The sequence below is a fragment of the Campylobacter sp. 2018MI34 genome, assembly GCF_016598975.1.
In the GTDB taxonomy this organism is placed as follows: Bacteria; Campylobacterota; Campylobacteria; order Campylobacterales; family Campylobacteraceae; genus Campylobacter_D.
Genome location: NZ_JAENKS010000012.1, coordinates 1 through 50,553, shown reverse-complemented (window position 1 = coordinate 50,553; position 50,553 = coordinate 1). Strand labels below are relative to the sequence as shown.

The 50,553-nt window shown below is 26.9% G+C and carries 48 protein-coding genes and 2 pseudogenes; 24 read left to right on the top strand and 26 right to left on the bottom strand.

Going from position 1 to position 50,553, the window contains the following annotated elements; translation table 11 throughout:
- Positions 1–133: 133 nt before the first annotated feature.
- From JG676_RS04730 to nspC, 19 genes and pseudogenes are all read right to left on the bottom strand, one after another.
- A complete protein-coding gene (locus JG676_RS04730) occupies positions 134–532 on the bottom strand; it encodes a putative quinol monooxygenase (RefSeq protein WP_246801794.1) in 399 nt (132 codons plus the stop codon).
- The gene (locus JG676_RS04725; RefSeq protein ID WP_200217467.1) at positions 516–935 is read right to left on the bottom strand and encodes a cupin domain-containing protein; all 420 of its coding nucleotides are present in this window, start codon (positions 933–935) and stop codon (positions 516–518) included. Before JG676_RS04725 ends, JG676_RS04730 begins: the two co-directional genes overlap by 17 nt.
- Positions 936–990: 55 nt before the next feature.
- A complete protein-coding gene (locus JG676_RS04720; RefSeq protein WP_200217466.1) occupies positions 991–1,968 on the bottom strand; it encodes an aldo/keto reductase in 978 nt (325 codons plus the stop codon).
- A gap of 9 nt (positions 1,969–1,977) precedes the next feature.
- Positions 1,978–3,117, bottom strand: a complete 1,140-nt coding sequence (locus JG676_RS04715) for an alpha/beta hydrolase (RefSeq protein WP_246801793.1) — start codon at positions 3,115–3,117, stop codon at positions 1,978–1,980.
- Positions 3,118–3,252: 135 nt separating this feature from the next.
- Positions 3,253–4,038, bottom strand: coding sequence for a carboxymuconolactone decarboxylase family protein (locus JG676_RS04710; RefSeq protein WP_200217465.1), 786 nt, complete (start codon positions 4,036–4,038; stop codon positions 3,253–3,255).
- A 215-nt stretch (positions 4,039–4,253) separates the two neighbouring features.
- Positions 4,254–4,742, bottom strand: coding sequence for an NAD(P)H-dependent oxidoreductase (locus JG676_RS04705; RefSeq protein WP_200217464.1), 489 nt, complete (start codon positions 4,740–4,742; stop codon positions 4,254–4,256).
- Positions 4,743–4,787: 45 nt separating this feature from the next.
- A pseudogene (locus JG676_RS04700) lies at positions 4,788–5,943 on the bottom strand (MFS transporter).
- A gap of 77 nt (positions 5,944–6,020) precedes the next feature.
- Complete coding sequence (locus JG676_RS04695; protein ID WP_200217463.1) at positions 6,021–6,446, bottom strand: MerR family transcriptional regulator; 426 nt, start codon at positions 6,444–6,446, stop codon at positions 6,021–6,023.
- 141 nt (positions 6,447–6,587) lie between these two features.
- Positions 6,588–7,520, bottom strand: a complete 933-nt coding sequence (locus tag JG676_RS04690; protein WP_200217460.1) for a formate dehydrogenase subunit gamma — start codon at positions 7,518–7,520, stop codon at positions 6,588–6,590.
- Positions 7,517–8,128 carry a formate dehydrogenase FDH3 subunit beta gene (gene fdh3B, locus JG676_RS04685; RefSeq protein WP_200217462.1) on the bottom strand — a complete coding sequence of 204 codons (612 nt, stop codon included), beginning with the start codon at positions 8,126–8,128 and terminating at the stop codon, positions 7,517–7,519. The genes JG676_RS04690 and fdh3B (JG676_RS04685) overlap by 4 nt, the downstream gene beginning before the upstream one ends.
- 2 nt (positions 8,129–8,130) lie before the next feature.
- Positions 8,131–10,980, bottom strand: coding sequence for a formate dehydrogenase subunit alpha (locus tag JG676_RS04680; RefSeq protein WP_246801792.1), 2,850 nt, complete (start codon positions 10,978–10,980; stop codon positions 8,131–8,133).
- 21 nt (positions 10,981–11,001) lie between these two features.
- Positions 11,002–11,211 (bottom strand): Tat pathway signal protein, encoded by a 210-nt coding sequence (locus tag JG676_RS04670; RefSeq protein WP_200170203.1) that lies wholly within the window; start codon positions 11,209–11,211, stop codon positions 11,002–11,004.
- Between the two features lie 156 nt (positions 11,212–11,367).
- Positions 11,368–12,048: a molecular chaperone gene (locus JG676_RS04665; protein WP_200170204.1), complete on the bottom strand. Its 681-nt coding sequence runs from the start codon at positions 12,046–12,048 to the stop codon at positions 11,368–11,370.
- 48 nt (positions 12,049–12,096) lie between these two features.
- On the bottom strand, positions 12,097–13,029 hold the full coding sequence (locus JG676_RS04660; RefSeq protein ID WP_200217460.1) for a formate dehydrogenase subunit gamma: 933 nt from the start codon (positions 13,027–13,029) through the stop codon (positions 12,097–12,099).
- Positions 13,026–13,667, bottom strand: coding sequence for a formate dehydrogenase FDH3 subunit beta (gene fdh3B, locus JG676_RS04655; RefSeq protein WP_200217459.1), 642 nt, complete (start codon positions 13,665–13,667; stop codon positions 13,026–13,028). Before fdh3B (JG676_RS04655) ends, JG676_RS04660 begins: the two co-directional genes overlap by 4 nt.
- Positions 13,664–16,468, bottom strand: coding sequence for a formate dehydrogenase subunit alpha (locus tag JG676_RS04650; RefSeq protein ID WP_246801791.1), 2,805 nt, complete (start codon positions 16,466–16,468; stop codon positions 13,664–13,666). The genes fdh3B (JG676_RS04655) and JG676_RS04650 overlap by 4 nt, the downstream gene beginning before the upstream one ends.
- Positions 16,468–16,659, bottom strand: a complete 192-nt coding sequence (locus JG676_RS04640) for a Tat pathway signal protein (protein WP_200170207.1) — start codon at positions 16,657–16,659, stop codon at positions 16,468–16,470. Before JG676_RS04640 ends, JG676_RS04650 begins: the two co-directional genes overlap by 1 nt.
- Complete coding sequence (locus JG676_RS04635; RefSeq protein ID WP_200217457.1) at positions 16,646–17,329, bottom strand: molecular chaperone; 684 nt, start codon at positions 17,327–17,329, stop codon at positions 16,646–16,648. The genes JG676_RS04640 and JG676_RS04635 overlap by 14 nt, the downstream gene beginning before the upstream one ends.
- A 297-nt stretch (positions 17,330–17,626) precedes the next feature.
- Positions 17,627–18,775, bottom strand: coding sequence for a carboxynorspermidine decarboxylase (nspC, locus tag JG676_RS04630; protein WP_200217456.1), 1,149 nt, complete (start codon positions 18,773–18,775; stop codon positions 17,627–17,629).
- 100 nt (positions 18,776–18,875) lie between these two features.
- Between nspC and JG676_RS04625 the strand changes: the two genes are divergently transcribed.
- From JG676_RS04625 to JG676_RS04615, 3 genes are all read left to right on the top strand, one after another.
- A complete protein-coding gene (locus JG676_RS04625; protein ID WP_200217455.1) occupies positions 18,876–20,414 on the top strand; it encodes a multicopper oxidase family protein in 1,539 nt (512 codons plus the stop codon).
- 152 nt (positions 20,415–20,566) lie between these two features.
- On the top strand, positions 20,567–20,746 hold the full coding sequence (locus JG676_RS04620) for a YqaE/Pmp3 family membrane protein (protein ID WP_200217454.1): 180 nt from the start codon (positions 20,567–20,569) through the stop codon (positions 20,744–20,746).
- 69 nt (positions 20,747–20,815) lie between these two features.
- The gene (locus tag JG676_RS04615) at positions 20,816–20,956 is read left to right on the top strand and encodes a hypothetical protein (protein ID WP_200217453.1); all 141 of its coding nucleotides are present in this window, start codon (positions 20,816–20,818) and stop codon (positions 20,954–20,956) included.
- Positions 20,957–21,167: 211 nt separating this feature from the next.
- On the opposite strand, the pseudogene JG676_RS04610 reads toward JG676_RS04615, so the two are convergent.
- Positions 21,168–23,096: pseudogene (locus tag JG676_RS04610) on the bottom strand (autotransporter outer membrane beta-barrel domain-containing protein).
- A 1,605-nt stretch (positions 23,097–24,701) separates the two neighbouring features.
- Between JG676_RS04610 and JG676_RS04605 the strand changes: the two are divergent.
- From JG676_RS04605 to JG676_RS04575, 7 genes are all read left to right on the top strand, one after another.
- Complete coding sequence (locus JG676_RS04605; protein WP_200217452.1) at positions 24,702–24,953, top strand: helix-turn-helix transcriptional regulator; 252 nt, start codon at positions 24,702–24,704, stop codon at positions 24,951–24,953.
- Positions 24,917–25,969, top strand: a complete 1,053-nt coding sequence (locus JG676_RS04600) for a DNA adenine methylase (protein ID WP_373563803.1) — start codon at positions 24,917–24,919, stop codon at positions 25,967–25,969. Before JG676_RS04605 ends, JG676_RS04600 begins: the two co-directional genes overlap by 37 nt.
- 15 nt (positions 25,970–25,984) lie before the next feature.
- Positions 25,985–27,133 (top strand): DNA methyltransferase, encoded by a 1,149-nt coding sequence (locus tag JG676_RS04595; protein WP_200217451.1) that lies wholly within the window; start codon positions 25,985–25,987, stop codon positions 27,131–27,133.
- Complete coding sequence (locus tag JG676_RS04590) at positions 27,130–28,578, top strand: hypothetical protein (protein WP_200217450.1); 1,449 nt, start codon at positions 27,130–27,132, stop codon at positions 28,576–28,578. Before JG676_RS04595 ends, JG676_RS04590 begins: the two co-directional genes overlap by 4 nt.
- A 135-nt stretch (positions 28,579–28,713) precedes the next feature.
- Complete coding sequence (locus tag JG676_RS04585; protein ID WP_200170213.1) at positions 28,714–28,935, top strand: MoaD/ThiS family protein; 222 nt, start codon at positions 28,714–28,716, stop codon at positions 28,933–28,935.
- Entirely contained in the window at positions 28,935–29,378 is a 444-nt protein-coding gene (locus JG676_RS04580) for a molybdenum cofactor biosynthesis protein MoaE (protein WP_200170214.1), read from the top strand. Before JG676_RS04585 ends, JG676_RS04580 begins: the two co-directional genes overlap by 1 nt.
- A gap of 176 nt (positions 29,379–29,554) precedes the next feature.
- Positions 29,555–30,745 carry a molybdopterin molybdotransferase MoeA gene (locus tag JG676_RS04575; RefSeq protein WP_200217449.1) on the top strand — a complete coding sequence of 397 codons (1,191 nt, stop codon included), beginning with the start codon at positions 29,555–29,557 and terminating at the stop codon, positions 30,743–30,745.
- Positions 30,746–31,255: 510 nt separating this feature from the next.
- On the opposite strand, the gene rrpB is transcribed toward JG676_RS04575, so the two are convergent.
- Positions 31,256–31,588: a MarR family transcription factor RrpB gene (gene rrpB / locus JG676_RS04570; RefSeq protein ID WP_200170216.1), complete on the bottom strand. Its 333-nt coding sequence runs from the start codon at positions 31,586–31,588 to the stop codon at positions 31,256–31,258.
- A 188-nt stretch (positions 31,589–31,776) separates the two neighbouring features.
- On the opposite strand from rrpB, the gene JG676_RS04565 reads away from it, so the two are divergent.
- From JG676_RS04565 to JG676_RS04540, 6 genes are all read left to right on the top strand, one after another.
- Positions 31,777–32,412, top strand: a complete 636-nt coding sequence (locus tag JG676_RS04565; protein ID WP_200217448.1) for an NAD(P)H-binding protein — start codon at positions 31,777–31,779, stop codon at positions 32,410–32,412.
- 230 nt (positions 32,413–32,642) lie between these two features.
- Positions 32,643–33,485: an acetyl-CoA carboxylase, carboxyltransferase subunit beta gene (accD, locus tag JG676_RS04560; protein ID WP_200217447.1), complete on the top strand. Its 843-nt coding sequence runs from the start codon at positions 32,643–32,645 to the stop codon at positions 33,483–33,485.
- A gap of 1 nt (position 33,486) precedes the next feature.
- Positions 33,487–33,936 (top strand): 23S rRNA (pseudouridine(1915)-N(3))-methyltransferase RlmH, encoded by a 450-nt coding sequence (locus JG676_RS04555; protein WP_200217468.1) that lies wholly within the window; start codon positions 33,487–33,489, stop codon positions 33,934–33,936.
- Between the two features lie 8 nt (positions 33,937–33,944).
- Positions 33,945–34,307 carry an RNA polymerase-binding protein DksA gene (gene dksA / locus JG676_RS04550; RefSeq protein WP_200217446.1) on the top strand — a complete coding sequence of 121 codons (363 nt, stop codon included), beginning with the start codon at positions 33,945–33,947 and terminating at the stop codon, positions 34,305–34,307.
- The gene (locus JG676_RS04545) at positions 34,297–35,283 is read left to right on the top strand and encodes a hypothetical protein (RefSeq protein WP_200217445.1); all 987 of its coding nucleotides are present in this window, start codon (positions 34,297–34,299) and stop codon (positions 35,281–35,283) included. Before dksA ends, JG676_RS04545 begins: the two co-directional genes overlap by 11 nt.
- Positions 35,280–36,197 (top strand): tRNA-dihydrouridine synthase, encoded by a 918-nt coding sequence (locus JG676_RS04540; RefSeq protein ID WP_200217444.1) that lies wholly within the window; start codon positions 35,280–35,282, stop codon positions 36,195–36,197. The genes JG676_RS04545 and JG676_RS04540 overlap by 4 nt, the downstream gene beginning before the upstream one ends.
- Here JG676_RS04540 and JG676_RS04535 read toward each other — a convergent pair.
- Positions 36,194–37,060: an FHA domain-containing protein gene (locus JG676_RS04535; protein WP_200170222.1), complete on the bottom strand. Its 867-nt coding sequence runs from the start codon at positions 37,058–37,060 to the stop codon at positions 36,194–36,196. The genes JG676_RS04540 and JG676_RS04535 overlap by 4 nt on opposite strands.
- A gap of 3 nt (positions 37,061–37,063) precedes the next feature.
- Positions 37,064–40,579, bottom strand: coding sequence for a type VI secretion system membrane subunit TssM (gene tssM, locus JG676_RS04530; RefSeq protein WP_200217443.1), 3,516 nt, complete (start codon positions 40,577–40,579; stop codon positions 37,064–37,066).
- Between the two features lie 111 nt (positions 40,580–40,690).
- On the opposite strand from tssM, the gene JG676_RS04525 reads away from it, so the two are divergent.
- Positions 40,691–41,203 carry an Hcp family type VI secretion system effector gene (locus tag JG676_RS04525; RefSeq protein WP_200170393.1) on the top strand — a complete coding sequence of 171 codons (513 nt, stop codon included), beginning with the start codon at positions 40,691–40,693 and terminating at the stop codon, positions 41,201–41,203.
- Positions 41,204–41,208: 5 nt separating this feature from the next.
- On the opposite strand, the gene icmH is transcribed toward JG676_RS04525, so the two are convergent.
- From icmH to tssJ, 3 genes are read right to left on the bottom strand one after another with little or no spacing between them, the layout of a single operon-like run.
- Positions 41,209–41,979: a type IVB secretion system protein IcmH/DotU gene (gene icmH, locus JG676_RS04520; protein ID WP_200170394.1), complete on the bottom strand. Its 771-nt coding sequence runs from the start codon at positions 41,977–41,979 to the stop codon at positions 41,209–41,211.
- 9 nt (positions 41,980–41,988) lie between these two features.
- Positions 41,989–43,371, bottom strand: coding sequence for a type VI secretion system baseplate subunit TssK (gene tssK / locus JG676_RS04515; RefSeq protein ID WP_200217442.1), 1,383 nt, complete (start codon positions 43,369–43,371; stop codon positions 41,989–41,991).
- Between the two features lie 9 nt (positions 43,372–43,380).
- The gene (gene tssJ / locus JG676_RS04510) at positions 43,381–43,752 is read right to left on the bottom strand and encodes a type VI secretion system lipoprotein TssJ (RefSeq protein ID WP_373563806.1); all 372 of its coding nucleotides are present in this window, start codon (positions 43,750–43,752) and stop codon (positions 43,381–43,383) included.
- A gap of 32 nt (positions 43,753–43,784) precedes the next feature.
- On the opposite strand from tssJ, the gene pheL reads away from it, so the two are divergent.
- The 7 genes from pheL to tssG all read left to right on the top strand — a co-directional run bounded on the left by pheL (position 43,785) and on the right by tssG (position 50,146).
- Positions 43,785–43,829, top strand: a complete 45-nt coding sequence (pheL, locus tag JG676_RS09205) for a pheA operon leader peptide PheL (protein ID WP_373563805.1) — start codon at positions 43,785–43,787, stop codon at positions 43,827–43,829.
- 79 nt (positions 43,830–43,908) lie between these two features.
- Positions 43,909–45,150, top strand: a complete 1,242-nt coding sequence (locus JG676_RS04505) for a type VI secretion system domain-containing protein (protein ID WP_200217441.1) — start codon at positions 43,909–43,911, stop codon at positions 45,148–45,150.
- 56 nt (positions 45,151–45,206) lie between these two features.
- The gene (tssB, locus tag JG676_RS04500; protein WP_200170398.1) at positions 45,207–45,692 is read left to right on the top strand and encodes a type VI secretion system contractile sheath small subunit; all 486 of its coding nucleotides are present in this window, start codon (positions 45,207–45,209) and stop codon (positions 45,690–45,692) included.
- 1 nt (position 45,693) lies between these two features.
- Complete coding sequence (gene tssC, locus JG676_RS04495; RefSeq protein WP_200217440.1) at positions 45,694–47,145, top strand: type VI secretion system contractile sheath large subunit; 1,452 nt, start codon at positions 45,694–45,696, stop codon at positions 47,143–47,145.
- Positions 47,146–47,148: 3 nt separating this feature from the next.
- On the top strand, positions 47,149–47,526 hold the full coding sequence (locus JG676_RS04490; protein WP_200170400.1) for a GPW/gp25 family protein: 378 nt from the start codon (positions 47,149–47,151) through the stop codon (positions 47,524–47,526).
- Positions 47,526–49,244 (top strand): type VI secretion system baseplate subunit TssF, encoded by a 1,719-nt coding sequence (tssF, locus tag JG676_RS04485; RefSeq protein ID WP_200217439.1) that lies wholly within the window; start codon positions 47,526–47,528, stop codon positions 49,242–49,244. Before JG676_RS04490 ends, tssF begins: the two co-directional genes overlap by 1 nt.
- Positions 49,241–50,146 carry a type VI secretion system baseplate subunit TssG gene (gene tssG, locus JG676_RS04480; protein ID WP_200217438.1) on the top strand — a complete coding sequence of 302 codons (906 nt, stop codon included), beginning with the start codon at positions 49,241–49,243 and terminating at the stop codon, positions 50,144–50,146. Before tssF ends, tssG begins: the two co-directional genes overlap by 4 nt.
- Positions 50,147–50,553 lie beyond the last annotated feature (407 nt).

The window sequence follows — 50,553 nt, the reverse complement described above, 5'->3', positions numbered from 1 at the left end:
CTCCTTTATTGAGTGTTTAAATTTTTATCTTTAATAATTAAATTTATTCTTATATACTATATCTATATAGCTTATACTTATTATTTATACTTATTGTTTTAGCTTAAATTGAATTAAAGCTTTATAGATATTATTAAAATTCTTTGTTTAATCGCATATTAGGACTTAAAGCTTCTAATGGAATAAATTTTAAACTTTTTACCATATGCAAAGTGCCTTGCTTATATCTTTGAAAATGTTCACTTTGTATATGCTTTTGATAACTTTCTTCATCTTTATAAGATTCTATAATGCTAAATTTACAAGGATTATCTTTATGAGATAGGGCATAAAGCACCAAAACTCCATCTTCTTCTCTTACGCTTAATTCACTTTCTTCTTTTAGAATTTTTTTATATTCTTCTAAGTATTTGCAATCAACTTCTATTTCTGAAATTTTAACGCTCATAAATTCTTGTGCTTGCATATTAACTCCTAAAATAAAAAATAAAGCTAACGCCATTAATTTTATAATTTTATTTTTTTGCTTCATCTAATGCCTCCTTATATTCTTTATCACTTACAAGCTCAAACCACTCTACATTTTTGCCATCTTTTTCACCCGTAAGTGCTATATGTGCCCCACTACTTGTATTGGTTGCACCATGAAAATGTTTTACCCCTATAGGACAACTTATCACATCGCCTTTTTTGGCAATAAATGCTTTTTGTCCTGGTACTTTTGTAAGAATTTCTCCGTTTGTAACAATTAAAGTTTGTCCTTGTGGATGTGTATGCCACGCACTTCTTGCACTAGGCTCAAATTCAACTAAAGCTCCACTAAAATTCCTCCACTCATTTGATTTAAACATCATAGAAACTTTTACATTTCCATTAAAAAATTTATTATCTCCTTTAAAATTTCCATGAATTCCTTTGCTTTCAAGTTCTTGCATTTGCACTCCTTCAAGAAGATTACATAAAATCATTATAAGAAATAAACTAATTTTTTTATTTCCCAACTCTAAGAGCTGCTTCACCTGCATAACGATCTCCTTTGATTATTGTTTTGTCTAAGATATTCTTTAAATGACTTAATTCATCTTGAGTAAAATCAATATTAATAGCATTAATATTTTCCTCTAATCTTTGCAAATTTGTTGTTCCAAAAATAGGTGCGATAAATGCTTTTTGTGCCAAAACCCAAGCAAGAGCAATTTGTGCTAAAGTAGCATTTTTAGCTTTTGCTATATCTTCTAATGCATAAATTAATTCTAGATTAGCTTTTAAATTCTCACTTTTAAAACGCGGAACTTGTGATCTAAAGTCATTATTTCCAAAAGTAGAATTTGCATCAAATTTACCTGCTAAAAATCCTTTCCCTAAAGGAGAAAAAGGAACAAAACCTATATTTAATTCTTCTAAAACTTTTAAAAGTTCATTTTCAGGTTCTCTCCACCATAAAGAATACTCGCTTTGCACCGCACTAAGTGGGAATACTGCATGAGCTCTTTTAATACTTTGAATTCCTGCTTCACTCATACCCCAAGCTTTGATTTTTCCTTCTTTATAAAAATCGCTCATTAAATTAGCAACTTCTTCAACTGGAACATTTGTATCAACTCTATGTTGATAATAAAGATCAATGCAATCTGTTTGCAAACGCTTCAAACTACCTTCTAAACTTTGTCTGATTTTACCAAGTGTGCTATCAACAATTTGTTTAGTGCCCTCAATTCTAACACCAAATTTTGTTGCTAACACTGCTTCATTTCTAAAAGGTTTTATTGCTTTACCTACTAATTCTTCATTAATAAAAGGACCATAAACTTCAGCTGTATCAAAAAAATCAATACCAAGATCCTTTGCCTTATGAATGAGTGTTATCATCTCTTTTTCATCTTTAGCTTCTCCATAACCAAAACTCATTCCCATACAACCAAGCCCTAAGATACTCACTTCCAAATTTCTTAATCTTCTTTTTTGCATTTTTTATCCTTAAGCTAAATTTTTTAAATTCTTCTCATAAAAACTTTTAAGTTTATTTAAACTTTCATCTACCGCCTCCTTTTTATAATAAGTTTGTATATGAGTGGCGTTATTTATAGTATAAAGTTTTTTATTTTGAGTTCCAATTGCCTTATCAAAAGCTTCTTTGCTCATATAAGCTGTATCTGCTTTATCACCCACAAGCATAAGTAAAGGCTGATTAATAAGCTCGATTTGATCGGTTGCATCAAAACTCATAAGCTCCATTAAAGAACTTGTTGTATAAATAAAACTAGAATTAGGATGTGCGTGAGTATCACCATAATAAATCATACCCTCACGATAAAGATCAGTAGGAATTTTATCAAGTTCTTCTTTGCTTAATTTTTTTGGAGCAAAACCTGTATAACTTATTTTACCACTTATAGCCTCTAATTCTCTTGCTTTACTTGCATTTAATAATTTTTCTTGGATCTTATCAAGCTCGCTATTTAAAAAACCATTGCGACGCACAAGTCCTGTATTAAAAGCACTTAAAGTTGCCACTGCTTTTAATCTTTTATCTTTTTGTGCTGCTTTTAATGTATAGCCACCTCCTCCACAAATTCCTAAAATTCCTATTCTTTCTTTATCTACTCCTTTAAAAGTATCTAAAAAATCAATTGCTTTAGAGATATCCTCAACTCTACTTGATGGAATATCTTTATTGCGTGGAAAACCTTGGCTTTCTCCTTGATAAAAAGCATCAAAAGCTAAAGTAATATAACCAAGCTCTGCTAATTTTTGTGCAAAAAGCCCTGCAACTTGCTCTTTCACTCCACCATTTGGATGAGCTACAACAATAGCTGGATATTTTAATTTTGCATTAAAATTTGCAGGTAAATAAAGATTAGCTACACTTTTATTGTTTTTTGTTCCATAACTTACTTTTTTAATATTTACCCAACCTTTTTGATTTTTAGCTATAGCATTTTCATAAACCAAACCAAAAGGATTTTTGCTGACATTTCTAAGTGCTTCTTCACTAGGATTTAAAAAAAGTTTATTAGTTTTTTCTTGCGTGTTTTCTTTTGCTAAAAGATTAGAATCTATTGCTAAAGTTCCTAAAGCTACCATACTTGATGTTTTTAAAAAATCTCTTCTTTGCATTTTTATCCTTTTTTATTAAAAATTAATATTTTTAAATTAAATAAAAACTATTAAATCTTAGCTATCAAAACATTTTTCTATATAATTTAACTAAAAGTATAAAACCTAACATCTAGTGTAAGTCAAGAGTAAATTTTACTTTTTACTTGTTTCTTCTATCAAATTTAGTGCATTTAATGTTTTAGGATAACCTATAAAAGGGCAAATTTGTGTTAAAGTGCTAATTAAAATATCTCTATTATTTTTCATATTAAAATTTCCTTGTATATGACCTTTAAGCTGATTTTCACAGCCTCCTAAACTTGCTAAAAAAACAAAAGTTAAAAGTTCTCTTGTCTTTAAATCCAAACCTTTTCTTGTGTAATAATCTCCAAAACAATTAGAACTTAAAAATTCTCTAATATGCTTCATATCTTCTGGAGTATCTTCATTGCCTTTTAAAATTGCCTCTTTAAATATATACACTTGAAGCTTTAAACCTTCTTCATAACGATTTTCTTTAGTAGTGGTCCCTTGATTTTTAAGTGGTAAAGATATATTGGATTCTTTAAAAATTTTATTACAAAGCTCTAAAAATTTATAAACCTTACTAAAACCTAAATAAGGCACGCTTTGATAAATAAGCTCTTTAATGGCTACAGGATTTATATTTTGTGCTAAAGCTATATTTAAATACTCTTTAAAAAAATCTAAACTACCGCCATTTGCAATTATGGCTGCTAATTTAACTAAATGGGTATTTTGTTTATCTAATTTATTATATTTTGTTACTTCTACTTTACTAAAATAATTAAAAATTTCATAAAATTCAGGATCATTTTGCATTAAAGAATCATTTTCTTTTGCGCTTAATGCAGAATTTATAAAAGTGGTTCCAGCGGCTAAAATCATAGTGTTTTTAAAAAATTTTCTGCGTTGCATTATCGCTCCTTGAAATTTAATTTCAAAAAGTATAAAACATAACAGCTAGTGTAAGTCAAGAGTAAAAATTAATATTTTTAAATTTTTATACACTTTTTAATTTTTCATTATTTTATATTATTAGAAAAATAGCTTTATTTACTACTCTTTCAAAATTTATATTTGATAAAAAGCTATAAGTTTAATAACTTATAGCAAAAAACTATTTTAAATTACTATACTAAGTAATTTTTATAGACATTTAAATCAAGACCATCAACGCTTGCATTAAAAATAGCATAGGGCTTAACACTTTTACAACCTAAATACTCAAAACTATAATAAATAGGCTTTAAAAGCTCTTCTAAAGTAGCACCATGATGGCCATCATAACTTTGTTCAGCCCCACCCAAAGTTGTAATAACTTGAAAAATTTTACCTTTTAAAAGCTCTTTTTCTCCATATAAAATTGCACTTAAAACTCTATCTTGCCATTCTTTAAGCAAACTTGGGGTACTAAACCAAAAAAGCGGAAATTGAAATATAATTTTATCTGCTTCTTTTAGCAAAGCAAGTTCTTTATCAATATCAATTTTTCCATCATTATAGCTTGTGCTAAGATTATGAATTTTTAAATTATTTATATCTTTTATGCTTTCTAATAAAACACGATTTACTTTTGAATCTTTCCAAAAAGTATGAGCAAAAATAATTAAAGTTTTCATTTTATCTCCTTTTAGTATAAAATATAAGCTTATTAAATTTGGAAATTAAAATCTTAATTTCACTTTTTCTATCCTCATTCTTAATAAAATCATCATAATTCCTAAAATCAACAAAAAAATAGTGCTTATAATGATAAAGCGGGTGTTACTTAAAGATATAACCATCCCACAAATAGCTGTTCCACTGCTTAATCCTATATTAGCTACACTTATAAAAAGTCCATTGCTCAAATCAGGGGCTTTTGGAAAAGGATGATTTATTATAAAATGTGTGCCATTATTCATTATTCCAGCTAAAATTCCTAATATAAAAGCAAACATAATTAACAGAATTTGACCATAAAAATTAAAAAGTAAAATATAAAATATGATCATAATCAAAGGCGTTAAAAGTAAAGTAAAATGTGCATTTTTAACAAGAGTTTTTCCTGCTATATAATTACCTATAATATTTGAAAAACCGTAAATAGCTAATACAATGCTAATGAAAGTAAAATTCATCTTTGCTACACTATGCAAAAAATCAGAAAAATAAGAATAAAATCCCCAAATTCCCGCATTTACACAGATAACACAAAGAATGCTAATCCACAAAAGTGGATATCTTAAGATAAGTAGTTGCTTGGTTATTTTAACAGGATTTGCCCTTTTAAAATCAGGTACAAACAACAAAGTTGCTATAAAAGATAAGCTATTTAAAATACAAAAAAATAACATTGCTACTTCAAAGCTAAAATTTCCACCAAAATAACTAGTCATAGGCACACCTAAAACCATCCCTGCACTCACTGCTGCAAAAATCTTAGCTGTAGCTTTTGGGACTTCTTTTTTATCTTCAACTAAATTAGTAGTCATACTTAAAACAAGAGCTATATAAATAGGATGGAAAAAAGCAGGGATAGCTCTAAAAATAAGCACTTGCCAAAGAAGAAAATACAAAAACTAAAAGACAAATAAGCATTAATTTTTTAGGATTGAAATTTACACAAAGCAAAGGAACTATAGGTGCACAAAAAGTTATTACGAGTGCAAAAACACTCACGCTCCAACCCGCATCAGAAATACTCACATGAAAATTTTCAGATACTACAGGAATGATCCCCATCATCCCAAGCTCTGTACTTAAAATTCCAAATACACCTAAACAAAATACTAAAATAATTTGGGAATTAGACATTTTATCTTTGTTTAAAGTTAGCATTTTATCCTTTCGATTTTAAATTTTTAAAAGTATAAAACATAACAGCTAGTGTAAGTCAAGAGTAAAAATTAACATTTTTAAATTTTTACACACTTTTTGCATTTAACATAATCTTTGCTTAAAGGATTTAATTCATCTTTATTTTCCATAATCATTTTTTCATAATAATCTATTTTAAAATCAAGTTTTTCCAAAATATTTTCTAATTTCTTTACATCTTTTAATGTTTTTTCTTTTAGTTTTAAAATAATTTCTAATCTCTCTTTTGCTGTATTTTTTCCTTTAATACATAAAAAAATATATTTTTTAACATCCTCTATACTCATACCAATTTGTCTATAACAATCTACCCAAATCACCCACTCTAAATCTTTTTCACTAAAATAACGCACTCCATTTTTATCTTTTTCCACAAAAGGAAACAAACCCTTATCTAACCAAAATCTAAGAGTTCTACTAGAAACTCCTGTTTTTCTTTCTACTTCTATGATTGTATAAGCCATATTTTTCCTTTAATAACTATATTTTAAATCAGTAAATATTATTTAAAGTATAACATTAAGATAAAAGAAAAATTAAATCATAATAAAATAAGATAATAATTATAAAGACTTTCTAAAAAATTTTTAGAAAGTCAAACAGTATCAAATTTTCACACTAGAATCATAAGAGAAAGTAGGTTCAATCTGTTTTTTATTGCTTAATTCTTTATACCAGTAAGAATGGAGTATATAAACTTCTTCTTCTTCTTTATAACCATTAATCATAGAATGGATACTTCCTTTTATAGCAAAAACAGCCATATAAATATGTACTCCAAAAAATACTGCACATACTATTCCCAAGAAATTATGAATAATGGCTGAAATTCTTAAAAGTTCAATTTGAGTTAAACCAAAAAGATTTTGAATTGCTATAGAATTAAAATCAAGAAAATACATAAATCCACCTGTAATTATCATCAAAAATCCACCAAATACAGCAATATAATACCAAGACTTTTGACCAAAATTAAATTTACCTGCAGGTACTGGACGTTTTACTTTACTTAAATAACCTCCAACTATCATCATCCATCTAATATCATAACTTGCAGGAAGCATTCTTTTAATCCAGCATAAAAACATAGGGATAATAGAAATGATAAATAAAATTGTTGCAAAAGCGTGTAAATTTTTACAAACCCTTACAAAAACTCCTCCTCCAAAATAAGATCCAAACATCATAATAAATCCTGTTGGAACTAAAATAACCCAAGAAATTGCTGCTATAAAATGAAAAATTCTTTCAAATAAAGTAAAAGCATAAATTTTCTTTCCATCGTGAGAGAATTGTTTAGGTCCTATTATCATATAATGTAAAGCAAAAGCAGCTAATACTGCAATTACAGCAATTAAAGCTATAGTGGCTATATATTCACCTTGTAAGGTTGTCCAAAGTTTGCCAAAATTATCATAATTTGGGATATTTGTGATACGATGAAAATCCCAAATTTGAGTATCTTGTCCCATTCTTTGATTGCCATAGGCAAATAAACTTACAAAACTTGTTAAAAGTGCTATTAATACTTTTATCATAAACGTTCCTTTCCAGTATAAGCAATTTTCCATTCTATACTTTCTGAAGGATTTAAAATACCATAATTTCTATTTGTAAGTCTATTGTGATAAATTTCTTCTATTTTAGAGCTTTCGCCAACGAGTAAAGCATTAGTGGAGCAAACTGCTGCACACATAGGCACTTTACCTTCTGCAATACGATTTTGCCCATAAAGTTCTCTTTCTTTTTCTGAATTAGTCTTTTCAGGACCTCCTGCACACATAGTACATTTATCCATTTCACCTTTGACATTAAAAACTCCATGTCTAGGAAACTGAGGTGCACCAAAAGGACAAGCATAAAGACAATATCCACAACCTATACAAATCTCTTTATCATGCAAAACAATACCATCAGCACGAATATAAAAACAATCAACAGGGCAAACAATAGAACAAGGAGCATCATCACAATGCATACAAGAAATAGAAGTTGAAACTTCTTTTCCTTGAATTCCTTCATTTAAAGTAACCACTTTACGACGATTAATTTCTACAGGTACTTCATGCGCACTTGAACAAGCCACTTGACAAGCAAAACACGAAGTACATCTTTGAGTATCTACAAAAAATTTTATTCTAGTCATATTTATGCCTTTTCTATCCTGCAAAGACCTGCATTAAATTCAGAAATTTGCGTATTAATATCAAAACCATAGTTTGTAATAGTATTTGAACTCTCACCTATAGTATAAGGTTTTGTCCCTTCTGGATAATTGTGACTTAAATCTACTCCTTGTAATATCCCCGCAAAGTTATAAGGCATACAAATTCTGTCTGGAGTTACTGAAAGATTATGAACACATTTTACTTTTATTTTTGTTCCTTGAGGAGAATGTATCCACATCATATCTCCATTTTTTATACCATACTTTAAGGCAAGTTCAGGATGAACATTTGCAAACATTTCAGGAGTAATAGCTGCTAAATATTTACTTGTTCTTTCTAGCATACCTGCACCACTAAGATTAACAAGTCGCATACTAGAAACAATAATAGGAAATTCTTTACTCCAATCCTTTCTTTGTTGTTCGCTTTTAAAAGCAGTGGTGACACGGAAATTTGGTTTTTCTTGATCGTCCCAAGTAGGATATTTTTGCACTAGATCCCAACGAGGAGAATGGATAGGTTCTCTATGTTTAGGAATAGGATCAGCAAATTCCCAAACTATAGCTCTAGCTCTAGCATTTCCCAAACAACAAGCTCCTAATTGACGACATTTTTCCAAGATAATACCTGAAATATCAGTACTCCAACTAGATCCCATTTTAGCTTTTTCTTCATTACTAAGCTTAATATTAAATACTTTTTCTATGTTATCTTTAGTGATTTGCGGATATCCACCTTTGATCTTACAATCTTTTAAGCTTATAGAATCATCTGCAAGCTGACTTACTCCATTATGTTCTAATCCAAAACGATTTCTAAATCCCATACCTCCACGCGCATAAGGAATATCTTTATTCCATAAAATAGCAGTTCCAGGATGTTCTTGATCCCAACAAGGCCAAGGAAGTCCGTAATATTCACCCTTAACTTCTCCACTTAAACCTTCTTGAGTATCAGGATCGAAATTTTCCCAATTTTGTTGATGCTTTCTTAAACGCTCTGCTGAAATTCCACGTAACCCTATGCTTAAAAGTCCATTACTCATCTCAGTTGTTGCATCATCAGGCCAAACAAAAGATTCATTATCTGTTTTCACCTGTTTTAATTCATAATCTAACACTTGCATTTTCATTCCGCGTGTATATTCATCATAAAAACCGAATTTCTTAGCAAAAGCAAACATAATTTCTTGATCTTCTTTACTTTCATATATTGGTTTTACAACTTGAGAACGCCATTGCATAGCACGATTTGTAGCTGTTACATAACCTTCACTTTCAAATTGAGTTGAAGCTGGAATAATATAAATTCCATCTGGACGATCAGCTAAAACCGCTACCTCATTAACAAAAGGTTCAGCAATAACTATCATATCAAGTTTTTTAAGAGCTTCTTGAATTTTAACCGTATGTGCCATAGAAGTAATTCCCGTGCCTTGAACCCAAAGAACACGTATGTTTGAATTTGAAACGACTTTATCATTCCCATAAGGTATAACACCTTTAACGCCTTGCCACCATTTAGCAAGAGAAAATCCTTTCTCATTCATCCAATTTTTACCATCACTTGGGGGTGCAAAACGACTTTTCATATATTCCATATCCACTCCCCAAACATTACAAAAATGCTCCCAAGCATCATTACCTAAACCATAATAAGCTGGTAAGGTATCAGCTAGACAACCCATATCAGTAGCGCCTTGAACATTATCGTGTCCGCGAATAATATTTGTTCCAGCTCCTTCTTTACCCACATTGCCTAAAACAAGTTGTAAAATCGCTAAAACACGCGTATTTGAACTACCAACAGAATGCTGAGTAATACCTAAAGCCCAAAAAAGTGTAGCAGGTTTAATTGTTGCTAGCATTTGAGTAATTTTTTCAAGTTGAGCTGCTGGAACACCTGTGACATTTTCAACTTCTTCAGGAGTCCATTTTGCAGCTTCTTCTTTGATTTCATCAACACCATAAGAACGTGTTTTGATAAATTCTTTATCTTCCCAACCATTTTTAAAGATAAGATGAAGCATACCATAGACTAAAGCTATATCTGTCCCTGGGCGAATTCTTACGTATTCATCTGCATGAACAGCAGTTTTTGTATAAACAGGATCTACTACAACTAATTTTGCATTATTTCGATCTTTTGCACGAAGTAAATGTTTAAAACCTATAGGATTTGCAACCGCAGTATTGGCTCCAAAAATAATCATCATTTTTGAATTTTTACAAACATCGCCAAAATGATTTGTCATAGCACCATAACCCCATGTATTTGCCACACCGGCAACTGTTGCACTATGTCAAATTCTAGCTACATGATCTATATTATTTGTTCCCCAAAAAGCTGCAAATTTTCTAAAATAATAAGCTTGTTGATTATTAAATTTAGCAGAACCTAAAAACATAACACTATCAGGTCCACTTTCATTACGGATATCAAGCATCTTATCGCCTATTTCATTAATAGCTTGTTCCCAACTTAAACGAATCCATTTACCATTTTCTTTTTTCATAGGATATTTAATACGTTGTTTTGATTTGGTAAGATCAATTTGATCAATCCCTTTACAACAATGAGAACCTTGAGAAATAGGATGTTCTACAGCATTTTCTTGACGCACCCAAACACCATCTTGAACTTCGGCTTTTATCCCACAACCCGCACTACAAATGGTGCAAATTGTTCGAACTATTTTTGAGTTAGGATAAGGATTTGCAATTTCTTCTTTGCTAGCTTGACGTAAATTTTTATTTTCTACACCAAAAGCACTAGTTGCCAAAGAAGATATAGCTGCAAATTTTAAAAAATTCCTTCTAGCTAATACCATTTTATTCCTTTCTTTAGTTTTTTAATAAGCTGCTTTATAATAAGCTTCCCAATGAGCTGTTTCTTGATAAAGAACTTCATTTTTATTGCTTTTGCCAAATATAACATTCTTTTCTTTATCTAAAAGTTCTGTTTGTGTTGCTGCTTTTGCTACACTTGAAACAACTAAAGCAGTTGCTCCTACTTTTAAAGACTTACGAAGAAAATTACGCCTTGATGAATTTCCATTCATATACTCCCCTTTTTATAATTTTAAGTAAATTTTGAATATTTTTAAATACTCTATATATCGATAAATATACTCAAATTTATTCAAATTCTACATAATTAAATATAAAAAAAAATTAAAAGCGTAAATTATCAATAAAATAAAGGGCAATTATAGAGTTTAAAGTTTGCTTAACTCATCAATATTAATTTTACTAAATTGAGTTGGAAGTTTTGATTCATAAGGTAAACGCTCTAAGGCAATATCGGCTATGCTTTTAGAAGTTGTTTTTTTAGGTTTTTCTAAATTTAAAATACTTCTCTCAAATTTAAAAAACACCTCCATAATATTTCCAAAATGGATAAAAAAATTAGAATTTTTATGAATTTTTAATTTTTCAATAAATTCATCAATTACTGAATTTAAAATTTTTTCAAAAAATTCTTTTGCTAGTTCTTTATCAAAATCAATCAAGTAAGGCATTAAAGCGAAAATAAAACCAAATTCATCTTCACTTTGTGATGATTTTTCATCTTTTCTATAAGGACTTTTACGCAAAATTGCACAAGCTTGGAGTTTTTTTCTACCATCATCTCTTCCTTCATCATAAAACGAAGCTGTAGTAGGAACATTTACATAAGAAAAATCAAAAAATACTGCATTTTGTTCCTGTAAAAAAGTTTTTAAATCATAAGTTAAAATAATCTCAAAATCTTTAGTAAGCTTATCTTCTAAAGGAATTTGACTTAAAAATTTTGCCTGCGTTATAAAAATATTAAATTTTTCTTCATCTATAAAATCAAAAGCTAAAGAAAAAAATTCATAAAAATATTTTCTTGTAATTTGAATTTGTTCTTGCATATAATTTCCTAAACTAATTTTAGGAAATTATAGCATAATAAAAACACATCAAATTTTCACACTAGAATCATAAGAGAAAGTAGGTTCAATCTGTTTTTTATTGCTTAATTCTTTATACCAGTAAGAATGGAGTATATAAACTTCTTCTTCTTCTTTATAACCATTAATCATAGAATGGATACTTCCTTTTATAGCAAAAACAGCCATATAAATATGTACTCCAAAAAATACTGCACATACTATTCCCAAGAAATTATGAATAATGGCTGAAATTCTTAAAAGTTCAATTTGAGTTAAACCAAAAAGATTTTGAATTGCTATAGAATTAAAATCAAGAAAATACATAAATCCACCTGTAATTATCATCAAAAATCCACCAAATACAGCAATATAATACCAAGACTTTTGACCAAAATTAAATTTACCTGCAGGTACTGGACGTTTTACTTTACTTAAATAACCTCCAACTATCATCATCCATCTAATATCATAACTTGCAGGAAGCATTCTTTTAATCCAGCATAAAAACATAGGGATAATAGAAATGATAAATAAAATTGTTGCAAAAGCGTGTAAATTTTTACAAACCCTTACAAAAACTCCTCCTCCAAAATAAGATCCAAACATCATAATAAATCCTGTTGGAACTAAAATAACCCAAGAAATTGCTGCTATAAAATGAAAAATTCTTTCAAATAAAGTAAAAGCATAAATTTTCTTTCCATCGTGAGAGAATTGTTTAGGTCCTATTATCATATAATGTAAAGCAAAAGCAGCTAATACTGCAATTACAGCAATTAAAGCTATAGTGGCTATATATTCACCTTGTAAGGTTGTCCAAAGTTTGCCAAAATTATCATAATTTGGGATATTTGTGATACGATGAAAATCCCAAATTTGAGTATCTTGTCCCATTCTTTGATTGCCATAGGCAAATAAACTTACAAAACTTGTTAAAAGTGCTATTAATACTTTTATCATAAACGTTCCTTTCCAGTATAAGCAATTTTCCATTCTATACTTTCTGAAGGATTTAAAATACCATAATTTCTATTTGTAAGTCTATTGTGATAAATTTCTTCTATTTTAGAGCTTTCGCCAACGAGTAAAGCATTAGTGGAGCAAACTGCTGCACACATAGGCACTTTACCTTCTGCAATACGATTTTGCCCATAAAGTTCTCTTTCTTTTTCTGAATTAGTCTTTTCAGGACCTCCTGCACACATAGTACATTTATCCATTTCACCTTTGACATTAAAAACTCCATGTCTAGGAAACTGAGGTGCACCAAAAGGACAAGCATAAAGACAATATCCACAACCTATACAAATCTCTTTATCATGCAAAACAATACCATCAGCACGAATATAAAAACAATCAACAGGGCAAACAATAGAACAAGGAGCATCATCACAATGCATACAAGAAATAGAAGTTGAAACTTCTTTTCCTTGAATTCCTTCATTTAAGGTGATTACACGACGACGGCGAATATGAATAGGAAGTTCATGCGCTTCATCACAAGCTACCGCACAGCCATTACAATCGATACAACGCTCATTATCACAAAAGAATTTTAAACGTTCTTTTTCTAAATTTGCAAAATTTATTTTACTCATTTTCCATCCTTACTGATTCTACAAAGCCCGCCTTTAGTCTCTGGAATCTGACACATAATATCATAACCATAATTTGTTACAGTATTTGCACTTTCTCCACTTGCATAAGGTTTAGTTCCTTTAGGGAAATTGTGAGTTAAATCCACACCTTGCATTACACCCGTAAAATGAAAAGGTAAGAAAATCATATCTTTTGCTACGCCTGGATTAACCTTTACTCTAACATGAATTTTAGTTCCCTCTGGAGAATGAACCCAAATCATATCCCCTGCTTTAATATCTTGCTCTTTTGCTAACTCAGGATTAATCTCGCAAAACATTTCAGGAGTTAAGCGTGTTAGATACATAGACGCTCTATTTTCCATACCCGCACCATTTAAATTTACAAGCCTTGCAGTAACAAGATTAAGCGGGAATTCTTTAGAATAATCTTTTGCTTGTTGCACAGAAATAAATTTAGTATCCACGCGATAAAGTGCTTTTTGATCTTCAAAACTAGGATATTTTTGCACTAAATCATTTCTTGGAGAATGAAGTGGTTCGCGGTGAAGTGGAATTTTATCTTTAAAAGTCCAAACAATAGCTCTAGCTTTAGCATTTCCATAAGGAACAATACCTTTTTCTATACATTTAGTCGCAATAATATCACTATCATCATAAGACCAAGTTGATCCCATTTTTTCTTTTTCTTCTGCACTTAAAGTAATGCCTAAAACTTTTTCTATATTATCTTTAGTGATTTGCGGATATCCTACATTAATAGGTGAATTTAAAGGTGCATTTTTAGCTAATAAACTTTCACCTTCATATTCAAGCCCAAAATTATTTCTAAAACCCATACCGCCTTTTGCCACTTCGATATCAGTATTATAAAGTACAGGAGAACCTGGATGTTTATCGCTCCAGCAAGGCCAAGGAAGTCCGTAATATTCACCCGCAACTTCATCTTTTCCTTCTAAAGTTACCTCATCAAATTTATCCCAATATAAAGTATGTTTTTTAAGTCTTTGAGGGCTCCAACCATTAAGTCCTATACTTCTAACTGCTTTTGCAATTTCTTTTGTAGCATTTTCAGGCCAAACAATTTCACCTTTTTCATCACGTAAAGTTTTAGTAAAGTCTTCATAAAAACCTAATTTTTTAGCAAGCTCAAATAAAATTTCTTGATCTTCCATACTTTCATAAAGTGGATCTACAACCTTAAATCTCCATTGTCCGCTACGATTTGTTGCAGTTACACTTCCACTTGTTTCAAACTGCGTTGCTGCAGGTAAAAGATAAATTCCATCTTTTCTTTCTGCAATGATTCCTGCTTCATTTACAAAAGGATCTGCCAAAACTAAAAGTTCTAAAGCTTCCAAACCTTCTTTAACTTTAGCTTGTTGTGCGGTCGAAGTAATACCATTTCCCATAACTACTAAAGCTTTTAAAGGTGTTCCAGCATTATCAATAGCATCATTTCCATCTTTTCCATTTAAAGCTGCCGCCCACCATCTAGCAAGTGAAAGTCCTGTTTTATGCATCCAATCTTTACTTACAAAATTCCCTAAAAGCCATTCATAATCTACACCCCAAATTTTAGCGTAATATCTCCAAGTTGCTTCATTTAAAGGATAATAACCTGGTAAATTTTCACTCAAACACGCCATATCTGAAGCACCTTGAACATTATCGTGTCCGCGCAAGATATTAACTCCACCACCAAATTTGCCTATATTTCCAAGCACCATTTGCACAATAGGCGCTAAACGTGTATTTGAAGTTCCTACTGTATGCTGGGTTAAACCCATAGCCCAAATAAGCGTAGTTGGTTTGTTTTTAGCGACTTCATAGGTAATTTTTATTAAAAGTTCTTTTGGAATTCCTGTAACATTTTCTACTTCCTCAGCTGTCCATTTTGCAGCTTCTTCGCGAATTTTATCTATACCAAAAACTCTTTCATCAATATATTTTGTATCTTCTAAACCTTCATCAAAAATAATTTTTAACATTCCATACATAAAGGCAATATCTGTTCCTGGACGAATTCTTGCATAAATATCTGCCTTAGCTGCACTTTTTGTAAATCTAGGATCTACAACTATAAGTTTAGCACCTTTTTCTTTTGCCTTTAAAAAATGCCTAAAGCCTACTGGGTGATTTACCGCTGGATTTGCTCCAATAATAATAATACATTTACTTCTTTGAATGTCTCCAAGATGGTTTGTCATAGCGCCATAACCAAATGTATTCGCCACACCGGCGACTGTTGCGCTGTGTCAAATTCTAGCTTGATGATCTACATTATTTGTTCCAAAAAATGCTGCAAATTTTCTTATATAATAAGCTTGTTCATTATTAAGCTTTGCAGAACCTAAAAACATAACACTTTCAGGATTTTCTTTGCGATAAGTAGCTAGCTTTTCTCCAATTTCACTTAAAGCTTGTTCGTATGAAATGCGTTTCCACTCTCCATTTTCTTTTTTCATAGGATATTTTAAACGTACATGAGAACGCACCATATCGATCATATCAGAACCTTTGCAGCAGTGTCCGCCTAAACTTATAGGATGATCTTGGGCAATTTCTTGACGTACCCAAACACCATTTTGTACTTCTGCAATAATGCCACAACCAACAGAACAAGCTGTACAAATTGTTTTTACTTTTTTACTTCCCTCATAAGCTTCTTTAATTTCGCTATCATTTGCCTCTCTAATGTTTTCACTTCTTGCTAAAAGAGGTGTTGCTAAAGAAGAAAGTGCAGCCATTTTTAAAAAATTACGACGATTAAGTTTAATGCTTGCATTCATACTTGACATCACTCAGCCTTTATATAATAATTTTCCCAATTAGCACTTCTTTGAAAAAGCACTTCTTTTTTTTTGCTTTTACCTTTGATTAAATCTTTGCGATCTTCATCTTTAGCCAAAGCTAAACTTGCACCAGATAACAACCCAGCACTACCTAAAGCTAATACTGATCGTTTAAGAAATTCTCTACGATTTTTCACCCAACCTCCTTTTTTTATTTACCTCTCTTCTTAAGAATTCAGATCTAGATAAATCATTTTGTACTTTTTTAGTAGTATTTCTTGTATTTTTGCCAAGTCCAAAACAAGATCTTTCAAATTCTATAAAAGCACTTAAGATATAAGCTACTTCTTTATAAAGCTTTGCTTCTTCATTTTCTAAAATTAAAATAATAAACTCATCAATACTTTGATTAATAACTTTTTCAAATAATTCTTTTGCCAAAATATTTTCTTCTTGTTTTAAAAACTCACTCATTAAAAAAAAGCAAAATCCTATATGATCTTCACTTTCTTTGAAGAATTTTTCATTACGTCTTATTTTGCTTTTTATAAGAATTTCTCTAACACAAATAAGTGCTCTTGAGTTTTCAAAACCTTCCTCAATATAAGAAAAAGTTATAGGAATAGAATTTTTAAGAGACAAAAAAAGATTTTCGTATTCATTAAAAAATAAATTTAATTTTGTTTTAGAATTTTCAATCAAAATATCAAAACTATTAATTAAATTTTCATCAAATGAAGTTTCTTTCATCATCTTTAGATAATCATTTAAAAAAGCTAATCGTTGCTTAGAAAAAGAAAATACAAAAAGCTCTCCAAAGCACTGATAATAAAGACTTCTAGCTAATCTTAATTTCTCTAAATCCATACAAAATCCTAGATAAAATTCTTTGTTAAAAATTTAGAAAATAAAATAAGTTTTTATTATGCAAATATAGCTTAATATTCGATTTTACCTTATTTTATGTAAGATTTATCTTAGTATGATTTGTTTTAAAAAAAACTGAATTTTATAAAAAAAATTAAGGGTAAAAATTTACTCAAATAACTAAAATATAGATATCGTATAATATAAATAATTGCTATAAACATCTTATATAAAATCTCAATGAAAATATATAAAAATTGATTAATATAAATTATTTTATGCTATTTTGGAATAATATTAATTCCTTCTAGCATAGTCTTCATAAGAAAATTCTCTCACCATTTGAAGTTTATTTTGTTTATTTGCAAGCATTAAATTAGGAAGTATTACTCCATTAAAAGTAGTATTTTTAACTATAGAATAATGAATTTGATCCAAAAATACTATTTTATCTCCTCGCTTTAATTCTTTTTTAAAAGCATATTCTCCCATCACATCTCCAGCCAAACAAGTATTGCCTGTTAAAAGATAAGCAAATTCTCCTTTTTGCAAATTTGAAATCTTTTCATTTTCTCTTGTTGCTAAAATTCTTGCATTTAAAACCTCACTTGTATAAGGCATAATAATAGTATCTGGCATATGAGCTTCACTTGAAACATCTAAAATGGCTATTTTTTTCTCATTTTCTACTATATCAATTACACTTGCTAGCAAAATACCACATTGCCAACCAACTGCCTCGCCAGGTTCAAGATATACTTGCACTCCATATTTATCACTAAATTCCTTACAAAGCCTAATTAACTTTTGTACATCATAACCTTTTTTGGTTATATGATGCCCTCCTCCAAAATTAATCCATTGCATTTTCTTAATCCATTTGCCAAATTTTGTTTCAAATACTTTTAAAACAGCTTCTAAAGCATCAGCACTTTCCTCGCATAAAGCGTGAAAATGGAGTCCTTTTACGTCGCTTAAATTTGCATTTTCTAAATCTTTACTTAAAATTCCAAGTCTTGAATATCTTCCACAAGGATTATAAAGCTCTTTTGGTGCTAAAGAAAATTCTAAATTACAACGAAGTCCTAAGGAATTTTTAAAGCATAAATTTTTAAATTTTTCAAACTGATATAAAGAATTAAATACTATATGATGAGATAAATCTGAAATTTCTTTTATTTCATCTTCTTTAAAAGCAGGAGAATAAGTATGAATTTCTTTATCCATATATTCTTTAGCAAATTTAGCTTCCCAAAGTCCGCTACAAGTGCAACCTTGTAAATATTCTCCTACTATCTTTAAAGCTCCTGAAAAAGCAAAACCTTTTAAAGCTAATAAAATTTTTACTTCACTTTCTTTTGCTACAAAAGCTAATAACTCACAATTTTTACGCAATTTCTCTTCTTCTAAAATATAAGCTGGAGTTTTTACATCAAAATCAAACATTTTATTACCTTAAAAAAATATTTCACAATGTGTATTTTAACATTTACTAACATTTAAATTTTAAATAATATAATGAAAAAACCAAACAAAAAGGATAAAAATGGATAGAAGACAATTTTTAAAATTTAATATTTTAACAGGTGCTAGTGCAAGTATAGCTTATGCTGCAAATTCTCATAATATGCATAATATGCATTCTATGAATTCAATACATTCTTCAAATATAGATACAAGTTTTATAAAATTAAGCAAAAAAGTAAATTTAATAGATGAAGAAAAATTCCCAGCCCATCAAAATTTAAACTCTTTAAAACTTCTAAAAAATGAAAGCAAAGAAAAAAATTTTTTTAGAGCCACTATAGAAATTAAAGAAAGTCAATTAGAAATTATTAAGGGTTTTAAAACCAAATTTTACACTTATAATGATCTTATTCCTGGGCCTAAAATAGAAGTTTATGAAGGAGATACTATAGAAATTTTAGTTAAAAACAAACTCAAAGAGCCAACTACGATCCATTGGCACGGACTTCCAGTGCCACCTGATCAAGATGGTAATCCTCATAATCCTATTTTAGCAGGAAGAGAAAGAATTTACCGCTTTACTTTACCGCAAAATTGTGCAGGAACTTATTGGTATCATCCACATCCTCACTATATTACAGCTAAACAAGTTTTTATGGGTTTAGCTGGAGCTTTTGTAGTAAAAGCTAAAAAAGATGCTTTATCTCATTTAGAAGAAAAAGATTTAGTTATTAGTGATTTACGCTTAGATGATAAAGCTCAAATTCCTGAAAATAATTTAAATGATTGGCTCAATGGTAGAGAAGGAGAAATCGTTTTAATCAATGGACAATTAAAACCAAAAATTACAATCAATGCAGAAAGGATACGTATTTATAATTTTTGCTCAGCAAGATATTTAAATTTAAAAATTCAAAATGCAAAATTTATTCTTGTTGGCACAGATGGAGGGCTTATAGAAAAACCTATAGAACAAGAAGAATTATTTTTATCTCCTGCTTCTAGGGTTGAAGTTTTAATAAAAGCTGATAAATTTGGTGAGTTTAAATTAAAAAGTCTTTATTACGATAGGGATAAAATGCTCATAAAAGAAGAACCTAAAAATTTATTTTTAGCAGATATTAAAATAGAAAAAAATCCTAACAATATCCCTTCAACTTTAAAAAAATTCGAAAAACAAAAAGAACCTAAAGAATTTAAAGAAGTTATTATGAGTGAAGATCATATGCAAATGCACGGTATAGATAAAAAAAGTGAAGATGAAATAAAAAAATCTCTTGCTTCTATGTTTTTACTTAATGGAAAAGTTTTTGATATGAAACGCATTGATCTTAAATCAAAATTAAATGAAGTAGAAGATTGGATTGTTATAAATAAATCTCATATGGATCATCCTTTTCATATACACGGAACACAATTTGAACTTATAAGCTCTAAATTAAATGACAAAACCACAAAAGCAAATTTTAGAGCCTTAAGAGATACCATTAATGTGCGTCCAAATGAAGAATTAAGACTTAGAATGGTACAAAATTATGAAGGTATTAGAATGTATCATTGTCATATTTTAGAACACGAAGATTTGGGTATGATGGGTATCTTAGAAATACAAAAATAAATTTCAATACCTTTTGGTATTGAAATAAAATAATTTTAATCTACATTTTTTATCAAAACTCTACAAAAATCTAATCTTTAAAATTATACTTAAGCTTATTTTTATGGGGGGGGTATAGTAGAAATTTCATAATTTTAACAAAGGATAAATATATGAGATTAATAATTTGTTTTATTTTACCTTGGCTTGGTTTTTTAACTATTAAAAAACCCTTTGCTGCTTTAATTTGTCTTATTTTGCAAATCACTCTTATTGGTTGGTACCTACTATGGTTTGGGCTGTCTATGCTCTTAATCAATACAAAGTTAAACAAAAAATCTCAAAAGCCTTAAAAAATAAACAATAAAAGGAATTTTTATTAAATATATTTTATGGATTTTTTTAGGTTTTATTTTAAGTGCTTGCTATCAAAAAGGTTAGAAGTTAATCAAAATAAATTAGATACTATTATTATAGGAAAAAGCACACAAGAAGATGTAGAAAAAATTATAGGCTATCCTATAAGAAAAACAAATATAGACAATAAAGAAATATGGTATTAGATTTTACTAGAATCACTTCTTTACCTGGATTTGATAAATGATGGAAGCACTGTTTTTGAATTTAACAAAAAAGGCATAGTAGTTAAAAAATATAAAACCCAAGGCTCAGGAAATAGTAATCCTTTACTCAACTAAAATAAATATTTGCAATAAAAGAATTTTTCTAATAGAATAAACTCTATTAGAAAAATTTAATCAATCAAGCAAACAATCAAAACTTATACTTAAGTCCTACTTGTCCGCTTATATAAGTTTCATTTTTATTGTCTACTTTACCATTTAATATTTGTTTAGCACCAACTCCAGCATTAAAACTTAATCTTTCATTGATGTTTAAATTACTACCTAATACTACTTGAGCGTAAGTTTTTTTATTATCATTTGCTTTTACACTTGTAAAAAAAGCGTTATTTACAGCTAGATTTGCCACATAATCATCTCCATTATTAATAATAAATTGCTCTATTTTTGGAGTGATAAAAAGATAAGAACTTTCATTCATATATTTTCTAAATTCAGCTCCTATTTCAAGAGAAAAAGAATTATTGCTCATAGAATCAATATTTTTAGAAACAAGTCCTTTATCTGTATAAGATGGAGTATAGTTATAATAATAATTTATACCCGCAAAAGGCTTAATAAATAAAGTATTATCGCTAAAATCAAATATATGACCCAAACTTGCACTAAGTCCAAAGAATTTACTTGTATAATCAGCCTTATAAGCTCCATCAACTAAAACATTATTTTGATTGGTAGGTGAAATTTGCCCATAAGCTCTTAAATTTAACTCTGTTTTAGGATTTAAATTGATTATAGAATAAAAACCTAATTGAAAATTATCACTTTTTTGTTCTAAAAGTTTATCTTTAATGGTTGATTTTGCATAGGTAAAATAAGTCCCTAATAAAACATTATCTTTTGCTTGTTTATCAGCACCTATAGTAGCACCATATAAAGCCGCACTATCGCCATCTATAATATTAGCTCCACCAAAAGCATTTGCTCATACGCTATTAGCATAATCATTTATATAATTTGGTCTCATATCACTTTCTAAAGCGGCAAATTTTAGATTGCTCATTTTTAAAGCATAATTTCCATAAGGATTATTAAGCATTGCTATTCTTTGAGTAATAGCTACATCATTGGATACGTTTATGGTGGTATTAGTTGCATTAGAAGCTGAGTTGAGATTAGATATATTTTTTCCTGTATTATCTGTATCTTTTTTAATATTTAGTGCTAATTCAACACCCTCTCTACTGGCTAAATCAGCCTCTATTTCTCCCAATAAAACAGCCGTATCCCTTAAAACTAAAACCGCATTTTTATCATTTCCTGCTAAATTTGGAGCTATGGTTTGTAAATATTTATCATCATCTATCTTGCCACCATTTTTATTTGCCTCGTTAATGAGTTTTTGAATTTCGCTTTTTTGATTTTCAAGATCTGCTTTTGCCAACTCATAACCTTGAGCACTTGTATCTAGTTCAGCCAATAATGCATCTAAAGCAACTATATCTACTTTTAATTGAGTAAGAAGATTTTTAGCATTAGCATTTGCTCCTCCATTAATAACCAAACATTTATCACCACTACAATTTTTAATATCAAATTTATAATCAACAAGAGATCCAAAAGAATTATCCGGAGCTGAAATATCTATAGTGTAGCCAGTATGAAGAATATCTTTATATTTGTTTTTATCCTTTAAAATTTCATTATTGGTACTTAAATAAGAGTTTAAATCTTTAAATAAAACAGCTCCAGTCGCATTATTAGCACTCTTATCCAAAATATCACTATTAAATTCTTTTGCTCTTATTAAGACAAAATCATTTGCTTCAAGCTCGCTATAATTTGTTCTTAAAATACCAAAATTTGAATTTTTAATAGTAGCTGTTCCATTTACCCTAAAAGCATTTTCTACATTGGATAAAATCAAAGTTTTCAAAGCATTAAAATTTCCATTGATAGTTAAAGAACCTGTATTAATTTGATTGGCCAAAGAAGCACCACCTCCTCCTATACCTATAACTGAACCCACTTCTTCATCATTTACTGGAGTATCTTCTGTTGCGCCTACCACACTAAAATCTGCATTAATCGTCGAAGGTTTTGTAAAATGAAATATAATATCATTAGCTTAAACTTTTTTAGCGCTAGCATTAAGATTATTTATATTAACTGGATTCTTTTGTAAGGAATATAAATGCCACGATCCCATATCATTTCAACTCTCACAACCAAAAATTCAAATCTTCAAGGGCAAATCACCCATCAAAAGAGCTAAAAAACTCGCAAATGAGTTGAAACTATAAGCAAGACCGCTAATATTTGAGCCAAATTTTAAGCTAAATGAAATCAAAAGCAAAAGCATTAGGGCTATTTCATATTTTAAGCGTGGTGAACTAACTAATAAAATCTTGGAATGTCTAAAAACAAGCCTAGTATAGTAGATAAAATAAGTGATTATTTATTTTATCTACTGCCGATTGTTATTTTATTGCTAAATTTAGACAGAATATCCACTATACACTAAACAAACTAAAACAAAGAAACATAATAAAACAAGATTTTCATACCTATGAGATTATCTAGATACCTAACCTTTCGCTTACTCTATGATTGCCTTGATAGTATCCGCAAAACTCATTTGAGATAGGTTTATCAAGGCATTTGCCAAAATATCTTTAAATATAATGCCGTTATCAGGCCGTCTAGTATCCTCTCATAACTTATCTCATTTGCGTAGTTTGAAAGATATAAAAGCTTAATCTATGGCATTGTCCTTGTGGCCTTCTAAATCTAGCATTATAACTCTCTGTTAATTATTATTTGCCACCACTTCCCATATACTCTACTGCGTGATTTACTACTTTACGGTCATAATAAGCCGATAAATCGCTATACCTACATTTTCATCGATATGCACTTCACTTCCACGCAAGATATGCTTACGAACTATGTTGTTTATGTCAAAAGCATTTTCACTTTTTAGCACAAATACTCTACTCTTACTAGCCCCACTGTCTAGTTCATCTCTTTAGCGAAGTGAGATGACCACTCACTTATTTGGCTTAAAACCTTTCACTATATCTATCCTATTATATATGTTATTCTTTGGTCTTATGTAGTTGCTCACATATGCTCCGTCTATCTCACAAACACCACTAAATGGCTCATCACTTTGATAATCAATAGACTTTCACGAAGTTTACGAAGTAATACAAACGCTGTTTTATACTACACATTAAATCACGACTTAATTGAAGTGTGAGATGCCCTTAACAGCATTTACAAATAGCACGATAGCTGATAATAGCGTTTGAAGTGGTAGTTTAGAACGTGAAATAAAGTGCCACTTGTTACGCTAAATCTCTTTTGACACTCATTGCATTTATGCTCATTTCTGTAGTGATAAGATAAATTTTATCCATATTACCACAATACGGACAATAGGATTGCTGTTATACCACCTAATATTTGAAAATATCCCTAACGCTTTATCATCACTCATTTTAGCTATTTTTAGAAGTGACAACTTTCTAGCACTTAATGATAGTAAGAAATGTTGTGCCATTTTATGTTATTTTAATGTATATTATTTATTTTATAATAATATTATTATACATATATGTTAAATAAAGCTAAAATATCTACATATAAATGTAATAAATTTAAAATTTTATATATTTTTTATAATTTATAATGTATGATCTCACACTAGAAAAGGAAAAATATGAAACTATCACAAATAATTCATAAAATTCATAAACTAATTGAAGCAAAAGAGTTAAAAAATATTACTAAAAGAGAGATGGCAAATAGACTAGGTATATCAGAGCGAACCTATATAGAGTGGCTTAGAGAAACAAATGAGCCTATCGCTATGAAAGCAGTGTTTGATATGTTATCGCAACTAAAAGATGATGATATAATTCAGGTTGTTAGAGAGTGGAAACAAGGAATAAAAAGCAAGAGTGGTATTTAATGAGATATATAGGTTCAAAAATACTTTTGTTAGACAAAATATCTAATTTTATTCCAAAAAACACACAGACCTTATGTGATATTTTTGCAGGAACTGCTAGTGTTGGCAAATATTTTAAAAAAAGCTACAATTTAATATCAAACGATATATTATATTTTTCTTTCATATTACAAAAGGCTTACTTGCAATTATATGAAGAGCCAAAATTTTCAAAATTTATAGCTTATTTTAATGACCACCCCATTGACTACTTTAATGAGAAAACTAGCTCTTACAATTTTTTGGATAGGCCGTTTATTTATGAAAATTATTCGCCAAATGAAAATTGTCAAAGGTCATATTTTAGCGTTGAAAATGCTTTAAAAATTGATTATATTAGACAATCAATAGAGCAATTTTTAAAAGATGAAATAATAAATCAAGGCGAATATTATTATTTACTTGCTTCACTTATTGAAGCTGTTTCATTGGTTTCAAACACAGCAGGAACTTATGGTGCATATCTTAAAATTTGGGATAAGCGTAGTCTAAAACCATTAACGCTGTCTTTATTAAATATAGATTTTTACAAAAAAACAAACAATTTATGTTTTAACGAAAATAGTAATTCCTTAATAGATAAAATAAGTGGCGATGTCCTATACATAGACCCTCCCTACAATTCAAGACAATACGCACCGAATTATCACATTTTAGAAACTATTGCTAGATATGATTATCCTAAAATAAGTGGCGTTACGGGTGTGCGAGATTATACGAGTTTAAAATCCAATTTTTGTATAAAAGCAAAAGCTGGATTGGAGCTGGATAATTTAGTTAGTAGAGCCGACTTTAAACACATAATATTAAGCTATAACAGTGAGGGCATTATAAGTGAGATAGATATAGAGAATATATTAAAAAAATATGGCAAAGAGACAACTTATAAGTGCGAAAAAATACCATATAGACGATATAAAAGCAATAAAGAAGCAAAAAATGATGTCAATGAATTGCTTTTTTACATCGAAAAATAGACATAAGGGTATAAGATGTTTTACAACTACATAGATGAAAAATTTATTACAAATCTTTTAAAAAAGAAAAAGATTGAAAATTGCAATGAAATTCTAAATGAAATTGAGAAATCAGTAAAAGATGTTGTTGCGACAAAAATAAAAGAATATCAAAACAAAAATAGAATTAAAAAAAATAATGAAACAAAAATAAAATATAGAGCAATAGAAGCACTAAGCAAAGAGCAAATCAAGACGCTCCCAAGTTGGGTAAAAGATGATATAGAAAAAGCCTATGTTCTAGGCGAAAGTAAAAATGTAGTTATAACAAGCAATGGTAAAAAATATAGCTTACAAAATAAATTAAACGACCTTAGTGGTAGCGAATGGACTTATTTCTTAAATTCAGTAATCTCAACAAAATATTTAACAAATGGCTATGATAGTTATGCCTATCACATAAGAAAAATACACCCGTCGCCAAAACCACCACAGTTAATGAGAGATATAATTAAGTTTTTTACAAAAGAAAATGAACTTGTTTTTGATTTTTTTGCAGGTGTGGGCGGAACATTGCTTGGAGCTAGTCTATGCAATAGAAAAGCTGTTGGAATTGATTTGAACCAAAAATATATCAACGCATATCAAGAAGCAAATAAATATCTTAATTTAAAAGAGCAAATATTTATTTGTGGAGATAGTTTAAAAATTTTAAAAGATGAAAAACAGATAAATAAAATTTTTAATAATAATAAAGCTTCATTAATATTGATTGACCCGCCTTATGGCGATATGATGGCTAAAAATAAAACTGGCGAAGCTATGAAAAAAGGCAAGGATACTTCCCCGACACCCTTTACGAATATAGAAGTGGATTTAGGAAATATGGATTGGGATAATTTTATATTGAATTTTAAGGAAAGTGTAAAAGATAGTTTAAAATTTTTGAAAGAAAAAGGTCATATTGTTGTTTTTATAAAAGATATGCAACCAAACAAAGAAAACGCAAATTTACTTCACGCAGATGTGATAAATGAATTAAATTCTCTAAAAAACCTTAAATATTTAGGAACCAAAATTTGGGCAGATTTAAATGTAAATCTATATCCTTACGGCTATCCATTTACATTCGTTGCAAATCAAATTCATCAATATATTATGGTTTTCAGAAAGGAAAAAGCGTGAAAAGTAGTAATTTATGGATACTAACAGAAGAAAGACCAAAACGAGATGTATTGTTTAACATAATTAAGAAATTTGCTGATGATAATGGAATTTCTTTTTTTGTAGAACAAAATCTATTTATTGTGCCTATTTTAAATATAAATGGAGATTTCAGCTTTAGATATAAAATATTAGGAGTTCATTCTGCTGTTATAAGAAATGTGTTTTTATTTATAGTATCTGGAAATTCTAGCTTTACGGATTTTTTAATTTTTTACCAAGATAATATACCTAATCCCTTACAAGATATACCGCTTTATGCTATTGAGGAAACAAAAACGAGCGATTGTGAGAGTAGAAATACAGGTATTTTTCAAAGGGCTTCTAAGTTTGTGTTTATTGATTTATATTACAAAGATATTAAAAAAATAATGCTCTATTCTATAAGGATAGGGCAAGATAAAAATCCAACACATACAAACATATTTGGCTCAAAATGCTTAGCAACACTTGGTGTTCAAATTTTAGGAAAATCATTAGATGATTATGCAATATCGCCATTTGTTAGTATTGATGAACTCATAGATTTTAAAAATTCTATGAAGCTACCACCAAGAGGTAATATACCTATTCTAATTAGAAAATTAGAAAATAAAATCACAATTTCAGGTAGATTGGAAAAAGGTGGCTCATTGTCTCACGACCCTAATATAGGTGCTTTAAGTTTAATATCAGCTACACTTAGAGCTTTAGGTTATATAGGCAAAATAGAAATAACTTCGCACAATCTTTCACAAAATCAAGTTGGTAGAAGTAACAAGTTTGTTTCAATAGCAAATTTGCTTGGTATTTCGCTAGAAAACATTGATTTGCCAGCAATACAAAACAATGATAGTTATTGGCACCATGAAACGCAAGGCGAAAAAATAGCTACAATATTTTTGCATTTAGTTGTAGAGGAATTTACAAGAGCAAGAGCTATATATGAAAATCACGCAGGTTGCGAAAGAGGTTATTTTATAACTCAAAATAATGAAAATTTGACTGTTGAAAAATATGAAAATAGAGATGAATACAAAAATGGTAATGAAAATGCAAGAATTTTTATACCCGATTTGGTATTGGAAGACTTTGATAGGAAACAGATAATAAATATTGAAGGCAAAAAATTCATAAAGGTTCAATGCGGTATAGACGAGCTAAAAAACTATGATGCTTTTGAAAATTTATACATCAAAAAGCATTATAAAGATTATGAAATTATAAGAACAGTTGTATTATTTGGTGGAGAAATTGACGAAATATCAAATTTGAGTTTTTCTAAGATAAATTTTAATGATATACCAAAAATAGGCTTTGTTCTAACAAAAAATGGTAAGACAATTTTACAAACACACTCTCCAAAAATTTTTGAAGAAGCAATTTTTCATTTGCGTGCATATTATGGATTAAATAAGTCAAGTTAATTTTAGGTGAGTTTACTACATAATATCGCAAATTTCAATAAAATATATAAATCAATTTTTAAGTTTAAAATTTAATCTTATAAAGATTGATATTAAAAATATTTTAGTATCATACAGAATAAAAACGGAGTAAATATGGTTAAAATAGAATTTTTAGGACCTATTAATAAAGAAAGTATAGAACTTAAAGTGCATAATCTTAAAGAATTAAAAGAAATTTTAAAACAAGATGAGAGTCTAAAAGAATGGCTTGGACTTTGTGCGGTTGCTTTAAATGATAAAATCATTTTTGATGAAAATCAAGTTTTAAACTCAGGAGATAAAATTTCACTTTTGCCTCCTGTAGGTGGTGGTTGATGCAAAATTTTATACTCACTCAAGGAGCTTTAAATATCCCTGAAATTTATGCAAAATGGTATGAATTTAGCATCAAACAAAATTGTGGTGCTTTGCTTACTTTTTGTGGCATAGTAAGAGATGATAACAATATAGAAGCTTTGAGTTTTGATATTTATGAACCTTTGCTTAAAACTTGGTTTAATTCTTGGCAAGAAAAATTTCAAAATGAAACTATAAAGTTTATGTTTGCACATTCTATTGGCGATGTTAAAATAGGAGAAAGTTCGTATTTTGCAGGAATTTTAAGTAAGCAGAGAAAACTAGGACTTAAGCTTATTAATGATTTTGTAGAAGATTTTAAAGCAAATGCTCCTATTTGGAAATATGATGTAATTAATGGAAAAAGAATTTATGCAAAAGATAGATCAAGCAAACTACAAGGTGCTGGACTTTTAAAATGATTTAGAGCTAAAAAATTGATATAAAATCACAATTGCTTTAAATTTAATAATAAATTTTAAAATGTATTGATAAAGACTTTAAAAATAATCATTTATTAGGGTTTAAAAAATTAATTTATATAAAAACATTATAAATATGCTATTAGATTTATTTAGATTGGTATTAAGGATAATTTATGTTAATGTCTTATGAAGAGAGTTTAAAAATTCTACACTCTCATATTAAAACCTATGAAAAGGTTGAAAAGATAGCTCTTACAGAGTGCTTAGGGCGTATTTTAGCAACTGATATCAAAGCAGATAAAAATCAACCTGAATTTTTAACATCAGCTATGGATGGTTATGCAATTAAATTTGAAGATCAAGAGAAACCTTTAAAAATTTTAGGCATTACTCCTGCAGGAAAAATGCCTGAATTTAAAGTTTTAAACGGCACTTGTGTTAAAACATTTACCGGATCGCTTATGAGTGAAGGAAGTGATACTTTGGTGCCTATTGAAAATATACGCATAGAAAATAACACACTTTATATAGAAAAAAAAGTTTCTAAAGGTTTTGCTGTTAGAGAAATTGGAGAAAATTATAAAAAAGATGAAATTTTATTAAAAAAAGGAACTAAACTAAATTATAGCGAAATAGCACTTTTAGCTGAACTTGGTTTTTTTCATATTAGCGTATTTATAAAACCTATTGTAGGTATTTTAAGCAGTGGAAGCGAAATTAAAGATCTAGGAGAAGCTTTAGAAAATCCTGCTCAAATTAGATCATCAAATCATATAGCCATAGCAAATTTAGCCAAAAAATTAAATTGCGATACAAGAGTTTTTCCTCTTTTAAAAGATGATGAAAAAGCTACTTTTTCTACCCTTAAAAGTGCTTTGCAAAGCTGTGATATCCTAGTAACTACAGGTGGAGTTTCTATGGGAGATTTTGATTTTTTAAAAAAAGCTATTCAAGAATATGAACTTATTATTAATAAAGCAGACATAAAGCCAGGACGTCATATCAAAATAGCCAAAATGAATGAAAAATTTATTATTGCTCTACCTGGTTTTCCTTATTCGGCTATGGTAATGTTTAATCTTTACGCAAGAGAAATTTTAAATACTTGGCTACTTCAACCAAAGGATTATATTTGCAAGGCTTTTTTACAAGGTATTTATAAGAAAAAAACTTCGCATTTAGAATTTGTAGCTTGCAATGTAGAATTTAAAAATGGACGCATTTTGGTAAATTTAGAAGGTAAAAAAGAAGGATCTAGTGCAATTATAAATAATCTTAACAATAAAGCCGCACTTATGATAGCACCAAAAGAATGCGAAATTTTAGAAAATGAAAGCTTAGTGAATATTGTTTTTATGCCTTAAAAAGGCATAAATCACCTTGCAGAAGTGCAAGATATTTGTATTCCTTTTTCATCGTAAGTGTATATATACGAGCTCTTTTTTATATTTACACTTGAGCTTGTAAAGCCAACTAATTCACCACTTTTAGTATATAACGTTTTATTTCCATCATAAACATATACAGACTGGCCCTTTTAACTACTAAAGTTATAGCCATTTTTCTCCTTTTAACCAAAAATCGAAAAAATGTTATCAAAAAAAATCAAATCCCTTTCTTAATTAAAAATCAAAATATAAAAATAGATTGGATATATTTATTTTGTAATGTTTTTGTTGATTTGAAATTTATGTGAAGTAAAATTATAAATCTAAAATAAAACAAAAAATAAGTTCTTTGTTTTTTATAAGCTTTGAAGTAAAATTAATTTTATATTTATAATTATCTTTTTGCAAAATTATGATTGCAAAAAGTGATTATATTAATTTAAAATATAAAGATAATTTATTTATAAAATATTTCAAATTTTACAATTAAGTTAAATTTTTATAATCATTTCCCCAAATTTCAAGACTTTTTAATACAGATTCTAAACTATTTCCCAAAGGCGTAAGAGAGTACTCAACTCTTGGTGGAACTTCTGCATAAACTTTACGTTTTATAAGTTTTGCTTCCTCAAGTTCGCGTAAATTTTGAGTAAGAACATTTTGAGAAATATTTTGATTTTTTGTAGATGAAATACTTTTTCTTAACTCTCCAAATCTTTTAGTTCCATCTAATAAATCTCTAATAATTAAAATTTTCCATTTATTTCCAATAAGATTAAGCGTTGTTTCAATTGGACAAAGAGAATAATATTTTTTCATTTATAACCTTAATTTTTAAAAATTATAACATATTTTTTTTAAAAAAATATATAATAAAAATATTGAAAATACACAATACTCCTAAAATATATACTATATTATAAAATAATATCTACTTGATTTTTTAATATAAGTATATTTATAATTCTAATACTTATTTTATATCAAAACATTTTAAAGGATAGATTATGAAAATAGCAATTTTATGTGCAAGCGGTAAAGCAGGCAAAGCAATAGCAAAAGAAGCATTAGAAAGGAATTTAGAACTTACTTGTTTTGTGCGTAATAGTTCTAAAATGAGCGAATTTTCTTCTAAAGCTAAAATAATACAAAAAGATCTTTTTGAGCTTAATGCTAAAGATTTAGTTCATTTTGATGCAATTATTGATGCTTTTGGAGAATGGGAAAATTTAAATTTACACAAAAAACATATAGAATTTTTAAGTAAAATTTTACAAGGAAGTAATTCTAAATTATTTGTTGTGGGTGGGGCTGGAAGTTTGTATATGGATAAAAGTCATACTATAAGACTTATGGATACTCCAACTTTTCCTAAAGAGTATTTAAGTATAGCCAAAGCTGCCGCAGAAGTTCTTGATTTTCTACGCAATGAACAAGGTTTTAAGTGGATATATGTTTCACCGGCTGCTGATTTTATCCCAGAACTTCCAAAAAGTCATCATTATAAAATAATAGGTGAACAATTTGAAGTCAATGCCAATAACGAAAGTAAAATAGGCTATGATGATTATGCAAGCGCTATGATAGATATCGTACTTGATTCTAATTATAAAAATACACGCATTGGGGTGATAGGATTGTAAATGCCTTAAATATCTTAAGGTATTTTATACGCTATCACTTTAAATTTTTTAAAATCTTAATATTTTACATTTAGATTTTTTGTTTTAAAGCTATAAATTCAAAAACATTTAATCATGAGTTTTGAATTTATAGTGAAATAACCTATATAAATCACTTATTAATAACAATATTATTAATCACTAAGAATAATTTGATATAATCCATTTCTAAGAATTTTTAAGGGTGTTTAATGAATTTTGCAGATATTTTTTCAAGAATTAGAAAAAAACAACCTAGTCCAAATGAAATGCCAGAACATTGGATTAAATGTCCAAATTGTCACGCTTTAATGTATTATAAAGAAATTAAAACTTGTTTTAATGTTTGCCCTAAATGCGATTTTCATATGAGAATTTCACCCCAAGAAAGAATTGAGCTTTTATGCGATGAGCAAAGCTTTATCGAATTTGATCAAAATCTAGAAGCAAACGATCCTTTAAAATTTGTTGATAGTAAATCTTATAAAAAAAGATTGAACGAAAGCGAAAGTAAAACAGGAAGAAAAAGTGCTGTTATAAGTGGAGAATGTCTAATTAATGCTCTTAAAGTACAACTTGTTATTTTTGATTTTTCTTTTATGGGTGGTAGTCTTGGATCTGTTGAGGGTGAAAAAATTGTTCGCGCTGTTCAAAGATCTATTGTAAGTAAAAGCCCTTTAGTGATAGTTTGTGCTTCTGGCGGAGCTAGAATGCAAGAGAGTAGTTATTCTTTAATGCAAATGAGTAAAACAAGTGCTGCTTTAAAGCTTCTTTCTAAAGAGAAAATTCCTTATATATCAGTTTTAACTGACCCTACAATGGGTGGAGTTTCTGCTTCATTTGCGTGGCTTGGAGATATTATTATCGCTGAACCTGGTGCCTTAATAGGATTTGCTGGTGCAAGAGTTATAAAACAAACTATAGGTGCTGAACTTCCAGAAGGATTTCAAAAATCTGAGTTTTTACTTGAACACGGACTTATAGATGCAATAGTTCCAAGAAGTGAGCAAAAAAAATATCTTAGTGATGTTTTAAAATTTTTAAGTGGAAAATAGTTTGCGTGTAAATATTATTTGCATACAAAAAAAAGACGAACTTAAAGAACTTACAAAAAAATATACTAAATTAATTTCTAATTATTCTCAAATTAACGAATTTAATCTTTTTAGCCAAAAAATATCCCTTGCACAAAATATTAGTCCCTTAGAAGCTCAAAAAAGCTATGAAAAAGCTTTTGAACCTTATAAAAAAGGTTTTTCTATAGCATTAGATGAAAAAGGTAAAAAGCTTAATAGTTTAGAATTTGCTAATTTATTAAAAGATAAAAATGAAATTAGTTTTTTTATAGGTGGAGCTTTTGGCTTGCGTAAAGAATTTATTAATACTTTAGATTTTAGCCTTTGTTTTAGCTCTTTTACTTTGGCTCATCAACTTGTAAAAATTTTATTATTAGAACAAATTTATAGAGCTTTTTGCATCAACTTTAACCACCCTTATCATAAATAGGAAATAAAATGAATAAAAACGATTTAAATTTTTTAAAAAAAATTCTTGAAAAACGCAAAAACTTTATCATAGAAAATTTACATAGCAATTCAGCAGAAATTGAAGCCTTGCACAATAGTGCCCCAAGTGATAGTGTTGATTTTTCACTTATAGAAACAAGTTCGCAAATTGATTTAGCTATTAGTGCAAATTTAAAAGAAGAATTAAATGAAATTTTAAAAGCTTTAGAAAAAATTAAAAATAATATTTATGGTGTATGCGAACTTTGCGAAGATGATATTAATATAGAAAGATTAAAAATTAAACCACATGCAAAATATTGCATTACTTGTAGAGAAATTATAGAAAAAGGTAAAAACAATGAAAATTAGTCTCTTTATATTTGCTTCTTTTGTTTATATTATTTTTATAATGCTGTTTTTATTTTATCTTGATCTTGGAACTTATACTTTAAATATATTTCATTACTCTATGGAACTTCCCGTAATGACTTGGTTTGCACTTGTTCTTGTTATATTTATAATTTTTACAATTTTACATATAAGTTTTTATAGTTTTTTAAATTATTTAAAATTTAAACATTTTTTAAAAGATAGCAATAAATTTGAAAGTTTTATTATAGACTTACTTTTAGAAAAAGAAACAAAAATTAACTTTCAAACAAAAGAATTTAGACAAGTTGCTAATTTGGTAAAAACTTTAAAAACTCATCAAAAAGACAAACTTAATTCCAAAATAAATGATATTTTGGATCTAATTGATAGCATAAAACGTGGAGAATATTGCAATCTTAACAAATTTAAACTTGAAAAAAATAACATTTTATTTTTGCAAAATGAAAAAAATCACATAAAAAATGATATCAACTATACTTATAACAAAATAAAATATGCAGAGCAAATAGAAGATGAGCTTACAGAATATGCTTTTGATACACTTATAAAAAAAGGTACTTATGAGCAAATAAAAAATATTAAAATAAATAAAAATCAAGAACAAATTTTAACTATCATTAATCGTTTTAAAAACCAAGAATTAAAACTAAATTTAGCTGAATTTGAAGTATTAATTGATAGACCAGATTTAAATGAAAAAGAATACTTGCAAATTGCAAAATCAAGCACTAAATCTTTAAGCCCTGATGCAATTTTAAATATTTTTAAAAAAATAAAGGATAAAAATAATGAAGCTTTAAGAGCATATTTATATCTTTTAGCTAATTTTTCTATGTTTGATGAACTATTAAGTGAGATTAGAAATGATGAAAAAAGATTTAGTGATTTTTCCAATATTCTTTTATTAAGAGAGCATCATAAAAAATTTGATCTTGATAAATTAATTATATGATTGATTTTAACAATAAGCCTTTATTTTTAGCTCCTATGGCAGGATTTTCAGACTTGCCATTTAGAAATGTTGTCAAAAAATTTGGCGCTGATGTGACCATTAGCGAAATGATAAGCTCTAATGCTTTAGTATATGAAAATAAAAAAACTCTACATATGCTTAAAAAAGCAGAACTTGAAAAACCTTATATAGTTCAAATTGCAGGGAGTGATACTGAAATTATCAAAAAAGCTGTTTTAATATTAAATGAAATCGACTTTATTGATGGAATTGATTTTAATTGTGGATGTCCAGTCAATAAAGTTGTAAAACAATGTGCAGGTAGTGCTTTGCTAAAAAATTTAGACCTTTTTAAAAAACTTGTTGCAACCATTAAAGAATACAATAAAAAATCTCTAACTAGTGTTAAATTTCGTCTAGGATTTGATGAAAAATATCCTGAAAAAATGGCCAAAATTTGCGAAGAACTTGAGGTAAATTTTATAAGCATTCACGGACGTACAAGAAAAGCACTCTATAGTGGGAATGCAGATTATGGATCTATAGCTTATACCAAAAGTCAAGTAAAAATCCCAGTGATTGCAAATGGTGATATCAATGCTTTAAATGCTAATGAAGTATTTAACATTACAAAATGTGATGGCTTGATGATAGGTAGAGCAAGTATCGGAAATCCTTGGATTTTTTATGAAATTAAAGAAAGAAAAAAAATAGATAAAACCTTGAAAAAAGAGATTATTTTATTTCACTTTGATGAGATTATCAAACATTATGGAAATTTAGGAGTAAATATCTTTAAAAAACACCTACACGAATACTCTAAAACATATAAGAATGCTTGTGCATTTAGAGCAGAAATTAATCACTATACTAAAACTTCAGAAATGAGAAATAGCATAGAAAATTTTTTCTAATTTTTATCTTTATACGCCTCTAAAGCTAGCAAACTTAAATTTTCAAACAACTCTTTATCATTATCAATACTATCTTTAATAGCTGCACTTAAATATTTCATAAATAAGTCATTTTTCATTCCGCCAAATAAAGGACTATAGAGCTCTTTTGAAATCAAAGTCAAAGCCATAATATTAATAAGCTTAGTAGATTTTATAAGAGGAATATTTTCTATAATTTCTTCGATTTGTTTTTTTTGCAAGCTACAATCTTTAGCAAAATCAATTTTCTTTTGATCTTGTTTTAATTCTTCAAATTTTTCTTTTATAAGATTTAAAAGATTTTGATATTCAAATAATCTATCATCTTGAATTTCTAATATATCATTTTTTTGTTCTTTATTTTTAACAAAATCTAAATTATTTTTAGCTTTAATATTTTTTGCATTATCATTAAGATCAATATTAACTTTAAATCTAGGTTCTATAGCAATTTCTAGTTCATTATGTCTTGGTATATCCTCTATTTTAAGCTTAGCTTCTGTGCTTTCATTATTTATATCATTAATATCTACAAAACGAAAATTTAAATTTCCTATTTTAAAAGTATCTCCTTTATTAATAATCACATCAAAACCACTTTGCAATTTTGAAAAAGATTCATTATAAAAAATTAAAGCATCATCAATAGGACAAATCGTAAAAAATCCTTCCTCAAATTTAATTTGTGCGTGTTTATCTTTAATTTGTTTTTTTAAATCTTGCACACTAAAAGAACACTCAGGATCAGAGCCTATAATTCCTCCATTTTCATCAAAAATATATACTCTATTTTTGCTCAAGCTATCTTCAATATTTTCAAGTAAAATTCCAATCTTTTCCATCCTTCACCCCCTTATGCTTTTAATCACTCTAAAATCATCTAATATCTTTACAATATCACTAACACTAGCCCCACTTATTAACATAAAATCAAAATATCTATCTTTATTATTATCAAATAAAATACTATAGGTGTTATTATCTATATAATTTGCTTCTTTTAATAATTTATACCAAGCCCATTCTCCTTTATAATTTTTATTATAATTTATATTTGTATTATTAAAAGAATAAGCATTTAAGCTTAAAATAGTAGAAGTATTAAACTGATCTCCAATAATTTGCAAATTCGTTTTTAAAGTATGATCATATCTTATTTTATAAGAATTATAAGAAAGTTCTATAAAAGAAAAACTAGAACTTAAATCTAAACTTTTTAACATAAAATTAATTTTTACATTATCATTTAAATCAAGCATTAAATTTGAAAGTATATAAGATTTTGAAAGAAAAGTTAAAAATTCCTTAGAAAAAGCAAATCTCTTAGCAAAACTTTCTTTGATAAAATACTCATTTTTCTTTCTAATTAAAACATTATTTAAGTATTTTTCATAAAACTGATTTAAAGTTCCATTTTTACCAAAAAATTCTTTAAAAGCATCTATACTTAAATCATCATTAGAATTATTATTAAAAGGATAAAATGGGGCTATATTATTTATAAAAGGGGAATAAACCTCATTAAACCAAGCATTATTAAGTAATAAAAACCCATAATCTTGCAAAAATCCATAAGAATAAGAAGCAAGTAAAGAATAATATCTTTGCAAACTAGGTGGTAATTTTTTAGTATGGGTTAAAAATACATCAAATACATCATTTGCTTCTTTGTTTTTATTAAAAATATAATTTATTTTTTCTTGAGTATTTAAATCATCGTTAGTAAAACTAGAAATTTTATTAATCAAGGAATTTAAATCCTCGCTTATAATATCCATAATATTATTTATATTATTGGTATTATTTGTATTTAAAATATTATCTATTAAGCCTTTATTATCTAAAAGAGTATGATAAGCACTAAAATAATTACTCACACTCATAAAAGCTGTTTTAATTTCACTGGCATTAATACCTAAATTATAAGCCTCGCTTAACAATAAAGCATCATTTAAATTAGTATTAGTATTTATAATTTGAATTAAAGCTTTTATAGGATTTTCTTTACTTGCTAAGATATTTAAACTATCAAGTAAGGCTTCTTTTGAAGTATATCTTTGAGGAGCAAGATTTAAAAGTAAATTTTTGTATTGTTCTTTATATTGTTCTAAATATAATTTAATAATATTTAAAATAATAAAATTTTTACTTTCTTTTTTTGAATTTAAACCATCAAATACCCAATCATCTATATTTATAGCTTGATTAATGCTTTGATTAATATTTCTTAAAAAAGCTATCAATGCTTTTTTATTATAAGATAAATCTACATTAATGCTTTTATTTGCAAAAATATTTTCTAAAGGAAAACCTAACTCATCTTTAAGATTGTAATTTTGTTCTTTTTGATTTGTAGTTAAGAAATTAAGTAAAAAATAAATTCTTTGAAATTTATTTATTTTATTAAGTTTTAAAAAGGCTTCATTGATACTTTGTTTATTTTCTAAAAACTCATTTAGGTCAATCTTTTTAAGAGTATCAACCCTATTTAAGAAATTTTCTTTTGAAAGTTCATATTTATTTAAAAAGATCCAATTTTTATCAATCCATTTTTTTAGCAATTCTTTATTAAGAGCATTTTCTTTAAATAAAGATCTATACATATATAAAGTTTCAACTAAAATTTTAGGATCATTTTGAGTTTGTAAAATATTTTCCATTTCTTTAATTAGAGTATTTTCAAGTATGCTTTCATTGAGTTTATAATAAAAATCTAAAATAGGCGTAAAAGCTTTATAAGAGATATTTAAATTAAAATATTCTAAAAAAGAAGTTTTATTGTTAAATTCAGAATAAGAACTTAATATACTTTTTAAATTAGCAAGCAACTTAGCTTTTTGTAAAATATCTAAATGCTTATAATCTGAATCTGCTAACAAGGTATTGATTTGATTTAAAACATTATTAGCTTTTTGTTGTTCTTTATTACTAGTTTCAATAAAATAAGAAGATAAAAAATAAGAACAAATAAATAAAGCTAATATTAAAAATAAAAAACTAAATCTTTTAAATAAATTCTTTAAAGTCAATTGGCTTAAAAAATAATCTTTAAAAATAATATCTTCAAATAAAGATTTGATAAAATAACTTTGTTTATTTACAAGACGCATTGAGTGTGCTAAAGGTTTTTTTATATCATATTTTTCACATACAGCATCAAGTAAAAAATTTCTTGGAATATTTTCTTGATAAGCACTAATAAAATATACTCCTCTTAAATAAGAATTATTTTTAAAAGTATCCTTACTTTGAATTTGTAAAATAAAATCTTTAATTAAGGCGAGTAAATTATCAAATTGTTTTAAAAAAAGATAAATCTTGTTTTTTTCTTCTAAGGAATAAATAAATTGATTTTTATTCATAAAAGCATAGAGTAAAGCAGAACTTAATTCTTTAAAATCTTTATCTAAATTTATTTCATTTATTTCTTCTAAAAAACTAATACCTAAGGCTTTATTTGAAATTGTCTCATTAAAAATTGCAAAATATTCTCTCATACCTAATAAAAGATCAATTTTTGAAAAAACTATATAAATAGGCAATTTTAAGTCTAAAATATCCTCAATCTCATTAATTCTTTTTCCAAGATAATGTAAAAGATTTTTCGAATACTCTTTAGTATTGCTTAAAAAAGCTTGAGTATCTATTACTAAAACAACACCATTTAATTTATTGTAAAAAAATTTTCTATTTAAAAAAAATAAAAAATTTTGCCAAATATTTTGCTTGATTAAAAATTCTTTATTTTTAACAAGATCATCTTCTGGCAATTCATCACTTCTTAAAGGCTTAAAAAGCTCTTCTTGAGAAAAATATTTTCCTTCAGTATCAAGCAAAGCACCTTTTTTTGAAACATAAAGAGCAAAATTATTGGTTGATTGATGTAATTTTTTATAAGAATTTAAACTATCACTTAAAGGATATTCCATATTAGAATAATTGATTAAAGAACTTTTTCCAGCACTCTCTTTTCCTATTATTATAATTAAAGGGAGTTTTTTAATTTTTAAATTTTTAAAAGTATTTTTTGCATTCTTTAATATAATAAAAAAATTTCTTTTAGCTCTATATAAAAAAATACTAGCTTCTTTTTTTAATCTTTTAAATTTTAATCTTTTTTCATCTTTTAGAGAAAACAACAATTTCATTAAAGGTTTTAATAAAAAAAATAAAAAAATGATTACCCAAGTTATAGCAATAATAATTATTCTTAAAAAAGCATCACTAAAAATATAAAAATCATTAAAGGCTATTAAAGAACCCCAAAAATAAAACAAAAAACTAAGTATCAATAAAGAGATTGAAAAAATTATAAGCATAAACCATTTAGATTTTAAAAATAATATCAGTTTTTCAAACATAAACTATCCTAAAAGGTAATTTTGTAACATTTTATAAAATTTTTACACAATTTATAATAAAGTATAAAAAATATTGCTAGAATAATAAGTATTAGATTTAAAGGAGTTATTATGGCACAACCAGCATATATAAAAATAGAAGGCTCTACCCAAGGACTTATTTCAAGTGGCGCCTCTACTGAAGCAAGTATAGGCAATCGCTATCAAGCAGGTCATGAGGATGAAATTATGGCTCAAGAAATCTCTCACGTAGTAACAGTGCCTGTTGATCAACAAAGCGGACAACCTTCAGGACAAAGAGTACATAAGCCCTTTAGTTTTACTTGCTCTTTAAACAAAGCTGTTCCATTACTTTATAATGCCTTAACTAGCGGTGAAAGACTTCCTAATGTTGAAGTGCATTGGTTTAGAACTTCAACAAGTGGAGGACAAGAGCATTTTTTTACAACCAAATTAGAAGATGCAATTATTACAGATATTACCCTTATTATGCCAAATGCTCAAGATCCAAATAATCATAATAAAACTGAACTTTTTAAAGTTTCACTCAATTATAGAAAAATTACTTGGGAACATGTAGCTGCTGGAACAAGTGGCGGGGATGATTGGAGAGAAAAAGCTTAATTAATTTAATTAAGCTTTATGCTTTGATTAAATTCATTAATTATTAAATTGATTTCTTCTTTTACTTTTAAATTATTATCATAAAGATCTATTAAAGAATACAAATAAAAAAATAAAATAAAAACAATAGGCAAAATAATAAGAGTTTTTTTAAGATATAATCTTTTAAATTTCTGATAAATATTTTCTTTAATTTTATTTTCGTAAGCTTTAGTAAAAACTAATTGTTCATCTACATTAAACAACGGGGTTAAACTTGAACTTATATTATTTAAAAAATTAATTATTTTTTCTTTAACATTTTCATCATTTGAATATTTTCCTTGATAACCCAAAACCAAAAGTGCATAAATAAATTCAAGATAATCTTTATTTTTTAAAGGATCACTTAACCAATTTAAAGCTATATCATAAAAATTATTTCCGCCTAAAGCTTCATCAAATAAACTAATAGTTAAAGTATTATTTGCCCAAGAACTATTAATAAAAATACTATTTTTCATAAGCATCTCATCAATAAAAACACAAAGACAATATCTTAATTTAACTATATCTTTTTCCTCATATTCTTTACAAGCACCAAGTTTTAAACTCCAAGCTAAAATATCATTAATTAAATCATCTTTAAGATTTTGTATAAGATTTAAATCAATAGAATTCAATTTAGATAATCTAAAAACAAGTAATAAAAGCTCTAAAGAATAATCAATTACTTTATTGTTTTCAAGTCCTTTAAAATTTGAGCTTAAAATCAAACTTAATTCTTTTTCTTGCATTTTTTTGCCTTAAAAAAGAGCCCACATTTTAATATCGGCTTCTTTAATATTGTTAGTTAAATAAATGCTTATTACATTTTCGCCTTTAAAATCTTTAAATAGTTTATCCTCTTTATCTAATTTATAATAAACATAACCATTTAAATAAGGAATATTAGAAGGAATATTTGGAATTTGTTCTATATTTAAACCTTTTAACTGAGTTGCAACAATTTCTTTAATTTTGCTTTGAGTATAAATTTTACTTTGGGATTTAAAATTACGCAATAAATATTCATAACCAACGCTAGAATGCACTGCTAAATAAAGTTCACCCTGCTCTAAAATTGACTCATTATCAAATAATAAATCATAAAAACCATTGCCATTATTTATAAGTTTAGCCATAGTATATTTAGGAGAAGTGATTTTTGAAAATAAAACTCTTATATGATTAATAAGTGTAATAAAAGTAGAGCTTAAATCATTATGATTATAAGCTATAAATTCTAATTCTTCTTCATTGCTTAAAGCATATAATTCCCCTTGAAATTCTATAAGTTTCTCATATAAAAATTCAGGATGAATTTTTTCTTTATTATTGATATAAGAAAAGATTAAATACCATTTTTTTAAAAGATTTAAAGTTAAATAAGTGCTAAAATCTAAAGTATTTTTAGTTTTATCTATGCTTTTAAAGATATTTTTAAAAGTGATTTTGTGCTGATTAATTGCATAAAGGATTTGATTTAAAAAAGATTTGATAATATTTATTTTATTTAAATTAAGACAAGTTGGAATAAAATCTTCATCAAGCTCTATATTTTTATGCGCTGAAATATTTTTAATTTTACAAATAGGAATTTCAAGTTCATTAGCATTTGCATTTCCTAAAATGCCTAATTTTAATCTTAAACTAGCAAGTGCTATATTCATTTTATCTTGTGTAAAAGTAGAATTTCTTATATCCTCATCTTCTTCAAAATCTTTAAATTCATTATTACCATCATAAATTTTAGAAGCTATAATACTTCTTATAGTTTTATATTTAAGTTCTAAATCATTATTAAGAGCAATATCAGCCAAAGCTTCATTGGTTAAAGAAGTTTTTAAAACTATAATAGGACTATTTAAAGTATTAAAATCAAGCTCTAATGGCTCTGGTAAAATATCTTGCATTGGTGCATCAAAAATACTTCCATCACGTGTAATACCAGATACTTTTTTTAGAGCAATTTTTCCAAATTCTAACATCTCTTTATCAAATTCTAAATCAATAACACCATATAAAGCATTAAAAAGATGGATTGTTTTTGTATTGATATTGCGCTCTATATACCTTTCTTGTTGCTCAAAATGAATTTTATCTATACTTAAACCATTAAACCAAACAACCTTTAATTTATCTGCCATTTTCTTTTCCTAAAGCTTTTTAATACCTTCTTTATTAATTTCAAAAATAAGAAGTTTATTTTTTCCAAAACCTTTAGCTTCTTTAGTGCTTGAATAAATTTTAGAAATTGTGCCATTAGTATATAAAACAAGCACTCCTATAAAAGGGGTTTCATCATCTTTCACCTCAAGAGCTAAAGTTTGCTCTTTAGGAGCTAATTGAAGTCTTAAAGAATCAATTTTATCTTTGGAAAGTATTTGATCTTGGCTTATTAAATCAGCATTATTGCTTTCTTTAAATTTAGTAATATCTTTTAACTGATAAATAATTATTGTAAGAGGAACATCATCAAAACGTTTATTTAAATTGGAATTTTCTTGATTAATTATTTTTATACCTATAGTGCTTGAACAAGCATTAAACAGTAAAAAGCATAAAGTTAAAAAGATTTTTTTATGCATTTTTCTTTATCCTTTAAGATTTAAAGCAAGTAAATTAACATAATATTTTTTAAATTTTAATTATAATTATAAAAGTTAATAGAATTTGGAGCATAGATGACTTTTTCAAAAAATATAAATACCAATTTTACGCAAGAAGAATATTATGAACTCCTAGAAGATCAAATGTCTAAATACCAAACTCTAAATCATGAAAATATTCAATGGGACAAAGTTTATGAATACGCACTTAATCTTTTAAAAAGCAAAACAATTGATATTAAAATTTGCAATTATTTTTCTTTAGCTTGCTTATATCTTGACGATATGAAAGCTTATGAAAATTTATTAAAATTGTTTAAGCATTTAAAAACTTTATTAAATTCTAATACACTAACACAAGATGAAAAAATATTAAATTCTTACAAAAAAAGATTAGAAAATATTATAAAAAATTTTATAAATAATTTTAATAATAAAAAATTAAATATTAGCTCTAGCATAGCTTTAGAATTTAATGAAACATTTAAAGAATTAGAAAAAAGTTTATTTACTTCTTTTATAGCATTAAATATACAAGAAGATAAAATACAAGATAATCAAGATAAAAAAATTAATTCTAATAATGAAGAAATAAAAAAAGAAAATATTGAATTTTTAAATAATAGAGCTTATAAAACTTATTTTAATGATTTAGCTTTTAAACTTTTAGCAAATAATATTGACAATTTAAGAGCTTATGCATTATTTATCGAAGCTTGTTGGGGAAAAATTGAATATTTACCCTCTCATCAAAATTTTATCACATTGATTGAAAGTCCTAATAAAAATTTAGAAGAACTTTTACTTAAAGAATCGTCTAATCTTTTAGAACATATTAAACTTTTTATGTCTCATCTTGCTTTAAATCCTTTTTGGTTTGAAGGATTTAAAATGTTTTGTGAAATGTTAAAAAAGCATAAAAAACACAATATAGCAAATTTTTTATGTTCTTTAATTTATGATTTTATCAATCGCTTTAAAGAGCTTTTAAAGCTTAAATTTAGTGATAATACTCCTTTTTGCGAAGAAAAATTATTAAATTATTTTTTTAATAAAGAAGAAAATACAAAAACTAATACATCTAAAATACAAAAAGATTTAAATCAAAGTCTTATGGATATTGATAAAAATTATGATGATTCTTTATTTACAAATTTTAATTCTTTAATTAAAATGGCTGAGCTTTTTGAAGAAAAAGGTATGAAATACAATGCTAAAATTCTTTATATGCAAATTAAAGATTTAATGGAAAAAAAGCTTTTAAAAGATTATTTAGATAAAGAATATGAAAAAATAAAACTAAAAACTCTTAATTAGCTAATATTTATTTTTAATTGTTTATAATATTTTAAATTTAAATTAAAGGATAATTAATGTCTGAGGGATCAAATGCTCCAAAAGAGCGTATTAATATTACTTATAAAGCTAAAACAAATGGACAAAATGCTGATGTTGAATTGCCTTTAAAATTAATGATAATGTCTGATTTAACTGCAAGTAAAAATAAAAAGAATTTAGAAGAAAGAGAAATACTTTCTATTAATAAGAACAATTTTGATCAAGTGATGCAAAAATTAAATATTAATACCACATTTAGTGTAAAAAATACTCTAAGCAATGATAATGAAAGTGAATTAAATATTAATCTCAATATTTCCAATATGAAAGACTTCTCTCCTGATAATATTATAAAGCAAGTTCCAGAGCTTAATAAACTCTTGCAATTAAGAGAAGCTTTAATGGCATTAAAAGGACCTATGGGAAATATACCTGATTTTAGAAAAGCTCTTTTAGAAGCTTTAATGGATAAAAGCTCAAAAGAACAATTACTTTTAGAAATCAAAGAAGAAAAGGAATAAGATGCAAGATAAAACACTCACACCTTCCATAATTGATACTATTATGGAAAAAACAAAATATAATAAAAATGATGAGAGTTATGCTATAGCAAAAAAAGGTGTTGCTGAGTTTATATCTAGCATTGTTCAAAATGATAATGTTGAAGATAAAATTAATAAATTTGTTCTAGATGAAATGATTGCAAGGATTGATACTTTACTTTCTGAGCAAATGGATGAAATTTTACATCATAAAGAATTTCAAAAATTAGAATCTACTTGGAGAGGAATTTTATTTTTAGTTCAAAGAACTGATTTTAATGAAAACATTAAAATTGATTTGTTTGATATAAGCAAAGAAGAAGCTTTAGAAGATTTTGAGAATAATCTTGATATTACACAAAGCATAGTTTATAAAAATATTTATTCTGCTGAGTATGGACAATTTGGAGGAGAGCCTGTTGGTGCTATTATAGGAGATTATGAATTAAGCACAAGCAGTTCTGATATGAATTTTTTAAATAAAATGTCTTCTATTGCTGCAATGAGTCATTCTCCTTTTATCACTTCCTTATCTGCTTCTTTTTTTGGGCTTGAAAATTATGCAGAATTGGCTAATGTTAAAGATTTAAAAAGTTTGCTTGAAGGACCTCAATATACTAGATGGCATACTTTTAGAGAAAATGAGGATGCTAAATATGCAGGCTTACTTGTAACAAGATTTTTAACAAGAAGCCCTTATGATGATAAAGAAAATCCTATTAAAAGTTTTAATTACAAAGAAAATATCCACGCCTCACACGAACATTTATTATGGGGTAATTCAGCCTATGCTTTTGCTACAAGGTTAAGTGAAAGTTTTGCAAAGTATAGATGGTGCGGAAGTATTATAGGACCAAAAAGTGGAGGAAGTGTAAAAGATTTACCTACTTATTTTTATGAAAGTTTTGGGACACTTGAAGCTAAAATTCCAACAGAAGTATTAATTACAGATAGAAGAGAATTTGAACTTGCAGAAAATGGTTTTATAGCTTTAACTTTAAGAAGAGATACAAATAACGCAGCTTTTTTCTCTGCAAATTCAGCCCTAAAACCTAAAGTATTTGCTAATACTCAAGAAGGTAAAGAAGCTGAGATGAATTATCGCTTAGGAGCTCAACTTCCTTATATTTTTCTTATCTCAAGACTTGCTCATTATCTTAAAGTTTTACAAAGAGAAGAAATTGGAAGCTGGAAAGAAAGAAGCGATATTGAAAATGGACTTAATGAGTGGATAAGACAATATGTATCAGATCAAGAAAATCCGCCTGCTGAAGTAAGAAGTAAAAGACCTTTTAGAGCAGCTAGCATCAAAGTTGAAAATGTAGCAGGAGAAGTAGGCTGGTATAAAATAAATCTTAGCGTACGTCCTCATTTTAAATATATGGGTGGTAATTTTGAACTTTCTTTAGTAGGAAAGCTTGATAAAGAATAATTAATGTCTTTTTTAGATAAAATTATTCACAATCTTGATGAACAAAATTCTAAAGCTTTTATAGAAAATAAATACGAAGATATTAAAAATAATATAAAAGCTTTACTTAATACCAAACTTGATGATTGTCTAAGTCTAAATGATTTGGGCATTAATACAGATTTAAATTTAAGTGCTAATGAACTTTCTTCTAATATGGCTAAAGAAATAAATTATTTAATTTCCAAATATGAAAAAAGAATAAAAATTATATCTATTAATTATGATTATTCCTTAAGTCCTTGGCAACTTAGTTTTATTTTAAAATGCATTGATGAAGAGATGAAAGAAATTAATTATGAAATTATTTTTAAAAATAATCGTTATTATGAGGTTTTTTGATGGATAAAGAAAATATTTTTTATTATCAAAAAGAACTTGATTATTTACATAAAAGAAAAGATCTTATTTTAGAATTTTATCCTAAATTAGCTCCTTTTTTAGATAATAATTCTAAAGATCCTGATGTAGAAAGAATTATTGAAAATCTTGCTATTTTAACTTCAAGAATTCACAAAGAATTAGATGAAAACATTCCTTATATAGCGCAGTCTTTAATCAATATACTTTCTCCAAATTATACAAATCCTTTACCATCTTTATGCTTGCAAGAATTTGCTTTTGAAAAAGATGCTAAAGAAAATAAAATTTTAATTCCTAAATCAAGCATACTTAAAGCCAAACCTATAGATAAAATCGAATGCGAATTTAAAACTGCTTATGATGTTTATCTTTATCCTTTAGAGATTGAAGAAGTTTCTTTAAATAATGAAAAAAAATATCATAGTATGGATATAAAAATAAAAATCAATAAAGACAATACAAAGCTAAGTGATTTAAATTTAGAAAGAATTAATCTTTATCTTGGAGATGAAATTTATGTCTCAACCACTTTGCTTTTATATATTCATCTTTATCTTAAAGAATTTAGTATTATCTTAGAAAATAATGAAGAAATTAAATTAAATCCTCATCAAATTAAAACTATGGGTTTTAATAGTGATGAAAGTATTATTAAATATAATGATTTGGGTTTTGAGGCGTTTTCATTATTAAGAGAATATTTTTTTATTCCTCAAAAATTCAATTTCATTGGTATTGATAATTTAAGTATTTTCAATAATATATCAGATTTAAGTTTTACTTTGCGTTTTAAATTCTTAAAAGCTTTGCCTAAAGAATGCATACCAAGAGCTCATATGTTTTCTTTAGCAACAAGCCCTATTATTAATATTTTTGAAAAAAGTGCTGAACCTATTATTAATGATCATACTAAAGATGCTTATAAAATATTTATAGATAGAATCAATCAAGATGCCTATGAGCTTATAGAAGTAACACAAGTAAAAGCTCATAGTAATATAGGTGAAGTAAAAATGCTAAAAAACTATAATAGTTTTGAAAGATTTTCTATGCAAAATAAAGATAATTTTTATTATGTAAGTTCTAAATTTGATTCTAAAAATAATTCTTTTAAAGAAATCTCTTTTTTTACTCATAATGAAAATTTTATAGAAACAATAAGCATTAATACTTTATGTTCTAATAAAAATTTACCCTTAAAATTAAAAATAGCAGATATTAATCATTTAAAAGATTTTAAAAATATTAAAACAAAAAATATTACTCTTCCAAGTGCTTTAAAAGAAGTTAAAGTAGATGGAACTTTACTTTATAAATTAGTAGCATTGCTTTCTTTTAATTATCAAAGCTTATTGAGTAAAGATAGTTTTTTAGCTATCTTAAATGCTTATAGTTTTATGGATGATAAAGAAAATAAAAATATATGTGAGCTTTTAGAAAAAGCTATTATAGATATAAAAGCAAAAACTATTTATTCTTCTTATCATTTTAGCAAAAGAGGAACTTTATGTATTATAGATATAGATGATTCTTGTTTTTATTCTTTAGGGGATATTTATAGATTAGGTTTAGTTTTATCTAAATTCTTTAGTTCTTTTACAAGTATTAATTCTTTTTTTAAATTAAAAATCAAATGTTTAAAAAGTGAAGATATTTTTACCTATCCTATTGTAAATGGTAATAAGGAGTTGATGTGAGAGATGAGTTTTTAGGGTGTGAGTTTTATAGTGCAATTAGAAAACTCCTTAAAACTTATAATAAAAAAGATATTTTCTTAAGAGCAAATCCTAGTTTAAAGCATCCTAATAAAGAAATTGAAGCTATTAAATTCAATAAAAAAAATCAACAAGTTTTAATTGAAATAATAGTTAATTTTATGGGATTACAAGGAAGCACCTCTCAATTACCAAGCTATATGTTAGATAAACTATCAAGAAGCCAAAATAGCTCAGAATGGACCTTATTTTTTGATTTCTTTAATCATTATATATTATGGCTATTTTTTGAAAGTAAAAATTTAAGAAATTATGCAAGATCTTTTAAGGAAGATTTTAGTGATACTTTATCTAAAGTACTATTCTCTTTGCTTGGAATTGAAAACAATAATATTGCCAAAAAATACTTACAATTTGCTCCTTTACTCTTAAGTTTTAGACGCCCAAAATATTATATTGAAAAAGCTTTAGAGAATAATTTTAATTTATATAATAAAATAAGCATTATAGAAAATATTCCTCATCAAATTATAATTCCATCATATGAAAAAAATAAATTAGGTTTTAAAAATAATATTTTAGGAAATAATTTCATTCTAGGAGAAAAAATTACATCTTATAATAGTAAAATAGCTGTTTATATAAAAAATATAGAATACGAACAAGCTTTAAATTTTTTCCCAGGAAAAAAATTTCATCAAGAACTAAAAGAAAGTATCATTTTTTTAACCAATAATGAATTTAATACAGATTTATATTTAAAAATTAAATATAATAAAAAAATGGGCTTTACTTTAGGGGATAAAAGTTCTGCAAAGCTTGGCTTAGCAAAAGTATTAAAAAGTCCTAAAAACTCTTATAGTTTTGTACATATTAAATTATAATTTTTTAAATTTGTCTTATAAAATAAAAACTACAATAAGCTTAAAAATCATATTAAATCAAATAAAAGATGATTTATAGACTTTAATTTTATTTTGTATAAAGAAGCAAATTTGAAAGATAAAGACTTTGTTTTATTTACGTTTTTAAATATAATGCAAAACTTATCGAATAAATCAATATATCTAAATTTTTAGTATTTAAATTTAAATATCTACGAATATCAAAAAACAAAGAAGAAAAGAGTATATGTTGAAAATAATGTAATAAAATATAAATGGGAAAATCATTAAATAACCAATGAAAATTATCTTAAGTACTAAAGTTTTGATGATGTAAAATTAAACAGATACTTTGATAGAATATATAGACTAGAAAATTATAAAATTGTATTTATCACAATTATTTA

Bases quoted from the DNA above. Each gene is read 5' to 3' on its own strand.
- tssF (WP_200217439.1), top strand. From the start codon at position 47,526: ATGGATAAAGAAAATATTTTTTATTATCAAAAAGAACTTGATTATTTA.
- JG676_RS04705 (WP_200217464.1), bottom strand. From the start codon at position 4,742: ATGAAAACTTTAATTATTTTTGCTCATACTTTTTGGAAAGATTCAAAA.
- JG676_RS04660 (WP_200217460.1), bottom strand. From the start codon at position 13,029: ATGATAAAAGTATTAATAGCACTTTTAACAAGTTTTGTAAGTTTATTT.
- fdh3B (WP_200217459.1), bottom strand. From the start codon at position 13,667: ATGAGTAAAATAAATTTTGCAAATTTAGAAAAAGAACGTTTAAAATTC.
- JG676_RS04720 (WP_200217466.1), bottom strand. From the start codon at position 1,968: ATGCAAAAAAGAAGATTAAGAAATTTGGAAGTGAGTATCTTAGGGCTT.
- JG676_RS04595 (WP_200217451.1), top strand. From the start codon at position 25,985: ATGTTTTACAACTACATAGATGAAAAATTTATTACAAATCTTTTAAAA.
- JG676_RS04690 (WP_200217460.1), bottom strand. From the start codon at position 7,520: ATGATAAAAGTATTAATAGCACTTTTAACAAGTTTTGTAAGTTTATTT.
- fdh3B (WP_200217462.1), bottom strand. From the start codon at position 8,128: ATGACTAGAATAAAATTTTTTGTAGATACTCAAAGATGTACTTCGTGT.
- JG676_RS04665 (WP_200170204.1), bottom strand. From the start codon at position 12,048: ATGCAAGAACAAATTCAAATTACAAGAAAATATTTTTATGAATTTTTT.
- tssC (WP_200217440.1), top strand. From the start codon at position 45,694: ATGCAAGATAAAACACTCACACCTTCCATAATTGATACTATTATGGAA.
- tssK (WP_200217442.1), bottom strand. From the start codon at position 43,371: ATGGCAGATAAATTAAAGGTTGTTTGGTTTAATGGTTTAAGTATAGAT.
- JG676_RS04695 (WP_200217463.1), bottom strand. From the start codon at position 6,446: ATGGCTTATACAATCATAGAAGTAGAAAGAAAAACAGGAGTTTCTAGT.
- dksA (WP_200217446.1), top strand. From the start codon at position 33,945: ATGAATAAAAACGATTTAAATTTTTTAAAAAAAATTCTTGAAAAACGC.
- JG676_RS04580 (WP_200170214.1), top strand. From the start codon at position 28,935: ATGCAAAATTTTATACTCACTCAAGGAGCTTTAAATATCCCTGAAATT.
- JG676_RS04535 (WP_200170222.1), bottom strand. From the start codon at position 37,060: ATGGAAAAGATTGGAATTTTACTTGAAAATATTGAAGATAGCTTGAGC.
- tssM (WP_200217443.1), bottom strand. From the start codon at position 40,579: ATGTTTGAAAAACTGATATTATTTTTAAAATCTAAATGGTTTATGCTT.
- JG676_RS04730 (WP_246801794.1), bottom strand. From the start codon at position 532: ATGAAGCAAAAAAATAAAATTATAAAATTAATGGCGTTAGCTTTATTT.
- JG676_RS04505 (WP_200217441.1), top strand. From the start codon at position 43,909: ATGACTTTTTCAAAAAATATAAATACCAATTTTACGCAAGAAGAATAT.
- icmH (WP_200170394.1), bottom strand. From the start codon at position 41,979: ATGCAAGAAAAAGAATTAAGTTTGATTTTAAGCTCAAATTTTAAAGGA.
- JG676_RS04605 (WP_200217452.1), top strand. From the start codon at position 24,702: ATGAAACTATCACAAATAATTCATAAAATTCATAAACTAATTGAAGCA.
- JG676_RS04575 (WP_200217449.1), top strand. From the start codon at position 29,555: ATGTTAATGTCTTATGAAGAGAGTTTAAAAATTCTACACTCTCATATT.
- JG676_RS04545 (WP_200217445.1), top strand. From the start codon at position 34,297: ATGAAAATTAGTCTCTTTATATTTGCTTCTTTTGTTTATATTATTTTT.
- JG676_RS04620 (WP_200217454.1), top strand. From the start codon at position 20,567: ATGAGATTAATAATTTGTTTTATTTTACCTTGGCTTGGTTTTTTAACT.
- accD (WP_200217447.1), top strand. From the start codon at position 32,643: ATGAATTTTGCAGATATTTTTTCAAGAATTAGAAAAAAACAACCTAGT.
- JG676_RS04710 (WP_200217465.1), bottom strand. From the start codon at position 4,038: ATGCAACGCAGAAAATTTTTTAAAAACACTATGATTTTAGCCGCTGGA.
- JG676_RS04625 (WP_200217455.1), top strand. From the start codon at position 18,876: ATGGATAGAAGACAATTTTTAAAATTTAATATTTTAACAGGTGCTAGT.
- JG676_RS04540 (WP_200217444.1), top strand. From the start codon at position 35,280: ATGATTGATTTTAACAATAAGCCTTTATTTTTAGCTCCTATGGCAGGA.
- rrpB (WP_200170216.1), bottom strand. From the start codon at position 31,588: ATGAAAAAATATTATTCTCTTTGTCCAATTGAAACAACGCTTAATCTT.
- JG676_RS04670 (WP_200170203.1), bottom strand. From the start codon at position 11,211: ATGAATGGAAATTCATCAAGGCGTAATTTTCTTCGTAAGTCTTTAAAA.
- nspC (WP_200217456.1), bottom strand. From the start codon at position 18,775: ATGTTTGATTTTGATGTAAAAACTCCAGCTTATATTTTAGAAGAAGAG.
- JG676_RS04565 (WP_200217448.1), top strand. From the start codon at position 31,777: ATGAAAATAGCAATTTTATGTGCAAGCGGTAAAGCAGGCAAAGCAATA.
- JG676_RS04585 (WP_200170213.1), top strand. From the start codon at position 28,714: ATGGTTAAAATAGAATTTTTAGGACCTATTAATAAAGAAAGTATAGAA.
- JG676_RS04725 (WP_200217467.1), bottom strand. From the start codon at position 935: ATGCAAGAACTTGAAAGCAAAGGAATTCATGGAAATTTTAAAGGAGAT.
- JG676_RS04635 (WP_200217457.1), bottom strand. From the start codon at position 17,329: ATGGATTTAGAGAAATTAAGATTAGCTAGAAGTCTTTATTATCAGTGC.
- JG676_RS04490 (WP_200170400.1), top strand. From the start codon at position 47,149: ATGTCTTTTTTAGATAAAATTATTCACAATCTTGATGAACAAAATTCT.
- JG676_RS04715 (WP_246801793.1), bottom strand. From the start codon at position 3,117: ATGCAAAGAAGAGATTTTTTAAAAACATCAAGTATGGTAGCTTTAGGA.
- JG676_RS04525 (WP_200170393.1), top strand. From the start codon at position 40,691: ATGGCACAACCAGCATATATAAAAATAGAAGGCTCTACCCAAGGACTT.
- tssB (WP_200170398.1), top strand. From the start codon at position 45,207: ATGTCTGAGGGATCAAATGCTCCAAAAGAGCGTATTAATATTACTTAT.